At 71.0% G+C, this 57,671-nt stretch carries 52 protein-coding genes (1 of these 52 only partly in view); 37 read left to right on the forward strand and 15 right to left on the reverse strand.

Features of this window, described 5'->3' with window-relative positions:
• Positions 1-126: 126 nt before the first annotated feature.
• Positions 127-1,137 carry an AAA family ATPase gene (locus ACLZOT_RS03325; protein ID WP_416967160.1) on the reverse strand — a complete coding sequence of 337 codons (1,011 nt, stop codon included), beginning with the start codon at positions 1,135-1,137 and terminating at the stop codon, positions 127-129.
• Between the two features lie 233 nt (positions 1,138-1,370).
• Positions 1,371-1,922, reverse strand: a complete 552-nt coding sequence (locus ACLZOT_RS03330; RefSeq protein ID WP_416967161.1) for a beta-class carbonic anhydrase — start codon at positions 1,920-1,922, stop codon at positions 1,371-1,373.
• A gap of 365 nt (positions 1,923-2,287) precedes the next feature.
• Between ACLZOT_RS03330 and rsmH the strand changes: the two genes are divergently transcribed.
• The 16 genes from rsmH to ACLZOT_RS03410 all read left to right on the forward strand — a co-directional run bounded on the left by rsmH (position 2,288) and on the right by ACLZOT_RS03410 (position 20,254).
• Positions 2,288-3,244 carry a 16S rRNA (cytosine(1402)-N(4))-methyltransferase RsmH gene (gene rsmH / locus ACLZOT_RS03335; RefSeq protein ID WP_416967162.1) on the forward strand — a complete coding sequence of 319 codons (957 nt, stop codon included), beginning with the start codon at positions 2,288-2,290 and terminating at the stop codon, positions 3,242-3,244.
• A gap of 118 nt (positions 3,245-3,362) precedes the next feature.
• A complete protein-coding gene (locus tag ACLZOT_RS03340) occupies positions 3,363-3,950 on the forward strand; it encodes an FtsB family cell division protein (protein WP_416967163.1) in 588 nt (195 codons plus the stop codon).
• 5 nt (positions 3,951-3,955) lie between these two features.
• A complete protein-coding gene (locus ACLZOT_RS03345; protein WP_416967164.1) occupies positions 3,956-5,926 on the forward strand; it encodes a peptidoglycan D,D-transpeptidase FtsI family protein in 1,971 nt (656 codons plus the stop codon).
• Between the two features lie 46 nt (positions 5,927-5,972).
• Positions 5,973-7,595, forward strand: a complete 1,623-nt coding sequence (locus ACLZOT_RS03350) for a UDP-N-acetylmuramoyl-L-alanyl-D-glutamate--2,6-diaminopimelate ligase (RefSeq protein WP_416967165.1) — start codon at positions 5,973-5,975, stop codon at positions 7,593-7,595.
• A gap of 4 nt (positions 7,596-7,599) precedes the next feature.
• Entirely contained in the window at positions 7,600-9,000 is a 1,401-nt protein-coding gene (locus ACLZOT_RS03355) for a UDP-N-acetylmuramoyl-tripeptide--D-alanyl-D-alanine ligase (RefSeq protein WP_416967166.1), read from the forward strand.
• On the forward strand, positions 8,997-10,070 hold the full coding sequence (mraY, locus tag ACLZOT_RS03360) for a phospho-N-acetylmuramoyl-pentapeptide-transferase (protein WP_055718462.1): 1,074 nt from the start codon (positions 8,997-8,999) through the stop codon (positions 10,068-10,070). The genes ACLZOT_RS03355 and mraY overlap by 4 nt, the downstream gene beginning before the upstream one ends.
• Positions 10,052-11,461, forward strand: a complete 1,410-nt coding sequence (gene murD, locus ACLZOT_RS03365) for a UDP-N-acetylmuramoyl-L-alanine--D-glutamate ligase (RefSeq protein WP_416967167.1) — start codon at positions 10,052-10,054, stop codon at positions 11,459-11,461. The genes mraY and murD overlap by 19 nt, the downstream gene beginning before the upstream one ends.
• 103 nt (positions 11,462-11,564) lie before the next feature.
• The gene (gene ftsW, locus ACLZOT_RS03370) at positions 11,565-12,920 is read left to right on the forward strand and encodes a putative lipid II flippase FtsW (protein WP_416967168.1); all 1,356 of its coding nucleotides are present in this window, start codon (positions 11,565-11,567) and stop codon (positions 12,918-12,920) included.
• Positions 12,921-12,926: 6 nt separating this feature from the next.
• Positions 12,927-14,015 carry an undecaprenyldiphospho-muramoylpentapeptide beta-N-acetylglucosaminyltransferase gene (gene murG / locus ACLZOT_RS03375; protein WP_055718459.1) on the forward strand — a complete coding sequence of 363 codons (1,089 nt, stop codon included), beginning with the start codon at positions 12,927-12,929 and terminating at the stop codon, positions 14,013-14,015.
• 24 nt (positions 14,016-14,039) lie between these two features.
• A complete protein-coding gene (locus ACLZOT_RS03380; protein WP_416967169.1) occupies positions 14,040-14,840 on the forward strand; it encodes a cell division protein FtsQ/DivIB in 801 nt (266 codons plus the stop codon).
• 279 nt (positions 14,841-15,119) lie between these two features.
• Positions 15,120-16,313 (forward strand): cell division protein FtsZ, encoded by a 1,194-nt coding sequence (gene ftsZ / locus ACLZOT_RS03385; RefSeq protein ID WP_187750161.1) that lies wholly within the window; start codon positions 15,120-15,122, stop codon positions 16,311-16,313.
• On the forward strand, positions 16,310-17,038 hold the full coding sequence (gene pgeF / locus ACLZOT_RS03390) for a peptidoglycan editing factor PgeF (RefSeq protein WP_416967170.1): 729 nt from the start codon (positions 16,310-16,312) through the stop codon (positions 17,036-17,038). The genes ftsZ and pgeF overlap by 4 nt, the downstream gene beginning before the upstream one ends.
• Before the next feature lie 6 nt (positions 17,039-17,044).
• Positions 17,045-17,764: a YggS family pyridoxal phosphate-dependent enzyme gene (locus tag ACLZOT_RS03395; protein ID WP_416967171.1), complete on the forward strand. Its 720-nt coding sequence runs from the start codon at positions 17,045-17,047 to the stop codon at positions 17,762-17,764.
• Positions 17,765-17,893: 129 nt separating this feature from the next.
• Complete coding sequence (locus ACLZOT_RS03400) at positions 17,894-18,532, forward strand: cell division protein SepF (protein ID WP_416967172.1); 639 nt, start codon at positions 17,894-17,896, stop codon at positions 18,530-18,532.
• Positions 18,533-18,603: 71 nt separating this feature from the next.
• Positions 18,604-18,888 (forward strand): YggT family protein, encoded by a 285-nt coding sequence (locus tag ACLZOT_RS03405; RefSeq protein WP_010350399.1) that lies wholly within the window; start codon positions 18,604-18,606, stop codon positions 18,886-18,888.
• Between the two features lie 52 nt (positions 18,889-18,940).
• Entirely contained in the window at positions 18,941-20,254 is a 1,314-nt protein-coding gene (locus ACLZOT_RS03410; RefSeq protein WP_416967173.1) for a DivIVA domain-containing protein, read from the forward strand.
• A 173-nt stretch (positions 20,255-20,427) separates the two neighbouring features.
• On the opposite strand, the gene ileS is transcribed toward ACLZOT_RS03410, so the two are convergent.
• Positions 20,428-23,565, reverse strand: coding sequence for an isoleucine--tRNA ligase (gene ileS / locus ACLZOT_RS03415; protein ID WP_416967174.1), 3,138 nt, complete (start codon positions 23,563-23,565; stop codon positions 20,428-20,430).
• Between the two features lie 415 nt (positions 23,566-23,980).
• Between ileS and ACLZOT_RS03420 the strand changes: the two genes are divergently transcribed.
• The 5 genes from ACLZOT_RS03420 (at position 23,981) to ACLZOT_RS03440 (ending at position 28,670) form a co-directional block, all read left to right on the forward strand.
• Positions 23,981-24,409: a TraR/DksA family transcriptional regulator gene (locus tag ACLZOT_RS03420; RefSeq protein ID WP_416967175.1), complete on the forward strand. Its 429-nt coding sequence runs from the start codon at positions 23,981-23,983 to the stop codon at positions 24,407-24,409.
• 148 nt (positions 24,410-24,557) lie between these two features.
• Positions 24,558-25,103, forward strand: a complete 546-nt coding sequence (lspA, locus tag ACLZOT_RS03425; RefSeq protein ID WP_416967176.1) for a signal peptidase II — start codon at positions 24,558-24,560, stop codon at positions 25,101-25,103.
• A 12-nt stretch (positions 25,104-25,115) separates the two neighbouring features.
• Positions 25,116-26,060 carry an RluA family pseudouridine synthase gene (locus ACLZOT_RS03430; RefSeq protein ID WP_416967177.1) on the forward strand — a complete coding sequence of 315 codons (945 nt, stop codon included), beginning with the start codon at positions 25,116-25,118 and terminating at the stop codon, positions 26,058-26,060.
• Positions 26,061-26,131: 71 nt separating this feature from the next.
• Positions 26,132-27,718, forward strand: a complete 1,587-nt coding sequence (locus ACLZOT_RS03435; protein WP_416967178.1) for a Na+/H+ antiporter — start codon at positions 26,132-26,134, stop codon at positions 27,716-27,718.
• Between the two features lie 214 nt (positions 27,719-27,932).
• Positions 27,933-28,670 (forward strand): SDR family NAD(P)-dependent oxidoreductase, encoded by a 738-nt coding sequence (locus ACLZOT_RS03440; protein WP_416967179.1) that lies wholly within the window; start codon positions 27,933-27,935, stop codon positions 28,668-28,670.
• An 843-nt stretch (positions 28,671-29,513) separates the two neighbouring features.
• On the opposite strand, the gene ACLZOT_RS03445 is transcribed toward ACLZOT_RS03440, so the two are convergent.
• Positions 29,514-30,626 carry a mechanosensitive ion channel family protein gene (locus ACLZOT_RS03445; protein ID WP_416967180.1) on the reverse strand — a complete coding sequence of 371 codons (1,113 nt, stop codon included), beginning with the start codon at positions 30,624-30,626 and terminating at the stop codon, positions 29,514-29,516.
• 85 nt (positions 30,627-30,711) lie between these two features.
• On the opposite strand from ACLZOT_RS03445, the gene ACLZOT_RS03450 reads away from it, so the two are divergent.
• Positions 30,712-31,281 (forward strand): dienelactone hydrolase family protein, encoded by a 570-nt coding sequence (locus ACLZOT_RS03450; RefSeq protein WP_416967181.1) that lies wholly within the window; start codon positions 30,712-30,714, stop codon positions 31,279-31,281.
• Between the two features lie 4 nt (positions 31,282-31,285).
• Here ACLZOT_RS03450 and ACLZOT_RS03455 read toward each other — a convergent pair whose 3' ends face one another.
• The 5 genes from ACLZOT_RS03455 to ACLZOT_RS03475 all read right to left on the reverse strand — a co-directional run bounded on the left by ACLZOT_RS03455 (position 31,286) and on the right by ACLZOT_RS03475 (position 36,440).
• On the reverse strand, positions 31,286-31,612 hold the full coding sequence (locus tag ACLZOT_RS03455; protein ID WP_416967182.1) for an SH3 domain-containing protein: 327 nt from the start codon (positions 31,610-31,612) through the stop codon (positions 31,286-31,288).
• Between the two features lie 99 nt (positions 31,613-31,711).
• The gene (locus tag ACLZOT_RS03460) at positions 31,712-33,370 is read right to left on the reverse strand and encodes an alkaline phosphatase D family protein (RefSeq protein WP_416967183.1); all 1,659 of its coding nucleotides are present in this window, start codon (positions 33,368-33,370) and stop codon (positions 31,712-31,714) included.
• 97 nt (positions 33,371-33,467) lie between these two features.
• The gene (locus tag ACLZOT_RS03465) at positions 33,468-34,277 is read right to left on the reverse strand and encodes a thioredoxin domain-containing protein (protein WP_416967184.1); all 810 of its coding nucleotides are present in this window, start codon (positions 34,275-34,277) and stop codon (positions 33,468-33,470) included.
• Positions 34,278-34,336: 59 nt separating this feature from the next.
• A complete protein-coding gene (locus ACLZOT_RS03470; RefSeq protein WP_416967185.1) occupies positions 34,337-35,026 on the reverse strand; it encodes a hypothetical protein in 690 nt (229 codons plus the stop codon).
• Positions 35,027-35,114: 88 nt separating this feature from the next.
• Complete coding sequence (locus ACLZOT_RS03475; RefSeq protein WP_416967186.1) at positions 35,115-36,440, reverse strand: DUF2252 domain-containing protein; 1,326 nt, start codon at positions 36,438-36,440, stop codon at positions 35,115-35,117.
• A gap of 207 nt (positions 36,441-36,647) precedes the next feature.
• Here ACLZOT_RS03475 and dnaE point away from each other — a divergent pair, with 207 nt between their 5' ends.
• The gene (dnaE, locus tag ACLZOT_RS03480) at positions 36,648-40,187 is read left to right on the forward strand and encodes a DNA polymerase III subunit alpha (RefSeq protein ID WP_416967187.1); all 3,540 of its coding nucleotides are present in this window, start codon (positions 36,648-36,650) and stop codon (positions 40,185-40,187) included.
• A gap of 76 nt (positions 40,188-40,263) precedes the next feature.
• On the opposite strand, the gene ACLZOT_RS03485 is transcribed toward dnaE, so the two are convergent.
• Entirely contained in the window at positions 40,264-40,428 is a 165-nt protein-coding gene (locus ACLZOT_RS03485) for a hypothetical protein (RefSeq protein WP_416967188.1), read from the reverse strand.
• Between the two features lie 224 nt (positions 40,429-40,652).
• Here ACLZOT_RS03485 and ACLZOT_RS03490 point away from each other — a divergent pair, with 224 nt between their 5' ends.
• From ACLZOT_RS03490 to ACLZOT_RS03505, 4 genes are all read left to right on the forward strand, one after another.
• Complete coding sequence (locus ACLZOT_RS03490; RefSeq protein ID WP_416967189.1) at positions 40,653-41,843, forward strand: NYN domain-containing protein; 1,191 nt, start codon at positions 40,653-40,655, stop codon at positions 41,841-41,843.
• Positions 41,844-41,939: 96 nt separating this feature from the next.
• Positions 41,940-42,914 (forward strand): ABC transporter ATP-binding protein, encoded by a 975-nt coding sequence (locus tag ACLZOT_RS03495; RefSeq protein ID WP_416967426.1) that lies wholly within the window; start codon positions 41,940-41,942, stop codon positions 42,912-42,914.
• 97 nt (positions 42,915-43,011) lie between these two features.
• Positions 43,012-43,833, forward strand: a complete 822-nt coding sequence (locus ACLZOT_RS03500; RefSeq protein WP_416967190.1) for an ABC transporter permease — start codon at positions 43,012-43,014, stop codon at positions 43,831-43,833.
• An 82-nt stretch (positions 43,834-43,915) separates the two neighbouring features.
• Positions 43,916-44,566 (forward strand): DUF2567 domain-containing protein, encoded by a 651-nt coding sequence (locus ACLZOT_RS03505; protein WP_416967191.1) that lies wholly within the window; start codon positions 43,916-43,918, stop codon positions 44,564-44,566.
• 233 nt (positions 44,567-44,799) lie between these two features.
• Here ACLZOT_RS03505 and ybaK read toward each other — a convergent pair whose 3' ends face one another.
• The 4 genes from ybaK to ACLZOT_RS03525 all read right to left on the reverse strand — a co-directional run bounded on the left by ybaK (position 44,800) and on the right by ACLZOT_RS03525 (position 48,844).
• Positions 44,800-45,297 carry a Cys-tRNA(Pro) deacylase gene (gene ybaK / locus ACLZOT_RS03510; protein ID WP_416967192.1) on the reverse strand — a complete coding sequence of 166 codons (498 nt, stop codon included), beginning with the start codon at positions 45,295-45,297 and terminating at the stop codon, positions 44,800-44,802.
• 8 nt (positions 45,298-45,305) lie between these two features.
• Positions 45,306-46,043 carry an LON peptidase substrate-binding domain-containing protein gene (locus tag ACLZOT_RS03515; RefSeq protein WP_416967193.1) on the reverse strand — a complete coding sequence of 246 codons (738 nt, stop codon included), beginning with the start codon at positions 46,041-46,043 and terminating at the stop codon, positions 45,306-45,308.
• An 11-nt stretch (positions 46,044-46,054) separates the two neighbouring features.
• A complete protein-coding gene (locus tag ACLZOT_RS03520; RefSeq protein ID WP_416967194.1) occupies positions 46,055-47,086 on the reverse strand; it encodes a hypothetical protein in 1,032 nt (343 codons plus the stop codon).
• 183 nt (positions 47,087-47,269) lie between these two features.
• On the reverse strand, positions 47,270-48,844 hold the full coding sequence (locus ACLZOT_RS03525; protein WP_416967427.1) for an oxidoreductase: 1,575 nt from the start codon (positions 48,842-48,844) through the stop codon (positions 47,270-47,272).
• A 202-nt stretch (positions 48,845-49,046) separates the two neighbouring features.
• Here ACLZOT_RS03525 and hisD point away from each other — a divergent pair, with 202 nt between their 5' ends.
• From hisD to ACLZOT_RS03575, 10 genes are all read left to right on the forward strand, one after another.
• Complete coding sequence (hisD, locus tag ACLZOT_RS03530) at positions 49,047-50,396, forward strand: histidinol dehydrogenase (protein WP_416967195.1); 1,350 nt, start codon at positions 49,047-49,049, stop codon at positions 50,394-50,396.
• Entirely contained in the window at positions 50,393-51,499 is a 1,107-nt protein-coding gene (locus tag ACLZOT_RS03535) for a histidinol-phosphate transaminase (protein WP_416967196.1), read from the forward strand. The genes hisD and ACLZOT_RS03535 overlap by 4 nt, the downstream gene beginning before the upstream one ends.
• Positions 51,496-52,089, forward strand: coding sequence for an imidazoleglycerol-phosphate dehydratase HisB (gene hisB, locus ACLZOT_RS03540; RefSeq protein WP_416967197.1), 594 nt, complete (start codon positions 51,496-51,498; stop codon positions 52,087-52,089). The genes ACLZOT_RS03535 and hisB overlap by 4 nt, the downstream gene beginning before the upstream one ends.
• The gene (locus ACLZOT_RS03545; RefSeq protein WP_416967198.1) at positions 52,086-52,250 is read left to right on the forward strand and encodes a hypothetical protein; all 165 of its coding nucleotides are present in this window, start codon (positions 52,086-52,088) and stop codon (positions 52,248-52,250) included. Before hisB ends, ACLZOT_RS03545 begins: the two co-directional genes overlap by 4 nt.
• A complete protein-coding gene (hisH, locus tag ACLZOT_RS03550; protein ID WP_416967199.1) occupies positions 52,241-52,891 on the forward strand; it encodes an imidazole glycerol phosphate synthase subunit HisH in 651 nt (216 codons plus the stop codon). The genes ACLZOT_RS03545 and hisH overlap by 10 nt, the downstream gene beginning before the upstream one ends.
• Complete coding sequence (gene priA / locus ACLZOT_RS03555) at positions 52,888-53,613, forward strand: bifunctional 1-(5-phosphoribosyl)-5-((5-phosphoribosylamino)methylideneamino)imidazole-4-carboxamide isomerase/phosphoribosylanthranilate isomerase PriA (protein WP_416967200.1); 726 nt, start codon at positions 52,888-52,890, stop codon at positions 53,611-53,613. Before hisH ends, priA begins: the two co-directional genes overlap by 4 nt.
• A complete protein-coding gene (locus ACLZOT_RS03560; RefSeq protein ID WP_416967201.1) occupies positions 53,610-54,005 on the forward strand; it encodes a RidA family protein in 396 nt (131 codons plus the stop codon). The genes priA and ACLZOT_RS03560 overlap by 4 nt, the downstream gene beginning before the upstream one ends.
• Positions 54,002-54,757, forward strand: coding sequence for an imidazole glycerol phosphate synthase subunit HisF (gene hisF, locus ACLZOT_RS03565; RefSeq protein WP_416967202.1), 756 nt, complete (start codon positions 54,002-54,004; stop codon positions 54,755-54,757). The genes ACLZOT_RS03560 and hisF overlap by 4 nt, the downstream gene beginning before the upstream one ends.
• 131 nt (positions 54,758-54,888) lie before the next feature.
• Positions 54,889-55,479, forward strand: a complete 591-nt coding sequence (locus ACLZOT_RS03570; protein ID WP_416967203.1) for a helix-turn-helix domain-containing protein — start codon at positions 54,889-54,891, stop codon at positions 55,477-55,479.
• A gap of 1 nt (position 55,480) precedes the next feature.
• Positions 55,481-57,160 carry an MFS transporter gene (locus ACLZOT_RS03575; RefSeq protein WP_416967204.1) on the forward strand — a complete coding sequence of 560 codons (1,680 nt, stop codon included), beginning with the start codon at positions 55,481-55,483 and terminating at the stop codon, positions 57,158-57,160.
• A gap of 316 nt (positions 57,161-57,476) precedes the next feature.
• On the opposite strand, the gene ACLZOT_RS03580 is transcribed toward ACLZOT_RS03575, so the two are convergent.
• Positions 57,477-57,671 carry the 3' end of a TIGR03085 family metal-binding protein gene (locus ACLZOT_RS03580; RefSeq protein ID WP_416967205.1) on the reverse strand. 441 nt of this gene lie beyond the right edge of the window, so only the last 195 of its 636 coding nucleotides appear in the window; its start codon lies off the right edge, out of view; its stop codon occupies positions 57,477-57,479.

A 57,671-nucleotide genomic window follows, 5' to 3' on the forward strand; every position in this document is an offset into this window, starting at 1 on the left:
TGCCCGGGGGAGCGCTGGGCCGCTGGGGATACCCGCCCGGAGCGGCCCCCGTGCCCCGCGCGTCGGCCGCCGGCCCGGGGGAGCCCCCCGCGGGGGACCCGCCCGGCGCCGCCCCTCCAGGCGTCATCACAGGCCCCGCGAGCCGTACGGCTGGCCGTAGTCGCGCTGCTGGGGGGTCGCCGGGACCGGGGTGCGCTGGAGGATCTCCTCCACGACCTGTTCCGAGGTGCGGCGGTTGAGCTGGGCCTGTGCGGTGGGCAGGAGGCGGTGGGCGAGGACGGCCACGGCGAGGGACTGGACGTCGTCGGGGAGGGCGTAGTCGCGGCCGGAGAGGGCGGCGGTGGCCTTCGCGGCGCGCAGCAGGTGGAGCGTCGCGCGCGGGGACGCGCCCAGTCTGAGGTCGGGGTGGGTACGGGTGGCGCCGACCAGGTCGACGGCGTACCGCTTGACCGCCTCGGCGACATGGACTCCGCGCACGGCGTCGACGAGCTTGACGATGTCGTGCGCGTGCGCCACCGGCTGGAGGTCGTCCAGGGGGCTGACCGCGCCGTGCACGTCGAGCATCTCCAGCTCGGCCTCGGGGCTCGGGTAGCCGATGGAGACCCGGGCCATGAAGCGGTCGCGCTGTGCCTCGGGCAGCGGGTAGGTGCCCTCCATCTCGACCGGGTTCTGGGTCGCGACGACCATGAAGGGGCTCGGCAGTTCGTAGGACTGCCCGTCGATGGTGACCTGGCGCTCCTCCATGGACTCCAGGAGCGCGGACTGCGTCTTCGGCGAGGCGCGGTTGATCTCGTCGCCGATCACGATCTGCGCGAAGATCGCGCCCGGCTTGAACTCGAAGTCACGGCGCTGCTGGTCCCAGATGGACACGCCGGTGATGTCCGAGGGCAGCAGGTCGGGGGTGAACTGGATCCGGCGCACCGAGCAGTCGATGGACCGGGCCAGCGTCTTGGCGAGCATCGTCTTGCCCACGCCGGGTACGTCCTCGATCAGCAGGTGCCCCTCCGCGAGCAGCACGGTCAGCGCGAGTCGTACGACCTCGGGCTTGCCCTCGATCACCCCCTCCACCGACCCGCGGACCCTGTCCACGGTGGTGGTCAGATCAGTGAGGCTCGCTCGTTCGTCATAGGTCGTCACCCGGCCCTCCTCGGCCCGTACTGTTCCGGGCCGCCGCTGTCGTGCGAACCGGCCCACCCCGAATCACGGACGCCGCCCGCGGAATGTTCGGCCCGGCGTCCTCCCCGCATTCTTGCCGCCGTTACCGATTCGTGTCACTCGGCTGTGGATAACTGTCCGCGATATGTCCTGGGCTACGGCTTTTGCCGGTAATGGTGACAGGAAGTCGACAGGGTGAGGCCCCGCCAACTCCCTCAGTGGGCCGGGTCGATCTCGCGCAGCAGACCCGTCTTCACGTCGAAGACGAAGCCTCGCACATCATCGGCGTGCAGCAGGAACGGTGACGTACGCACCCGCTGCATGGACTGCCGGACGTCCTGGTCGACGTCCCGGAACGCCTCCACCGCCCACGCGGGACGCTGGCCGACCTCCATCTCCAGTTCGGTGCGGAAGTCCTCGGTGATCGCCTCCAGGCCGCAGCCGGTGTGGTGGATCAGGACGATCGAGCGCGTGCCCAGCTTGCGCTGGCTGATGGTGAGCGAGCGGATCACGTCGTCGGTGACCACACCGCCCGCGTTGCGGATCGTGTGACAGTCGCCCAGTTCGAGGCCGAGCGCGGCGTGCAGGTCGAGACGCGCGTCCATGCAGGCCACGACGGCGACCCGCAGGACGGGCCGGGCGTCCATGCCGGGGTCGGTGAACGCCGAGGCGTAGTGCTCGTTCGCCTGCACCAGCCGGTCGGTCACCGTCCCGCCGTGAGGTATGGCGCCTTCGGAGTCGGTCGATACGGATGCGGAAGTCGTCATATCCATGACGGTACTGGTCACCGGCGTTCCGAGCCCGTTGTGAGAAGGGAAAATGAGGGTCATCGCACGCTCGGTGTGAGGTAAGCCACAAGAGTGGGCGGGCGGGGGTCCAAAGGGTGATTTCTCGCGGTACGCGGCGTCACCCGCGATCCCGCGCGCGTGGCTCCGCGACGCGCAGGCCGGTTGATTGACCGCGAGACAGCGTGGACTAAAGTGACGCGAAGCGGGAGGCGCGGCAGCGGTGGCTCTCCCTGCTGACTCGAACCCGAGACGAACTTCCCCGTGGGACCCCGGCCCGGCCGCTCGTGGTCTCCCCGCGTGCGCGGCGCGTACGTACGGGCCCCGCCGGTGACTGAGAGGGCCCCTTGAGCAACAGCCGACACGTACCCGTGATGCTCCACCGGTGCCTGGACCTGCTGGCACCGGCGCTCCAGGAGCCGGGAGCGGTCGTCGTCGACTGCACGCTCGGACTCGGCGGCCACAGCGAAGCCCTCCTGGAGCGCTTCCCCGAGGCCCGTCTCGTCGCCCTCGACCGCGACAAGGAAGCCCTGCGCCTGTCCGGCGAACGCCTCGCCCCCTTCGGCGAGCGCGCCACCCTCGTGCACGCCGTGTACGACGAACTCCCCGAGGTCCTCGACCGCCTCGGCCACGCGCGCGTGCAGGGCGTCCTGTTCGACCTCGGCGTCTCCTCCATGCAGCTCGACGAGGCCGGCCGCGGCTTCGCGTACGCGCAGGACGCGCCCCTCGACATGCGCATGGACCAGACGACCGGCATCAGCGCCGCCGAGGTCCTCAACACCTACCCCGGCGGGGAGTTGGTGCGCATCCTGCGCGCGTACGGCGAGGAGAAGCAGGCCAAGCGGATCGTGTCGGCGGTCGTGCGCGAGCGCGAGAAGGAGCCGTTCACCAACAGCGCGCGGCTCGTCGAGGTGATCCGGGGCGCGCTGCCGCAGGCCGCGATGCGGACCGGCGGGAACCCCGCCAAGCGGACCTTCCAGGCGCTGCGCATCGAGGTCAACGGCGAGCTGTCGGTGCTGGAACGGGCGATCCCGGCGGCCGTCAAGGCGCTGGGCGTGGGCGGGCGGATCGCCGTCCTGTCGTACCAGTCCCTCGAAGACCGGCTGGTCAAGCAGGTGTTCGCGGCCGGCGCCGCCAACACGGCACCGCCCGGCCTGCCGATCGTGCCCGAGCGCTACCAGCCCCGGCTCAAGCTGCTCACGCGCGGTGCCGAACTTCCCACCGAGGAAGAGATCGCCGAGAACCGCCGGGCCACCCCCGCCCGGCTGCGGGGCGCCGAGCGCATCAGGGAGGACGTGGAGTGAGCCGGGCAGGGAGCCGACCGCGGAGTTCCCGAGGCGGGCCGATTCACACATTTGAGCGACTCGGGGCGGTCCGTGCATCTTCGCGGCGGCTTCGGACGTCCTACTGGGTGGAGGCGCTATGAGATCGGAACTCAAGGGACGGCTGGCCGGGCTGCTGCCGGCCGGAGGCGGTGCGCAGGCCGGGCGGACACCGTTCGTGCTGCTGGTCGTCGTCCTGCTGGGCGGCGGGCTGATCGGACTCCTGGTGCTCAACTCCGCGCTCAGCGAAGGGTCGTTCAAGATGGACGACCTCCAGAAGGAGACCAAGAGCCTCACCGACGAGCAGCAGGCGCTCCAGCGGGACATCGACTCCTACTCGGCGCCCGACGCCCTCCAGAAGCGCGCCCGCGAACTCGGCATGGTCCCCGGCGGCGACCCCGCCTTCCTCCAGCCGGACGGCACGGTCAAGGGCGTCCCGTCCCCCGCCGCCCAGCCCTCCGGGACCCACGCGCGGGAGTCCGTGCGGCCCCCCGAGGCGATCACCCTGTCGCAGCCGAACCAGCTCCCCACCGGCCAACTCCCGGCAGGCCAGAGCCAGGCCCCCGGTACCCAGGCGCATCAGCTCGCCCGGCCGGGGCAGACGCCGAACCAGCAGAACCAGCAGACGCCGAACCAGCAGGCACAGCCCCCCGCTCCCACCCCCACCCCCTCGACCCCCGGCAGGTGACGGAAGTGTCCGACAGGGAACCGCCCCGCCGCCGCGTACCGGGCCCCGCCAGGCCCCCCCGCCCCGCCCAGGGCGCCCAGCGCAGGCCCGGACCCGGCGCGCGGCCCCCCGTCCGGCGCCCAGCGCCCCCGCGCCCCCCGGCGGCCGCCAGGACCCTGCGCCTCGGCAGCCCGAGGCCCCGCCTGCGCCTGGTCGGCGTCGCCCTCGCGCTCGTCCTGACCGCCTTCGTCGTCCGCCTCCTCCAGGTCCAGGCGGTCGACGCGAGCACGTACACCGCGAAGGCCGAACAGAACCGGTACGTCGGACAGGTGCTCGCGGCGGAGCGCGGCGAGATCACCGACCGCAGCGGCATCGCGCTGGCGACCAGCGAGGACGCGTACGACATCACCGCCGACCCGACGATGTTCTCGGCGAAGCAGCTGAAGATCGGCGACGGCCCCGAACAGGCCGCGGCCCTGCTGGCGCCGATCCTCGGCCAGGACCAGGCCGACCTGGTCGGCAAGCTCCGGCCGAAGAACTCGGCGTCCCGGTACGCGAAGCTGGCGTCCCGCCAGACCCCGCAGGTCTGGAAGCAGATCCGCGACCTGCGGGCCACTCTCGCGGACAAGGCCAGGGCCGACAAGACGGCCGTGAACGTCCTGAGCGGCGTCTTCGCCGTCCCCAGCAGCAAGCGCGTGTATCCCAACGGCGACCTCGCCGCCGGGATACTGGGCTGGGTCAACGCGGAGGGCGTCGGCGGTGGCGGCGTCGAACAGCAGCTCAACAAGCTCCTCGCGGGCAAGGACGGCAAGATCCGCTACGCCCAGTCCGGCGGCCGGCAGGTGCCGACGGCCGGGTCGACGGAGACGCCCGCCGTACCCGGTTCGGCCGTCGAGCTGACCATCGACCGGGACATCCAGTGGGCCGCGCAGAACGCGATCACCGAGCAGGTCCAGAAGTCGAAGGCCGACCGGGGCTACGTCATCGTCCAGGACACCCGCACCGGCGAGATCCTCGCCATGGCCAACTCCCCGGGCTTCGACCCGAACGACCTCTCCTCGGCGACCTCGGCGAACATGGGCAACGCGGCCGTCCAGGACGCCTACGAGCCCGGCTCGACCGCGAAGGTCGTCTCGATGGCGGCGGTCCTGGAGGAGAACGCGGCGACCCCGCTGACGAAGGTCACCGTCCCGAACCGGCTGCACCGCGGCGACCGGCTCTTCCAGGACGACATCGACCACCCGACCTGGTACCTCACCCTCAACGGCGTCCTCGCCAAGTCGTCCAACATCGGCACGATCCTCGCCACCGGACAGCTCGGCAGGACGCAGCCCGAGGCCAACCAGGTCCTCTCGTCCTACCTGCGCAAGTTCGGCGTCGGCCAGCCCACCGGACTCGGCTTCCCCGGCGAGACGCGCGGCATCCTCGCGCCGGCCGCCGACTGGTCGACCTCGCAGCAGTACACGATCCCCTTCGGCCAGGGCATGTCCGTCAGCGCCCTCCAGGCGGCCTCCGTGTACTCGACGATCGCCAACGGCGGCGTACGCGTCGAACCGACGCTCGTGCGCGGCACCGAGGGCCCCGACGGCCGGTTCACGCCCGCGCCCGCGCCGCAGACCTCACGGGTCGTCAGCGCGAAGACCGCCAGGACGCTGAGCCAGATGCTGGAGTCCGTGGTCGACGACCGGGAGGGCACCGGCACCAAGGCCCGCATCCCCGGCTACCGCGTCGCGGGCAAGACGGGCACCGCCAACCGAGTCGATCCCCTCACCGGCACGTACAAGGGGTACACGTCCTCCTTCGCGGGCTTCGCGCCCGCCGACAACCCACGCGTCACCGTCTACTGCGCCATCCAGAACGCGACGAAAGGCAGCTACTTCGGCGGTCAGATCTGCGGGCCGATCTTCAAGCAGGTCATGGAGTTCGCCCTGAAGACCCTCCAGGTCCCGCCGACAGGCGCGAAGCCCGCCAACCTACCCGTGACATTCACCCCGTGAGCACCCCGTCCCTCCCGTTCAGCGCCGAACAGCCAGGAACCAGCCCGTGACCATGATCACTCCCGACCCGGGGAACCACACCCCGCCCCCGTCCTCGCTTCGCTCCGGAGCGGGTCGGCCCGGTACGCTCACCGCCGTGCCACACGCTGATCAGTCCCTGAACCACCAGACACCCCGGCCGCAGCAGGTGACCGCGACACCCCTCGCGGACCTCGCCGACCGGCTGGACGCGCAGCGGCCGGACAGCAGCGCCGAGGTCACGGGCATCACCCACGACTCGCGCGCCGTCCGCCCCGGCGACCTGTACGTCGCCCGCGCGGGCGAGCGCACGCACGGCGCCGACTTCGTCGCCCAGGCCGCCGCCCAGGGCGCCGCCGCCGTCGTCACCGATCCGGCGGGCGCCGACCGCGCCGCCGCGACCGGCCTGCCGGTCCTGGTCGTCGACGATCCGCGCGCGCGGATGGGCGAACTGGCCGCCGACGTCTACGGCCGTCCGGGCGAGGCCCTGCTGAAGATCGGCATCACCGGCACCTCGGGCAAGACCACGACCGCGTACCTCGTCGAGGGCGGCCTGAAACGGCCCGCCGGCCTCATCGGCACCGTCGAGACCCGCATCGGCGACGAGCAGATCAAGTCGGAGCGCACCACCCCCGAGGCCACCGACCTCCAGGCCCTCTTCGCCGTCATGCGCGAGCGCGGCGTCGAGTCGGTCGCCATGGAGGTCTCCAGCCACGCCCTGTCCCTCGGCCGGGTCGACGGCGTGCTCTTCGACGTCGCCGTCTTCAACAACCTCAGCCCGGAACACATGGAGTTCCACTCCGACATGGAGGACTACTTCCGGGCCAAGGCCACCCTGTTCACCAAGAAGCGCAGCAGGCGAGGGGTCGTCAACTACGACGACGCGTACGGCCGCCGACTCGTCACCGAGGCCGAGGTGCCGGTCGTCACCTTCTCCGCCGAGGGCGACCCGGACGCCGACTGGCGCGCGGTGGACGTCCACATCGGCGCGATGGACTCGGACTTCACGGTCGTCGCCCCCGACGGGACGCGGATCGCGGCCAAGTCGCCGATCCCCGGCCCGTTCAACGTGGCCAACAGCCTCGCCGCGATCGTCGCGCTGGCCGAGGCCGGCGTCGACCCGCGCACCGCCGCCGAGGGCGTCGCCGCCGTACCCGGTGTGCCCGGGCGGCTGGAGCGGGTGGACGCGGGACAGCCGTACCTGGCCGTCGTCGACTACGCGCACAAGACGGACGCCGTCGAGTCGGTGCTCAAGGCGCTGCGCAAGGTCACCAAGGGGCGGCTGCACATCGTGCTGGGCTGCGGCGGCGACCGGGACGTCACCAAGCGTGCCCCGATGGGCGCGGCGGCGGCGCGGCTCGCCGACACGGCCGTACTGACCTCCGACAACCCCCGCTCCGAGGACCCCCTCGCGATCCTCACCGCGATGCTCGACGGCGCGGCCTCCGTGCCCGCGCACGAGCGCGGTGAGGTGCTGCTGTTCGAGGACCGGGCCGCCGCGATCGAGGCGGCCGTGGCCCGCGCGCACGCGGGGGACACCGTGCTGGTCGCGGGCAAGGGCCACGAGCAGGGCCAGGACATCGCCGGCGTGATCCGTCCCTTCGACGACCGCCAGGTGCTTCGCGAAGCTATCCAGAAGACCCAGGGATGAACTTGTGATCGCCCTCTCCCTCGCCGAGATCGCTGAAGTCGTCAGCGGGCAGATTCACGCCATACCGGATCCGTCCGCGCGCGTCACCGGACCCGTCGTCCGCGACTCCCGCGAGGCCGGACCCGGCAGCCTCTTCGTCGCCTTCGTCGGCGAACACGTCGACGGCCACGACTACGCGCGCCAGGTCGTCGACGCGGGCGCGGCCGCCGTCCTGGCGTCCCGCCCGGTGGACGCGCCCGCGATCGTCGTGGACGACGTCCAGACGGCGCTGGGCGCCCTCGCGCGGCACGTCGTACGGCAGTTGGGCGCGACCCTCGTCGCGCTGACCGGCTCGGCGGGCAAGACCAGCACCAAGGACCTCATCGCCCAGGTGCTCTCCAGCCACGCGCCGACCGTGTACACGCCGGGCTCGCTCAACAACGAGATCGGGCTGCCGCTGACCGCGCTGAGCGCCTCCCAGGACACGCGGTACCTCGTCCTGGAGATGGGCGCGCGAGGCATCGGTCACATCAGGTACCTCGCCGAGCTGACGCCCCCGAAGATCGGCCTCGTCCTCAACGTCGGCACCGCCCACATCGGCGAGTTCGGCGGCCGCGAGCAGATCGCGCAGGCCAAGGGCGAGCTGGTCGAGTCGCTGCCGGCGGACGGCGCCGCGATCCTCAACGCCGACGACCCCTTGGTCCGGGCCATGGCCTCCCGTACGGCGGCGAAGGTGGTCCTTTTCGGCGAGAGCGACGAAGCGGACGTACGCGCCGAGAACGTGCGACTCACGGACAGCGGACAGCCCTCCTTCAGGCTTCGCACACCCTCCGGTGCGAGTGACGTGACCATGCGCCTGTACGGTGAGCACCACGTGTCGAACGCGCTCGCCGCCGCCGCCGTCGCCCATGAGCTGGGCATGTCCGCAAGGGAGATCGCTGAGGCGCTCTCCGGGGCGGGCACCCTCTCCCGCTGGCGGATGGAGGTCACCGAGCGCCCGGACGGCGTGACGATCGTCAACGACGCCTACAACGCGAACCCCGAGTCCATGCGAGCGGCCCTGCGCGCGCTCGTGGCCATGGGCAAGGGGCGGCGGACCTGGGCGGTGCTCGGCAAGATGGCCGAGCTCGGGGACGAGGCGCTCGCCGAGCACGACGCGGTCGGACGGCTCGCCGTCCGGCTCAATGTCGGCAAGCTCGTCGCGGTCGGCGGCCGGGAGGCCGCCTGGCTGCAACTGGGCGCATACAACGAGGGTTCGTGGGGTGAGGAGTCGGTGCACGTGTCCGACGCACAGGCGGCTGTCGACCTGTTGCGCAGCGAGTTGCGCCCGGGGGACGTCGTACTCGTGAAGGCGTCCCGATCGGTCGGCCTGGAGAGTGTCGCCGAGGCGCTGCTCGCCGCTGAGGGCGAGGTTTCCGCCCGATGATGAAACAGGTCCTGTTCGCGGGAGTCATTGGTCTGTTCCTGTCGCTGGTCGGCACCCCGCTGCTGATCAAGCTGCTGGCGCGCAAGGGGTACGGCCAGTACATCCGCGACGACGGCCCGCGCGAGCACGCCAGCAAGCGCGGTACGCCGACCATGGGTGGTATCGCGTTCATCCTCGCGACGGTCGTCGCCTACTTCGGCGCGAAGATCATCGCGGGCAAGCCCCCGACGTACTCGGGTCTGCTCGTGCTCGGTCTGATGATCGGCATGGGTCTGGTCGGCTTCCTCGACGACTACATCAAGATCGTCAAGCGCCGCTCGCTCGGCCTGCGGGCCAAGGCGAAGATGGCCGGCCAGCTCATCGTCGGCATCGGATTCGCCGTGCTGTCGCTCCAGTTCGCGGACAACAGAGGCAATACACCCGCGTCCACGAAACTGTCGTTCATCACGGACTTCGGCTGGTCCATCGGACCCGTCCTGTTCGTGGTGTGGGCACTGTTCATGATCCTGGCCATGTCCAACGGCGTGAACCTGACGGACGGTCTGGACGGCCTCGCCACCGGCGCCTCGGTGCTGGTCTTCGGCGCGTACACGTTCATCGGCGTCTGGCAGTACCAGGAGTCCTGCGCCAACGGCGAGACGCTCACCAACCCCAACGCCTGCTTCGAGGTACGAGACCCCCTCGACCTCGCCGTGGTGTCGGCGGCGCTGATGGGGGCCTGCCTCGGCTTCCTGTGGTGGAACACCTCCCCGGCGAAGATCTTCATGGGCGACACCGGCTCGCTGGCCCTCGGCGGCGTGCTGACCGGCCTCGCGATCTGCTCCCGCACGGAGCTGCTCGTGGCCCTCATGGGCGGCCTGTTCGTCCTCATCACCATGTCGGTCGTCATCCAGGTCGGCTCGTTCCGCCTGACCGGCAAGCGCGTCTTCAGAATGGCGCCGCTCCAGCACCACTTCGAACTCAAGGGCTGGTCCGAGGTTCTGGTCGTGGTCCGCTTCTGGATCATCCAGGGCATCTGCGTGATCGTCGGACTCGGCCTCTTCTACGCGGGATGGGCAGCGGACAAGTGACCGACTGGCAGGGGAAGCACGTCACCGTCGCCGGACTCGGCGTCTCGGGAGTCCCGGCGGCCAAGGCGCTGCGCGCGCTCGGCGCGGAGGTCACCGTCGTCAACGACGGCGACGACGACCGCTCGCGCGCGCAGGCGGCCGAACTCCGTGAACTCGGCGTCACCGTCCGCCTCGGCGACGGCAGCACCCTGCCCGACGGCACCGACCTCGTCGTCACGGCGCCGGGCTGGCAGCCCGACAAGCCCCTGTTCACGGCGGCCCGCGCGGCCGGCGTCGACATCTGGGGCGACGTCGAACTCGCCTGGCGCCTGCGCGGCCCCGACGCCCCGCCCTGGCTGTGCGTCACCGGCACCAACGGCAAGACGACCACCACCCAGATGCTGGCGTCCATCCTCACCGCCGCAGGTCTTCGCACGGCCGCCGTCGGCAACATCGGCGTCTCCCTGCTGGACGCGGTGAACGGCGACTACGACGTCCTCGCCGTCGAACTCTCCAGCTACCAACTCCACTGGGCGCCCTCCCTGCGCGCCCACTCCGCCGCCGTCCTCAACCTCGCCCCGGACCACCTCGACTGGCACGGCTCCATGGAGGCGTACGCCGCCGACAAGGGCCGCGTGTACGAGGGCAACCGGGTCGCCTGCGTCTACAACGTCGCCGACAAGGCCACCGAGGACCTGGTGCGCGAGGCGGACGTCGAGGAGGGCTGCCGCGCGATCGGCTTCACCCTCGGGACGCCGGGCCCCTCCCAGCTCGGCGTCGTCGAGGGCATCCTCGTCGACCGCGCGTTCGTCGAGAACCGGCAGCAGAACGCGCAGGAACTCGCCGAGGTCACGGACGTCAACCCGCCGGCCCCGCACAACATCGCCAACGCCCTCGCCGCGGCGGCCCTCGCGCGCGCGTACGGCGTGCCCGCCAAGGCGGTCCGCGACGGGCTGCGCGCGTTCACGCCGGACGCCCACCGCATCGCCCACGTGGCCGACGTCGACGGCGTCTCCTACGTCGACGACTCCAAGGCGACCAACACGCACGCCGCGCAGGCGTCGTTGGCCGCGTACGAGTCGATCGTGTGGATCGCCGGGGGGCTCGCGAAGGGCGCCACCTTCGACGAGTTGGTGGCCGGCTCCGCCGAACGGCTGCGCGGTGTCGTCCTGTTCGGTGCGGACCGTGCGCTCATCCGGGACGCCCTCGCGCGACACGCCCCGCAGGTGCCGGTCGTGGACCTCGACCGGACCGACACTGGGGCGATGCTCCAGGCGGTGCGGGAGGCTCAGCGGCTCGCTGCCGCGGGCGACACCGTACTTTTGGCGCCGGCCTGCGCCTCGATGGACATGTTCACCAATTACAACCAGCGTGGGGACGCGTTCGCGGAGGCCGTTCGCGAGATCGGCTGATGGCGTTCTCCAGAGTGCATGGAGGGACGCATGGTGTTTGGCTGCGGGTTGTGGGGGGCTGGTCGCGCAGTTCCCCGCGCCCCTGAAAGACGGGGTGCTCGCCGTGGTTAGCAGCCGGACCAAGGGCGCTCCCGTGCAAAAGGCCATACGGCGGCCCAGCGTTCGTCCTCCTCGCAGTAAGCCGGACAACCCTCTCATCCGCCTCCACACCCGCGCCCGCAAAGCCTGGGACCGGCCTCTCACCGCCTACTACCTGATCCTGGGCGGAAGTCTGCTCATCACCGTCCTCGGGCTCGTGATGGTGTACTCCGCGTCGCAGATCACCGCGTTGCAGCAGTCCCTGCCCGGCACGTTCTTCTTCCGGAAGCAGTTCCTTGCCGCGTCCATCGGGGCGTTGCTGCTGGTGGCCGCCTCGCGGATGCCCGTCAAGCTGCACCGCGCGCTCGCGTATCCCATTCTCGCGGGGGCCGTGTTCATGATGGCGCTCGTGCAGGTGCCGGGGATAGGGATGGCCGTCAACGGGAACCAGAACTGGATCTCGCTCGGGGGCTCGTTCCAGATCCAGCCGAGCGAGTTCGGGAAGCTGGCGCTCGTGCTGTGGGGCGCCGACCTGCTCGCGAGGAAGCAGGACAAGAAGCTGCTCGCGCAGTGGAAGCACATGCTCGTCCCGCTCGTCCCAGTCGCGTTCATGCTGCTCGGACTCATCATGCTGGGCGGCGACATGGGCACGGCGATCATCCTGACGGCCGTCCTGTTCGGCCTGTTGTGGCTCGCGGGAGCGCCGACGCGGCTGTTCGTCGGGGTGTTGTCGATCGCCTCCCTGATCGGGCTGATCCTGATCAAGACGAGCCCCAACCGCATGGCCCGCCTCCAGTGCATCGGCGCGACGGACCCCAAGGCCGGACCGGTGGACTGCTGGCAGGCGGTGCACGGCATCTACGCCCTCGCGTCGGGCGGCATCTTCGGCTCGGGCCTCGGCGCGAGCGTGGAGAAATGGGGCCAACTCCCCGAAGCGCACACCGACTTCATCTTCGCCGTCACCGGTGAGGAACTGGGCCTCGCGGGGACGCTGTCGGTCCTCGCCCTCTTCGCGGCTCTAGGCTATGCGGGTATCCGCGTGGCCGGACGCACGGAGGACCCCTTCGTCAGGTATGCCGCGGGAGGCGTGACCACCTGGATCATGGCCCAGGCCGTGATCAACATCGGTGCGGTGCTCGGCCTGCTGCCGATCGCCGGTGTCCCCCTCCCGCTGTTCTCCTACGGGGGGTCGGCCCTGCTGCCGACCATGTTCGCCATCGGGCTGCTGATCGCGTTCGCGCGTGAGGACCCCGCTGCGCGGGCGGCGCTTGCGATGCGGCAGACCCGCTTTGGTAGAAAGCGGGGCGGGAGCCCTCGGGAACCCCGGAGATGGAACACGATGCGACGGCGTGCCCCGGCACGCACGTCCGGAGAGCGGTGAATTTCGGTGCATGTCGTACTCGCAGGCGGAGGGACCGCCGGCCACATCGAGCCCGCGCTCGCCCTCGCGGACGCGCTGCGCAGGCAGGACCCGACCGTGGGCATCACGGCCCTGGGGACGGAACGCGGCCTGGAGACCAAGCTCGTCCCCCAGCGGGGCTACGAACTCGCGCTGATCCCGGCCGTACCGCTGCCCCGCAAGCCCACCCCCGAGCTGATCACCGTCCCGGGCCGGCTGCGCGGCACCATCAAGGCGGCCGAGCAGGTCCTGGAGCGCACCAAGGCGGACTGCGTGGTCGGCTTCGGCGGGTACGTCGCCCTGCCCGGCTACCTCGCCGCCAAACGCCTCGGTGTGCCGATCGTCATCCACGAGGCCAACGCCCGCCCCGGCCTCGCCAACAAGATCGGCTCCCGGTACGCCGCCCAGGTCGCCGTCTCCACGCCCGACAGCAAGCTGCGGGACGCCCGCTACATCGGCATCCCGCTGCGCCGCTCCATCTCCACCCTGGACCGCGCCGCGGCCCGCCCCGAGGCCCGCCACCTGTTCGGTCTCGACCCGAACCTGCCGACGCTGCTCGTCTCCGGCGGCTCGCAGGGCGCCCGGCGGCTCAACGAGGTCGTCCAGCAGGTCGCGCCCTGGCTCCAGCAGGCCGGGATCCAGATCCTGCACGCGGTCGGCCCGAAGAACGAACTGCCGCATGTGCAGCAGATGCCGGGGATGCCCCCGTACATCCCGGTAAGTTACCTGGACCGGATGGACCTCGCGTACGCCGCGGCCGACATGATGCTCTGCCGCGCGGGCGCGATGACCGTCGCCGAACTCTCCGCCGTCGGACTCCCGGCCGCCTACGTCCCGTTGCCCATCGGCAACGGCGAACAGCGGCTGAACGCCCAGCCGGTGGTCAAGGCCGGTGGCGGACTCCTGGTCGACGACGCGGAACTGACCCCGGAATGGGTCCGGGAGAACGTCCTGCCCGTCCTCGCCGACCCGCACCGGCTGTACGAGATGTCGCGCGCGGCCAGCGAGTTCGGCCGCCGGGACGCGGACGACCTGCTCGTCCGCATGGTGTACGAGGCGATCGCCTCGCGCCGCTAGGCGTATCGAGAAAGGGCAGGCAGCGTGGCCGGAGGACCCTCAACCGTCGAGCGCGGTGCGGAACGTCGGCAGGGACCCCCCGGCCCGCCCCTCGTCCGCCGCCTGGGCCCGCGCAGGCTCCGCCTGATCATCGCCTCGACCGTCGCCGCCGTCCTGCTCGGGGCGGGCGGCGCCTGGGTGCTGTACGGCTCCCCGTGGCTGCGCGTCCGGGACGTCTCCGTCTCGGGGACGGACGTCCTGACGCCGGAGCAGGTCCGGGACGCGGCCCAAGTCCCGCTGGACACACCGCTGGTGTCGATCGACACCGACGAGATCGCGGCACGCCTGGAACGGGCGCTGCCGCGCATCGGCGAGGTGGACGTGTCCCGTTCGTGGCCGCACGGCGTCACGGTCGAGGTGACCGAGCGGACCCCGGTCCTGCTGATCCGGCACGGCTCCGGCTACACCGAGGTCGACGAGGAGGGCGTCCGGTTCGCGACGGTCCCTCAACCCCCGAAGGGCGCCCCCCTGTTGGAGCTCGCCCTCACGAACTCCGGTTCGACCGCCGCGAGTCTGCGCCGCTTCGGCGAGGACCGTCTCGTCCGCGAGGCCGTCCGCGCGGCCGGCGGTCTCCCGTCCGACGTGCTGAAAACCACAAAAACCGTCAAAGTGCGTTCGTACGACGATATTTCGCTGGACTTGACGGATGGTCGCACCGTCGCCTGGGGGAGTGCCGAGCAGGGCGCTGCGAAGGCCCGTACGCTCAGTGCTCTGATGAAAGCCGCGCCGGATGCCCGGCACTTCGACGTGAGCGTCCCCACCGCCCCTGCGTCAGCCGGGAGTTGACGCACATATGCGCAGGCCAGCACCCTGGTTGGGCAGCGACATGGCTGATCACATAGGGTGAAAAGAAAAACGGGAGGTTCGGCGTGTTCGTTGAACGGGCGCCACTTGTCGACTTAGTGTCCTGTTCAGAAGACTCCAAGGAACAGACACACTGGTAACCCTAAACTTCAGCGTTAGGGTTCGGGTCGGCGCTACGGACCGTCCCATTCGGCATCCGTCGTCGGGGACCGGGCAACCGGGCAACGACGACAACGTAATTCGAGGCGAGAGGCCTTCGACGTGGCAGCACCGCAGAACTACCTCGCAGTCATCAAGGTCATCGGTGTCGGCGGCGGTGGTGTCAATGCCATCAACCGGATGATCGAAGTCGGCCTCAAGGGCGTCGAGTTCATCGCCATCAACACCGACGCGCAGGCGCTGTTGATGAGCGACGCCGACGTCAAGCTCGACGTCGGCCGCGAACTCACCCGAGGACTCGGCGCCGGCGCCAACCCGGCCGTCGGCCGCAAGGCCGCCGAGGACCACCGCGAGGAGATCGAGGAGGTCCTCAAGGGGGCCGACATGGTCTTCGTGACGGCAGGCGAGGGCGGCGGCACCGGCACCGGCGGCGCACCCGTCGTCGCCAACATCGCGCGCTCCCTGGGCGCCCTCACCATCGGCGTGGTCACCCGCCCCTTCACCTTCGAGGGCCGCCGCCGCGCCAACCAGGCCGAGGACGGCATCGCGGAACTCCGCGAAGAGGTCGACACCCTCATCGTCATCCCCAACGACCGGCTGCTGTCCATCTCGGACCGCCAGGTCTCCGTCCTGGACGCCTTCAAGTCGGCCGACCAGGTCCTGCTCTCCGGTGTCCAGGGCATCACCGACCTCATCACCACCCCGGGTCTGATCAACCTCGACTTCGCCGACGTCAAGTCCGTGATGTCCGAGGCCGGTTCGGCGCTCATGGGGATCGGCTCGGCCCGCGGCGACGACCGCGCGGTGGCCGCCGCCGAGATGGCCATCTCCTCGCCGCTCCTCGAAGCCTCCATCGACGGCGCCCGCGGCGTCCTGCTCTCCATCTCCGGCGGCTCCGACCTCGGCCTGTTCGAGATCAACGAGGCCGCCCAGCTGGTCTCCGAGGCCGCCCACCCCGAGGCGAACATCATCTTCGGCGCCGTCATCGACGACGCCCTCGGCGACGAGGTCCGGGTCACGGTCATCGCGGCCGGCTTCGACGGCGGCCAGCCTCCGGCCCGCCGCGACAACGTGATCGGCTCGGCCTCCACCCGCCGCGAGGAGCCCGCTCCGGTCAGCCGCCCCGAGTCCCGCCCGTCCTTCGGCTCGCTCGGCAGCGTGACCCCGAAGGAGGACCCGGAGCCCGCTCCGGAACCGGTCGCCGACCTGCCCCCGCTGAGCCCGCCGGTCCCGCCGTCGCGGACCTACTCGGACAGCGCCGCCGAGGAACTGGACGTACCGGACTTCCTGAAGTGATAGGACAGCGCGAGAGCGTGCGCGGCGCGCACTTCGCCTTCACCGACCGGTGGGGCGGGGTGAGCGCCGCTCCGTATGAGGAGCTCAACCTCGGCGGCGCGGTCGGCGACGACCCCGCCGCCGTACGGACCAACCGTGAACTGGCCGCCAAGTCCCTCGGGCTGGACCCGGCGGAGGTGGTCTGGATGAACCAGGTGCACGGCGCGGACGTCGCCGAGGTCACCGGCGCCTGGGGTGCGCAGCCGGTGCCGGAGGTCGACGCCGTCGTCACCGTCCGCCGCGGCCTCCCCCTCGCCGTCCTCACCGCCGACTGCGTGCCCGTCCTGCTGGCCGACCCGGTCGCCGGTGTCGCCGCCGCCGCTCACGCGGGCCGCCCCGGCATGGTCGAGGGCGTCGTCGCCTCCGCCGTACGCGCCATGGCCGGACTCGGTGCCGAGCCCGCCCGGATCGTCGCCCGTACCGGGCCCTCGGTCTGTGGCCGGTGCTACGAGGTGCCGGAGCAGATGCGTGCCGAGGTCGCCGCGCTCGAACCGGCGGCGTATGCCGAGACCAGCTGGGGCACTCCCGCCGTCGACGTCGCCGCCGGGGTGCACGCGCAGTTGGAGCGGCTCGGGGTGCGCGACCGGGCGCAGTCGCCGGTGTGCACGCTGGAGTCGCACGACCACTTCTCGTACCGCCGCGACGGCGCCACAGGGCGACTCGCGGGATATGTCTGGCTGGACTGATGGGGCATGACGGACCGTAAGGACGAACTCGCCGGGAACCTGGCGAAGGTGGAGGAGCGCATCGCGCGCGCGTGCGCGGACGCCGGGCGGGCCCGGTCGGAGGTGACGCTGATCGTCGTCACCAAGACCTACCCGGCGAGCGATGTGCGGATGCTGTCGGAACTCGGTGTGCGCCATGTCGCCGAGAACAAGGACCAGGACGCGGCGCCCAAGGCCGCCGAGTGCGCCGATCTCCCGCTGACCTGGCACTTCGTCGGGCAGTTGCAGACCAACAAGGCGCGTTCCGTGGTGGGTTACGCGGACTTCGTGCAGTCTGTGGACCGGGACCGGCTGGTCACCTCGCTGTCGAAGGAGGCCGAGAAGGCCGGGCGCGAGATCGGGTGCCTGATCCAGGTCGCGCTGGACGCCGGAGTGAGTGGCCGGGGTGAGCGCGGGGGCGTCGGGCCGGGCGGGATCGAGGAGTTGGCCGGACTCGTCGCGGCCTCGCCGGGGGTGCGGCTGGACGGGCTGATGACCGTCGCTCCGCTGACCGGTGAGTACGCCGGTCGTGAACGGGCAGCGTTTCAGCGGTTGATGGATTTGTCGACCGACCTGCGCCGAAGTCATCCGGCTGCCACCATGGTGTCAGCGGGGATGAGTGCGGACCTTGAGCAGGCCGTGGCGGCCGGGGCGACACATGTGCGCGTCGGCAGTGCGGTACTCGGAGTCCGTCCTCGGCTCGGGTAACGTCGCCAGGAAGTCGGACCACAGTAGAAAATATGGTCATTACCCGCCAGGAGGCGGACACAAGGGCCACGTGGATCGCGGGACTTGGCAGTCGTCAACCGATCCACCACAGAGCGGAGGACTCAGAGCATGGCCGGCGCGATGCGCAAGATGGCGGTCTACCTCGGCCTCGTGGAGGACGATGGGTACGACGGCCGGGGCTTCGACCCCGATGACGACTTCGAACCCGAGCTGGACGAACCCGAGCGCGACCACCGGCGGCACGAGCCGTCGCACCAGTCGCACAACGCACACCAGTCCCAAAGGGACGAAGAGGTGCGAATCGTCCAACCCCCCGCCCCTCGTGAGCCGGTGGTCCGCGCGGCGGCTCCGGCCGCGGAATCCGGACGCCCCGCACGCATCGCGCCCGTGGCGTCCATCACACAAGAACGTCAGTCCCTGGAGAAGAACGCACCGGTGATCATGCCCAAGGTCGTGTCCGAGCGAGAGCCTTACCGGATCACCACGCTTCACCCGCGGACCTACAACGAGGCCCGTACCATCGGGGAACACTTCCGTGAGGGCACCCCGGTGATCATGAATCTCACTGAGATGGATGACACAGATGCGAAGCGACTTGTCGACTTTGCCGCCGGTCTGGTGTTCGGTCTTCATGGCAGCATCGAGCGGGTGACGCAGAAAGTGTTCCTGTTGTCTCCTGCTAACGTCGATGTCACGGCGGAGGACAAGGCCCGCATCGCAGAGGGCGGGTTCTTCAACCAGAGCTGAGACGCACCACCGGATCCACACGGCAAGACAAGACAGAGCACGCGTAAGCAGGGGAGAGGGAAGCACCGAACATGGGCGTGGTCCTGAACATCATCTACATCGCGCTGATGGTCTTCCTCATCGTGCTCATCTTCCGGTTGGTCATGGACTACGTCTTCCAGTTCGCCCGCTCGTGGCAACCCGGCAAGGCGATGGTGGTCGTTCTGGAGGCCACCTACACTGTCACCGATCCACCGCTCAAGCTTCTTCGGCGGTTCATCCCGCCGTTGCGTCTCGGGGGCGTGGCGCTCGACCTGTCCTTCTTCGTACTGATGATCATCGTCTACGTCCTGATCTCGATCGTGATCCGGCTGTGAACGATGTGACCTACCGTCTTGCCGATGCCGAAGACAACGTTGAGGTGAAGAGATGCCGTTGACCCCCGAGGACGTGCGGAACAAGCAGTTCACGACCGTCCGCCTCCGAGAAGGCTATGACGAGGACGAGGTCGATGCCTTCCTCGACGAGGTCGAAGCCGAACTGACCCGCCTGCTCCGCGAGAACGAGGATCTGCGCGCCAAACTGGCCGCGGCCACCCGCGCCGCCGCGCAGAACCAGCAGAACATGCGCAAGGCCCCGGAGCCGCAGGACCAGCAGCAGGGCATGCCCCCGCAGCAGCAGGGAATGCCGCCCCAGCAGGGCATGCCGCAGCAGGGGATGCCCCAGCAGCAGGGCATGCAGCCCGGCATGCAGCAGCCCGGGATGCCGCAGCAGGGCATGCCCCCGCAGGGGATGCCGCAGCAGGGCATGCGAGGACCCGGCGCCCCGGTCCCCGCAGGGATATCGGGCCCGCCGCAGCAGCAGATGGGCGGCCCCATGGGCGGCCCGCCCCAGCTGCCGAGCGGTGCCCCGCAGCTTCCGGCCGGTCCCAGCGGCCAGGGCCCCCAGGGTCCCGGTCCGATGGGCCAGGGTCCGATGGGTGGCCCCATGGGCGGCCCGATGGGTGGTCAGCCGCCCATGCAGCAGCAGATGGGCGGCCCGATGGGTGGCCCCATGGGCGGTCCGATGGGCGGCCCCGGTCAGGGCCCCGGCGGCGACAGCGCCGCCCGCGTCCTCTCGCTGGCCCAGCAGACCGCCGACCAGGCGATCGCCGAGGCCCGCTCCGAAGCCAACAAGATCGTCGGCGAGGCCCGTTCGCGCGCCGAGGGCCTGGAGCGCGACGCCCGCGCCAAGGCCGACGCCCTGGAGCGGGACGCCCAGGAGAAGCACCGCGTCGCCATGGGCTCCCTGGAGTCCGCCCGCGCCACGCTGGAGCGCAAGGTCGAGGACCTGCGCGGCTTCGAGCGCGAGTACCGCACCCGCCTGAAGTCCTACCTGGAGTCGCAGCTGCGCCAGTTGGAGACCCAGGCCGACGACTCCCTCGCCCCGCCGCGGACCCCCGCGACGGCCTCCCTGCCGCCGTCCCCGTCGCCCTCCATGGCCCCGGCCGGCGCGGGCGCCCCGTCCTACGGCGCGGGTGGCTCCGGCATGGGCATGGGTGGCCCCTCCGGCATGGGCGGCCCGATGGGCGCTCCCGGCGGCATGGGCGCACCGAGCCCCGCCGCCCCGTCCTACGGCGGCCAGCAGCAGATGTCCCCGGCGATGACCCAGCCGATGGCTCCCGTCCGTCCGCAGGGTCCCTCCCCGATGGGCCAGGCTCCCTCGCCGATGCGTGGCTTCCTCATCGACGAGGACGACAACTGACGGCCTCTGAAGGCCCCTACGGCACGTAGTACGCCGTAGACGCAGGCAGCGTTCAGGGCGCGGCCCCGGATTCGTCCGGGGCCGCGCCCTTTTTACGCGAGTTGCGGGGGAGTTGACGACAAAGGCCCGGCTCCCCCCGTCGCAGGGGGAGCCGGGCCTCGGTCGTACAGGAGTTACGCCTTGCGCAGACGGAACGTCAGGCCGAGGCCCTCGTCCGTGAACGGCTCGCCGTACGTGTCGTCGGCGGGGCCGGTTGCGAAGTCCGTCGCCAGGACCTCGTCGGCGATGAGGGTGCCGTGGCCGGTGAGGGCGTCGGTGACCGCCGGGTCGGCCGACTCCCAGCGCAGGGCGATGCGGTCGGCGACGTCGAGGCCGCTGTTCTTGCGGGCCTCCTGGATCAGGCGGATCGCGTCCCGGGCCAGGCCCGCGCGGCGCAGCTCCTCGGTGATCTCCAGGTCGAGGGCGACGGTCGCGCCCGCGTCGGAGGCCACCGACCAGCCCTCGCGGGGCGTCTCGGTGACGATGACCTCGTCCGGGGAGAGGGCGATCGTCTCGCCGTCGACCTCCACCGAGGCCGTGCCCTCGCGCAGGGCCAGCGACAGGGCCGCCGCGTCCGCGTTCGCGACCGCCTTCGCGACGTCCTGGACACGCTTGCCGAACCGCTTGCCGAGCGCCCGGAAGTTGGCCTTGGCCGTCGTGTCGACCAGGCTGCCGCCCACCTCCGAGAGGGACGCCAGCGACTCGACGTTCAGCTCCTCCGTGATCTGCGCGTGCAGTTCGCGGTCCAGGGCGTCGAAGCCCGTCGCCGCGATCAGCGCGCGCGACAGCGGCTGACGGGTCTTCACCCCGGACTCGGCGCGGGTCGCGCGGCCCAGCTCCACGAGCCGGCGGACCAGGGCCATCTGCCTCGACAGCTCCGGGTCGACCGCCTTCTCGTCCGCCTCCGGCCACGACGACAGGTGCACGGACTCCGGGGCGCCCGGGGTGACCGGGACGACCAGGTCCTGCCAGACCCGCTCGGTGATGAACGGGGTCAGCGGCGCCATCAGCTTCGTGACCGTCTCGACGACCTCGTGCAGCGTGCGCAGCGCCGCCTTGTCGCCCTGCCAGAAACGGCGCCGGGAGCGGCGTACGTACCAGTTCGACAGGTCGTCGACGAACGCGGACAGGAGTTTGCCGGCGCGCTGGGTGTCGTAGGAGTCCAGGGACTGGGTCACCTGGGCGGTGAGGGTGTGGAGTTCGGACAGGAGCCAGCGGTCCAGGACCGGGCGGTCCGCGGGGGACGGGTCGGCCTCGGAGGGGGACCAGTTCGAGGTGCGGGCGTACAGGGCCTGGAAGGCGACCGTGTTCCAGTACGTCAGGAGGGTCTTGCGGACGACCTCCTGGATCGTGCCGTGGCCCACCCGGCGCGCGGCCCAGGGGGAGCCGCCGGCGGCCATGAACCAGCGGACCGCGTCGGCGCCGTGGCGGTCCATCAGCGGGATCGGGTCGAGGGTGTTGCCCAGGTGCTTGGACATCTTGCGGCCGTCCTCGGCCAGGATGTGGCCGAGGCAGACGACGTTCTCGTAACTCGACTTGTCGAAGACCAGGGTGCCGATCGCCATCAGCGTGTAGAACCAGCCGCGGGTCTGGTCGATCGCCTCGGAGATGAACTGCGCCGGGTAGCGGGACTCGAAGAGGTCCTTGTTCTTGTGCGGGTAGCCCCACTGCGCGAACGGCATCGAACCCGAGTCGTACCAGGCGTCGATGACCTCCGGCACGCGCGTCGCCGTCTTCTCGCACCGCGGGCACGCGAAGGTGACGGCGTCGATGAACGGGCGGTGCGGGTCCAGGGACGACTGGTCGGTGCCCGTCAGTCCGCTCAGCTCCGCGCGGGAGCCGACGACCGTGAGGTGGTCGTCCTCGCAGCGCCAGATCGGCAGCGGGGTGCCCCAGTAGCGGTTGCGGGACAGGGCCCAGTCGATGTTGTTGGTGAGCCAGTCGCCGTAGCGGCCGTGCTTGACCGTCTCCGGGAACCAGTTCGTCTTCTCGTTCTCCTGGACGAGCCGGTCCTTGACCTCCGTCGTGCGGATGTACCAGGAGGGCTGCGCGTAGTAGAGGAGCGCGGTGTGACAGCGCCAGCAATGCGGGTAGCTGTGCTCGTACGGGATGTGCTTGAAGAGGAGGCCGCGCTGCTCCAGGTCCTCGGTGAGGCGTTCGTCCGCCTTCTTGAAGAAGACCCCGCCGACCAGGGGCACGTCCTGTTCGAACGTGCCGTCCGGGCGGACCGGGTTCACGACCGGCAGGCCGTAGGCGCGGCAGACCTTGAGGTCGTCCTCGCCGAACGCGGGGGACTGGTGGACGAGGCCGGTGCCGTCCTCGGTGGTGACGTACTCCGCGTTGACGACGAAATGCGCCGGTTCCGGGAACTCCACCAGGTCGAACGGACGTTGATAGGTCCAGCGCTCCATCTCGGCGCCGGTGAAGGTCTGGCCCGTGGTCTCCCAGCCCTCGCCGAGCGCCTTGGCGACGAGCGGTTCGGCGACGACCAGCTTCTCCGTGCCGTCCGTCACGACCGCGTAGGTCACCTCGGGGTGCGCGGCCACGGCCGTGTTGGAGACCAGTGTCCAGGGGGTCGTCGTCCACACCAGGAGGGCGGCCTCGCCGGCCAGCGGACCGGAGGTGAGGGGGAAACGGACGTACACGGACGGGTCGACGACCGTCTCGTAGCCCTGGGCCAGCTCGTGGTCCGAGAGGCCGGTGCCGCAGCGGGGGCACCAGGGGGCGACGCGGTGGTCCTGGACCAGGAGGCCCTTGGCGAAGATCTCCTTCAGCGACCACCAGACGGACTCGATGTACTCCGGGTCCATCGTGACGTACGCGTCGTCGAGGTCGACCCAGTAGCCCATGCGGGTCGTCAGCGCGGAGAACGCGTCCGTGTGGCGCAGCACCGACTCCCGGCACTTCGCGTTGAACTCCGCGATGCCGTAGCGCTCGATGTCCTGCTTGCCGGAGAAGCCGAGCTCCTTCTCGACGGCCAGCTCGACCGGCAGGCCGTGGCAGTCCCAGCCGGCCTTGCGGCCGACGTGGTAGCCGCGCATCGTGCGGAACCGGGGGAAGACGTCCTTGAAGACGCGGGCCTCGATGTGGTGGGCGCCGGGCATGCCGTTGGCGGTGGGCGGGCCCTCGTAGAACACCCACTCCGGGCGGCCCTCGGACTGCTCCAGCGTCCTGGCGAAGATCCTGCGCTCGCGCCAGAAGTCGAGCACTGCGTGCTCCAGCGCGGGCAGGTCGACCTGGGCGGGGACCTGGCGGTACGTCGGCTCTGTCATCTGCGAGCTTCCTCCAACGGACTTGCTGCCTTCCGTCGGAGGGACGAGAGCCGTTTCGCTCCCGCGGTACCACCCTCCTTGGCCCACCGGTCTTCCGGGGAGCCCCCTCATTGGGTTCGCGAAACCGGGTCTACTCGCCTGCTGGCTTTCTTCCGGCGGCTCCGGGGTGATCTTCACGTCGCGCTCGCCCCCGGGCTCCCACCGTCCCCGGGTCGCTCTGGGCCGCGTACGCCGCTACTCGTCCCCATCCACGCTTTCTCGCTCCGCTCAGTGTACGGGGCGTCCGGTGGGGCGGCCGAACGGAATTCCCGGGGGGTGCCGCGGGTGGTTCGACCTGTTGCCGACCGGGTGAAGTCGATTTATCGTCCCAGCACGATTCGCGTGCAAGATCACGGTATGTGAAGGGGCCGCGGCCATGGTGGCGAAGAACAGGAAGAGTGCGGGTACGACTGCGCTGGCTGTACGGGAGGGGGAGGAGCCGTGGACCCCGGAGGAGGTGGCCGAGGCGCGGGCCGAGCTGATGTCCGAGGTCATGCGGCTGCGGTCGGAGATCGACGCGTCCGAAGGGGCGCTGGCCGGGCTCATGCGGGATTCCGGGGACGGGGCGGGGGACGACCAGGCCGATACCGGGACGAAGAACATCACGCGGGAGCATGAGATGGCGCTCACTGCCAATGCGCGGGAGATGGTGGAGCAGAGTGAGCGGGCGCTGGAGCGGCTCGATGCGGGGACCTACGGTCTGTGCGAGAGCTGCGGGCGGGCTATCGGGAAGGCTCGGATGCAGGCGTTTCCGCGGGCGACGTTGTGTGTGGAGTGCAAGCAGAAGCAGGAGCGGCGCTACTGAAGGGGGCGGCGGGGTTCGTTGGCGGGTGCGGCGCCGTCGTGGTTGCTCGCGCAGTTCCCCGCGCCCCTAGAGACGGGGCGCTAGCGCGCCCCTGTCTCCAGGGGTGTCGTACCCTCGTCCTCACTGGTACCTAGGTCGAGGGACACACGTGGCAGAGGTGGAGCGCGTCATCGATACGTCGGAGGTCCCCGAGGAGGAGGCGCCTCGGGGGAAGCGGCGGGTCGCCGTGTTGTTCGCGGTGGCCGTCGTCGCTTACGCGCTCGATCTCGTCAGTAAGGTCATTGTTGTTGCCAAGCTGGAGCATCATGCCCCTGTCGAGCTGATCGGGGACTGGCTCAAGCTGGACGCGATCCGTAATCCGGGGGCCGCGTTCAGCTTCGGGGAAGCGTTCACCGTGATCTTCACGGTGATCGCCGCGACCGTGATCGTCGTCATCGTGCGGCTGGCCCGGAAGCTGTACAGCCTGCCGTGGGCCGTCGCGCTCGGGCTGCTGCTCGGCGGGGCGCTCGGGAACCTCACCGACCGGATCTTCCGCTCGCCCGGGATCTTCGAGGGCGCCGTCGTCGACTTCATCGCGCCCAAGCACTTCGCCGTGTTCAATCTCGCCGACTCCGCGATCGTCTGCGGAGGCATTCTGATCGTCCTCCTGTCGTTCAAGGGACTGGACCCGGACGGGACCGTCCACAAGGACTGACATACTCGACGGGTGAGCACGATTCCCGAGATCCGCACCCTGCCCGTGCCCGACGGCCTGGAGGGCGAGCGCGTCGACGCCGCCATCTCCCGCATGTTCGGCTTCTCCCGCACCAAGGCCGCCGAGCTGGCGGCGGCGGGGAAGGTCTCGGTCGACGGCTCGGTGGTCGGCAAGTCGGAGCGCGTGCACGGCGGCGCCTGGCTGGAGGTCGAGATGCCACAGGCCCCCGCACCGGTGCAGATCGTCGCCGAGCCGGTCGAGGGCATGGAGATCGTGTACGACGACGACGACATCGTCGTGATCGTGAAGCCCGTCGGCGTCGCCGCCCACCCCTCCCCGGGCTGGACCGGGACGACCGTCATCGGGGGGCTGGCCGCCGCCGGCTACCGCATCTCCACCTCCGGCGCCGCCGAACGCCAGGGCATCGTGCACCGGCTCGACGTCGGTACGTCCGGGCTGATGGTCGTCGCCAAGTCGGAGCGGGCGTACACCTCGCTGAAGCGGCAGTTCAAGGAACGCGTCGTCGACAAGCGCTACCACACCCTCGTCCAGGGCCACCCCGACCCGACGAGCGGCACCATCGACGCGCCCATCGGCCGTCACCCCCAGCACGACTACAAGTGGGCCGTCACCGCCGACGGCAAGGCGTCCGTCACCCACTACGACCTCATCGAGGCGTTCCGCGCGGCCTCCCTGCTCGACATCAAGCTGGAGACCGGGCGCACGCATCAGATCCGCGTCCACATGTCGGCCCACCGGCACCCCTGCGTCGGCGACCTCACGTACGGCGCCGACCCCACGCTCTCCAAGCGGCTGCGGCTGACCCGGCAGTGGCTGCACGCCGTCCGCCTCGGCTTCGAGCACCCCGGGGACGGGGAGTGGGTCGAGTTCTCCAGCGACTACCCCGCGGACCTCCAGCTCGCGCTGGACCTGGTCCGGGAGGAGACGTACGGGTGAGCTGAACTGTCCGGGACGGCGTGCGAGGCTTGTTCTTGATCGGTTCTGTCTAGAACGCCGGAGCGCCTGTCGTGGATCAGTTGGCCCTCTTGTTCGTCCTGCTGCTCGGGGCCGTGATCAGTGTGCCCGTCGGGGACCGGTTCGGGCTGCCGGCTCCCGTGCTGATGACGCTCCTCGGGATCCTGCTCGCCGTCGCCGACTTCGTCCCCAACGTCGACATCCCGCCCGGGCTGATCCTGCCCGTGCTGCTGCCGCCCCTGCTGTACGCGGCCGTGCGGCGGACCTCCTGGCGGCAGTTCGCCGCGAACAAGCGGCCCATCTTCCTGCTCGCCGTCGCACTCGTCTTCGTCACGACGTTCTCCGTCGCCGCCGTCGCCCACAGCGTCGTGCCCGGGCTGTCCGTCGCCGCCGCCGTCGCGCTCGGGGCGCTCGTGGCGCCGCCCGATCCCGTCGCCGCGACCGCCGTCGCCGGGCAGCTCGGGCTGCCGCGGCGGCTCGTCTCCATCCTTGAGGGGGAGGGGCTGTTCAACGACGTCACCGCGATCGTGCTGTACCACGTCGCCATCGCGGCCGTCGTCAGCGGGGAGTTCCACGCGGGGGAGGCCGTCCTGCAGTTCGTGCTCTCCGCCGTCGTCGCCCTCGTGGTGGGGGTCGCGCTCGGGTGGGGGGCCAACAAACTGCTCGAACTGCTGGGGGACGCGACCCTGCAGATCAGTCTGACGTTGCTGGTGCCGTTCGCCGCGTACGTGCTGGCCGAGGAGTTGCACGGGTCCGGGGTGCTGGCCGTGCTGACCTGTGCGTTGTTCCTCGCGGAGTATGCCGCCGACCCCGATGACGTCGTCAGCCGGCTTGCCGGGCACGCCTTCTGGGACATCGTCGACACGCTCGTCACCGGGGTGGCCTTCGGGCTGATCGGGCTTGAGCTGCACAACGCGATCCGGACGGCTTCCGGGCGGTGGGGGGAGATGCTCGGGTGGGCCGCCGTCGTCGCTGCCGTCGTCATCGGGGTGCGGTTGCTGTGGCTGCTTCCCGCGGGGTGGCTGGCTCGGAAGATGCATGCCCTGCGGGATGTCGACGAGGAGATTCCCATGAGCTGGCGGGAGACCGTCGTCATGTGGTGGTCCGGGATGCGGGGGGTGGCGTCCGTCGCGCTGGCCCTGGCCATTCCCCTGCACGTCGACGACGGGTCAGCCTTTCCCGCTCGGGACGAGATCGTCTTCATCGCCTTCGGGGTCATCATGACCACCCTCGTGCTTCAGGGGCTGACCTTGCCCTGGATCGTTCGGCGGCTCGGGGTGCGGGCCGATACCGAGCGGGAGAAGGAGTACGAGCGGGAGCTTGCGGTGCGGGCCGCCAGAGCCGCCAAGCGGAGGTTGCGGGAGATCGAGGAGGTCGAGGAGTTGCCGGAGGAGGTGTCCGAGCAATTGTTGCGGCGGGCCTTTGAGATCGGGGTGCGGATTTCTCCCCATATTGCCGAGGATGAGCGGAGGGAGGGGCATGAGCAGCGGGTGCGGAGGTTGAAGCGGGTTCGGCGGATTCAGGGGGAGATGATGAGTGCGGCTCGGCATGAGGTGTTGGCCGCGCGGAGTGAGACGGGGGCGGATCCGGAGATTGTGGATCGGGTGTTGCGGCAGCTGGATGTGCGCAGCTTGCGGTGATGCCGGGGGCTTTCCCACCCCGCCCGCCCGTTTCCGGTTCGTTGAGGGGTGGGCGTTTCCTGTGGGGGTGATCGCCGTTGGCGGGGGTCGGGTGAGTGGTGGGGCGGGAGGGGGTGGGGGCTGGTGTTGTGTGCGGGGTGCCGGTTCGTTGTGGCTTGTCGCGCCGTTCCTCGCGCCCCTGAAGGGGGCTGGGGTGGTCTGTAGGGTTTGGGGTATGACTCGGAATGTTGTGATCAGTGGTGGGGGAACCGGGATCGGGCTTGCTGTGGCTCGGTTGTTTGCTGCGGGTGGGGATCGGGTTTTGTTGGTGGGGCGGCGGAGAGAGGTGTTGGAGCGGGCTGGGGTGCCGGGGGCTGTTGTGTGTGCCGGGGATATCAGTGGTGTTGAAGGGGTTCGGGGTGTTGTTCGGGTTGTGGATGAGGAGTTTGGGGGTGTTGATGTTCTTGTGCATGGTGCCGGTGGGAATGGGGGGCTTGAGCCTTCTAGTGGGAGTTCTGATCCGTTGGAGGTCGTCTCTCATGAATGGGGGGTTAATTTTCGGAGTAATACCTTGAGTGCCGTTCTGCTTACCGAGGCGCTCAAAGAGCGGATCTCCTCGCCCGGGCGGGTTCTGTTCGTCAGCTCCATCGCCGCTTTCCGGGGGTCCGGGAGTGGGGCTTATGCCGCTTCCAAGGCCGCGCTTCATCCCTACGCCCACGACCTCGCCCGGCAGCTCGGGCCCCGCGGGATCACCGTCAATGTCGTCGCGCCCGGGTATGTCGAGGACACGGAGTTCTTCGGGGGGCCGGTGGCCGAGGAGCGGCGGGAGCGGTTGATCGGCGAGACGTCCAACGGGCGGGCGGGGACGCCGGGGGATGTGGCGGAGACGCTGCACTGGTTGGCGTCGGCTGGGGCGGGGCATGTGACGTCGCAGGTGGTGCAGGTCAATGGGGGTGCGGAGCGGGGGCATTAGGGGTGGGGGGTGTACGGGGGGGCTGGGCTCCGTGTTCTTGCCGGGCACTCCGTACTTCCGCCTCGCGTCCCGGGCCCAGCGCGTCCGCGTTGCGTTTCGCGCTTCCGCCCGGCGCCCCTGCTTCGCGTCCCGCTTGCTGCCCGGCGTCCTGCGTTCCCGGCCGGTGTTTCCGCGCTCTGCGGGCCTGTCCCGCCTTACGTTTCGCGTTTCTGCCTTGAGTCAGCGCTTCTGCTCAGCCGTCCCGCGTCGCTGCCCTAGCGCTTCCGCCGCCCGGCGGCTCCGTGCTCCTGCCCGGTGCCTCGCGCTCCCGTCCCGCGCTTGCGTGGACTCGCCCGGCGCTTCCGTCGGGTGCCCCGCGTCTCGCGTTTCTGCCTGGCGCTCCGCGTTCCGCGCCGGGGCCCGTGTTCCTGCCCAGCGCACCCGCGTTTCCGGTTCCTCGTTCAGCTCCCGCCCGGCGCTCAGCGTTCCCGCTTCGTACCTCGCGTTCCTGCCCGGCGCTTCGTGCTTGCGGCTCCACGCCTCGCGCTCCCGAAGAGGGTGGCCCCGCGTTCCATCCCCGCGTCTTTGCCCGGTGCTCCGTGTTCCCTGCTCGCCGCCCCCGCGTTCCTGCCGTGCGGCTAGTGTTCCTACTCCGTGCTTGGCGCTCCTGCTTGGGGTGCCCCGCCTCCCCACCCGGCGCCTTGCGCTTCCGCTCGCGCCTCGCGCTCCCCCTTCGAGCCCAGCCTCCTCGCCGGGCGCTCTGCGCTTCCGCCCCGATCCGCTCCGGTCCCGGCTCGCCAGGCTCCCCGCGCCCCCCGCCTTCCCGCCCCGCCGACCCCGTCGTACCCCGCTGCCGCCGGAGCCTCAACCCCGCTGGGCGTGCGGCGGCGGTTCATGAGCCCGGCGTGGTGGGGTGCCGTCCGGGCGGGGGGTTGTTGGGGGGAGGGTGGCGTCTGCTGTGTTGACTCGGGGGAGGGCGTAGGGGTGGTGGGTGCAGAGCCAGGTGAGCATTTGTTCGCGGACGGTGACGCGGAGTTTCCAGATGTCGTCCGCGTCCTTGGCTGTCAGGAGGGCTCGGATCTCGATCGTGTTGGGGGTGGAGTCCGTTACGGAGATGTCGTACGCGCGGCCGTCCCAGGCGTCGCAGGCGCGGAGGATGTCCTGGAGGTGGGTGCGCATGGCGGGGATCGGGGCGGAGTGGTCCAGCTGCCAGAAGACCGTGCCGGTCAGTTGCGCGCCGCCCCTCGACCAGTTCTCGAAGGGTTTGGACGTGAAGTAGGAGACCGGCATCGTGAGCCGGCGTTCGTCCCAGGTGCGGACGGTCAGGTACGTGAGGGTGATGTCCTCGACCGTGCCCCATTCGCCGTCGACGACGACGGTGTCACCGAGGCGGACCATGTCGCCGAAGGCGATCTGGAACCCGGCGAACATGTTGCTGAGGGTCGACTGCGCGGCGACGCCCGCGACGATGCCGATGATGCCGGCGGAGGCCAGCAGGGAGGCCCCGGCCGCTCGCATCGCGGGGAACGTGAGGAGCATCGCGGCGATCGCGACGACCCCGACGACGGCCGCGACGACCCGCATGATGAGGGAGACCTGCGTACGTACCCGGCGGACGCGCGCGGGGTCGCGGTGGGCGCGGGAGCTGGCGTACCGGGTGAAGGTCGTCTCGACGACCGCGGCGGCGATGCGGACGATCAGCCAGGCCGCGGAGCCGATGAGGATGAGCGTGAGGGTGCGGCCGATGCCGACGCGGTGTTCCTGGAGGAGGTCCGCCCGGTCGTAGGAGCCTCTGAGCAGCGCGGCGCACAGCAGCGCCTGGTAGGGGACGCGGCCTCGGCGCAGGAGGCCCCACAGGGGCGTTTCGGAGTGGCGGGCGTCGGCCTTGCGCAGGAGGCGGTCGGTGGCCCAGCCGATCAGCAGGGTGAGGGCGAGGGAGCCGCCGACGACGATCACGGGGCGGAGCAGGTTCTCCATACTGTCGAACGTAACCGCTCAGGGGCGGCCGTGAACATGGGGGCCGTGAGGCTCCTGTGCAGGGCGTGGCTGGCACCATGAGGGCATGAACATCATGCTCTTTCACTCGACCTACGGCCTCAGGCCCGCCGTGCAGGACGCCGCCGGGCGGCTGCGGGCGGCCGGGCACGTGGTGTGGACGCCGGACCTGTTCGAGGGGCGGACGTTCGAGGACGTCGAGGAGGGGATGGAGTTCAAGGAGACCGTGGGGAAGGAGGAGCTCCTGAAGCGGGCCGTCCTCGCCGCCGCCCCCTACTCGGAGCGCGGCCTCGTCTACGCCGGCTTCTCCCTGGGCGCCTCGGTCGCCCAGACCCTCGCGCTGGGCGACGAGAAGGCGCGCGGCCTGCTCCTGCTGCACGGCACCTCGGACATCGCGCCGAACGCGTCCGTGGACGAGCTGCCCGTACAGCTCCATGTCGCCTCGCCGGACCCGTTCGAGACGGACGACTGGCTGAACTCCTGGTATCTCCAGATGCGGCGGGTCGGCGCCGACGTGGAGGTCCACCGGTACACCGGGGCCGGCCACCTCTACACCGACCCCGGGCTCCCGGACTACGACGAGGAGGCCGCCGAGGCCACCTGGCGAGTGGTCCTCGGCTTCCTCGACACCCTCTAGACCCTCAGAAGCATTCCTTCGGCGGGTGGACCAGGGACGGGAAGTGCCCGGACCAAACCCACGCGGTGGGCTGCGAGTCGTAGATGCGGTACCAGAGGTTCCCGGACGGCGTCTGGGTGGTCGAGCACTGGATCCGCAGGGTCGTCCCGCGCGGCTCGGTGCGGTACCGCGTCGACGACGAGGACGGCTGGGAGTAGATGGGCGACGCCTCGGCCGTCGTCAGGTTGACGAAGGCCGGGGCGGCGTGGGCGGTGGTCGCGGAGAGTCCGGCGAGCGCCAGCGCGGAGCCGAACACAGCGGACTTGGTCAGGACGCCACGCAACGTGGTCATGTCTATCCCCCGTTTGGATATTCGGTGATCAGTCGTCAACGACCGTAGTCCGCTTGGGTGTTCGAGAAGGTCAATGGCTGCCAAACGATCGGTCAAGCACTACACGGGGTCGTAGGTCCGCTCGACCCGCTGGCTCCCGGTGAGCGTGCGGTAGGACCGCGACCACGCGGACGTCGCGTTCTGCTTCGTCTTGTCGGAGAGCGTGTAGTAGTCCATCTGCGCGCGGGTGGGCGTGATGTCGAGTACGCCGTAGCCGTGCCGGTCGGTGTCGACCCAGTGGACGTGCCGGTTGGCGGCGCGGATGACCGGCGAGGCCAGCGCGGAGATGACGCCCTCGGGGGCGTTCGTGAGGTCGTCGAGGTTGTCGGAGGTGACCGACGTGACGACGAACTCGGTGGCCGCGGACGGGGAGAGCGGGTAGGTGCCGGCGTCCACGGGGACGTCGTTGGCCCACGCCATGTGGATGTCGCCGGTGAGGAAGACCGTGTTGGAGATGGCGTTCGTCCTGAGGTGGGCGAGGAGTTCGCGCCGGTCGTCGGTGTAGCCGTCCCACTGGTCGGTGTTGAGGGCGAGCCCCTCCTCGGGCAGGCCGAGGAGCTTGGCCAGCGGCTTGAAGATGTCGGCGGCGAGGGAGCCGATCGCGAACGGCGAGATCATCACCGAGTTCCCGACGAGCTTCCAGGTCGTGTCGGAGGACTTCAACCCGGCCTTCAGCCAGTCCAGTTGGGCGCGTCCGGTGATGGTGCGCGCGGGGTCGTCGACCGAGCCGTTGCCGACCTTGACCTGCTGGGAGCGGAAGGACCGCAGGTCGAGCAGGGAGAGGTCGGCGAGTTTCCCGAACCGCAGCCGCCGGTAGGTGGTCCCGGCGAGGGCGGGCCGTACCGGCATCCACTCGAAGTACGCCTGCTTGGCGGCGGCCTGACGGTTCGCCCAGGTGCCCTCGGCGCCCTCCGTGTGGTTCTCGGCGCCGCCGGACCAGGAGTCGTTGGCGAACTCGTGGTCGTCCCAGATCGCGATGACCGGCGCCTTGGCGTGCAGGGCCCGCAGGTCGGCGTCCGTCTTGTAGTTGCCGTGCCGGGCGCGGTAGTCGGCGAGGGTGGTGATCTCGTGGGCGGGGACGTGCGGGCGGATCACCTTGCCGCGGGTGCCGTACTGGCCGGTGCCGTACTCGTAGATGTAGTCCCCGAGGTGCAGCCAGGCGTCGAGGTCGTTCCTCGTGGCGAGGTGGCGGTACGACGCGAAGTAGCCGGCCTCCCAGTTCGCGCAGGAGACCACGCCGAAGCGGAGGTTCGCGACGGACGCTTCGGCCGCCGGGGCCGTGCGGGTGCGCGCGACGGGGGAGTCCGTGCCGCCCGCCGAGAAGCGGAACCAGTAGTCGGTGGCCGGGGCGAGGCCGCGGACGTCCGCCTTGACGGTGTGGTCGGAGGCGGCGGTGGCGGTGACGGTGCCCTTCGCGGCGATGTCCGTGAGGGCCTTGTCGCGGGCTATCACCCACTCGACCGGCGTGTCCGGGCCGAGCCCCGAGCCGGGGAGCGCCTCCGGGACGGGCGTCACCCGGGTCCACAGCAGGACGCCGTCGGGCAGGGGGTCGCCGGAGGCGAGGCCGTGCAGGAAGGCCGGGGCGGTTTCGGAGGCGGCGCGCGCGGGCAGGGCGGCGGCCAGCGGGCCCGCCAGGACGGCGGTCGCCGCCGCGGCCTTGACGACCGTACGGCGGCGCGGGGTGAGGGGCTCGTGGGTGGCTCTTCGCGGTGTGGTCACGAACCCTCAGGTTACTGATCGGTATGAACGCCGGCGGGCGAACTGGTGAAGTCCGCCCGCCAGTTGTCCGCCCGCCAGTCGTTCACCCGGCCGGGGTTCAGCCCTTGATCGCCGCGTCGACCACCTTGTTGAAGTCCTCCACCGTCAGCAGCGGCGTGCCGTTGTTGAGCTGCTTGCCGTCCATGACGAAGGCGGGCGTGCCCTGGACGCCTTCCTTGTTGTCGTCGAAGGTCTTGGACATGGCCATCGCCCAGGCGTCGTACGTGCCCTTCTTGACGGCGTCCTGGAACTTCGCGTTGCCCTTGAGCGCCGGGACCGTGTCGGCTATCTCGATGAGGTAGCTGTCGTTCTTGAACTTGTCGTTCGTCTCGTCCGGGTGCCACTTCGTCGAGTACATCGCGGTCTTGTACTCAAGGAACGCCTCGGGGCTGACGTTCAGAGCCGCGCCGAGCGCGCTGAGCGCGTTCTTGGAGCCCTCACCGTTGTCCTTGTTGTCGATGAAGGTGGCACCGCTGTACTGGAACTTGAACTTCCCGTCGTCGATGTCCTTCTTGACGGTCGCCCCGACGGTCTGCTCGAACTGGGCGCAGACCGGGCAGCGCGGGTCCTCGTAGATCTTGAGGGTCTTCTTCGCGGTGTCCTTGCCGATGACGACGGTCGTGCCGTCCTTGCCGGTGGTGTTGGCCGGGGCGACGACCGTGTCGTCCTTCACGGCCTCCCAGTGGGTCGGCTTGTTGGCCTGGATCACCGCGTAGCTGATCCCGCCGGCCGCCGCCAGCACCGCCAGCGCCGAGACACCGACGATGACCTGCCGCTTGACCTTGTCCTTCTTCGCCTGCCGCTCGCGCTCCTGGCGCAGCCGCTCGCGCGCCGCGCTCTTCGCCGCCTGACTGTTGCGCTTGCTCATGCCGGTGTTCTCCCTGGGGAAAGTGGGTACGGGGGGTGTCGCGTCGCGTGCCTGACAGGTCAGGCGCAGGCGGCGAGCGGCGGACCCCTGCGTCCCAGGGAGTGGACGAGGAGCAGGTCACGGACGGCGGCCGTACGGCGCGTCGCGCGCGGCAGGCGGCCGGAACCGGTCTCGGGGCGGGGGCGGTACGTCACGGCGGCCACCGCGAGCAGCAGCGGCCGGAACGTCGTCACCGCGGCGGCCCGCAGCAGCTGGGCCAGTGCCCGTTCGCCCCGGCGCAGCCAGGCGGCGGCGACCAGGCCGACGCTCACGTGCGCCGCGAGCAGCCCCCACGCGGTCGCCGGGTCGGCGTGCGCGAGCAGCGCCGGGACCTGGCCGGAGCCGGTGACACGGGCGAGGGGGGTGCCGAACGCGGTGCCGTCGCCGCACAGGACGTTCCAGCCGACCGAGCGCAGCGGGCCGGTGACCGGGCCGCCGGCCGGGCCGTAGCAGACGTGCTGGCCGGTCGTGAAGACCGTGTCGGCCGCCAGCTCCAGCGGGACCAGCAGGGCGGCGATCCTGCCGAAGCCGCGTTCGCGGCCCGCGAGGAGGTAGGCGAGGACGAACACGGCCGCCGCGATCAGCGCGACCGTGTTCAGCGGCAGGGGGGCCCGGGACAGCAGGACGTGCGACGCGGTGCTGAGCGTCACGACGAGTGCCGTGAACAGCGTCGCGCGGACGGCTCTGAAGCGGGTCCCGGATATGTCCATAACACCGGCAGTGTGACACGGTCCGCCGTAAGGGACCCCTAAAAGCTGCCTGTGAACGGCCTCGGGGTCCCTGTGCGTGACCTCTTCGTCACAGCCCCGGGATCCGCCCGTTGCGGAACAGGTCGACGAAGATCTGGTGGTCCTGGCGCGCGCGGGCGCCGTAACTGTGCGCGAAGTCCACCAGGAGCGGCGCGAAGCCCTCCTCGTCGGCCGCGAGCGCCGCGTCGATGGCCCGCTCCGTGGAGAACGGCACCAGCGACTCGCCCGAGGTGTCGTCCGCCGCCGCGTGCATCGTCGCCGTCGCCCGCCCGAGGTCCGCCACGACCGCCGCGATCTCCTCCGGGTCGTCGATGTCACCCCAGTCCAGGTCCACCGCGTACGGCGACACCTCGGCGACGAGCTGGCCCGCGCCGTCCAGCTCGGTCCAGCCCAGCCACGGGTCCGCGTGCGCCTGGAGGGCGCGCTGGGAGATGACCGTGCGGTGGCCCTCGTGCTGGAAGTACTCCCGGATCTCGCGGTCCGTGATGTGCCGGGAGACGGCCGGGGTCTGGGCCTGCTTGATGTAGATCACGACGTCGTTCTCCAGGGCGTCGCTGTGCCCCTCCAGGAGGATGTTGTACGACGGCAGCCCCGCCGAGCCGATGCCGATGCCCCGGCGCCCGACGACGTCCTTCACGCGGTAGGAGTCCGGGCGGGCCAGCGAGGAGTCCGGGAGGGTCTCCAGATAGCCGTCGAAGGCGGCCAGCACCTTGTAGCGCGTCGCCGCGTCCAGCTCGATGGAGCCGCCGCCCGGCGCGAAGCGGCGCTCGAAGTCACGGATCTCCGTCATCGACTCCAGGAGGCCGAAACGGGTCAGCGAGCGGGCGTCCCTGAGCGCGTCCAGGAGCGGGCCCTCGGCGGTGTCCAGCGTGAACGGCGGCACCTCGTCACGCTTCGCGCCCGTCGCCAGCGCGTGGATCCGCTCGCGGTACGCGCCCGCGTAGACGCCGACCAGCTCGCCGATCTGCTCGTCGCTCAGCGCCTTCGCGTACCCGATGAGGGCGATGGAGGCGGCGAAGCGCTTGAGGTCCCAGGTGAAGGGGCCGACGTACGCCTCGTCGAAGTCGTTGACGTTGAAGATCAGGCGGCCCGTCGCGTCCATGTACGTGCCGAAGTTCTCCGCGTGCAGGTCGCCGTGGATCCACACGCGCGCGGTGCGGTCGTCCAGGAAGGGGCCGCCGTGCTTCTCGCTGTCCAGGTCGTGGTAGAAGAGAGCGGCCGTCCCCCGGTAGAACGCGAACGCGGAAGCCGCCATCTTGCGGAACTTCACGCGGAACGCGGCCGGGTCGGCGGCCAGGAGCTCGCCGAACGCGGTGTCGAAGACGGCGAGGATCTCCTCGCCGCGCTGCTCGTCGTTGAGCCGGTTGACCGACATCGCCGGGTGCCTCCTGGTGCGTACGTGTTCGACAGTGTTTCTGCCGACTCCAACGGGCGGGTCCCCCGATTAGTGCCCGCCAGTGAAGGTACGCGGGGGAGCCCTCCGAGTGTCAGTGCCGAGGCTTAGACTTCACGCCGACCCCCCGATCACTCAGCCACCACGTCGTCACCCGTTTCCCCGCCGGTTTCTTCAGGAGGCCAAGCCGTGTCAAAGCCGCCGTTCACGCACCTGCACGTCCACACCCAGTACTCGCTGCTGGACGGTGCCGCGCGGCTCAAGGACATGTTCAACGCGTGCAACGAGATGGGCATGACCCACATCGCGATGTCCGACCACGGCAACCTCCACGGGGCGTACGACTTCTTCCACACCGCGAAGAAGTCGGGCATCACCCCGATCATCGGCATCGAGGCGTACGTCGCCCCCGAGTCCCGGCGCAACAAGCGCAAGATCCAGTGGGGCCAGCCGCACCAGAAGCGCGACGACGTCTCCGGCTCCGGCGGGTACACGCACAAGACGATGTGGGCCGTGAACAAGACGGGCCTGCACAACCTCTTCCGCCTCTCCTCCGACGCGTACGCGGAGGGCTGGCTCCAGAAGTGGCCCCGGATGGACAAGGAGACGATCTCCCAGTGGTCCGAGGGGATCGTCGCCTCCACCGGCTGCCCCTCCGGCGAGCTTCAGACCCGCCTGCGCCTCGGCCAGTACGACGAGGCACTCAAGGCGGCCGCCGACTACCAGGACATCTTCGGCAAGGACCGCTACTTCCTGGAGCTGATGGACCACGGCATCGAGATCGAGCACCGGGTCCGCGACGGCCTCCTGGAGATCGGCAAGAAGCTCGGCATCCCGCCCCTGGTGACGAACGACTCGCACTACACGTACGCGCACGAGGCGACCGCCCACGACGCCCTGCTCTGCATCCAGACCGGCAAGAACCTCTCCGACCCGGACCGCTTCAAGTTCGACGGCACCGGCTACTACCTCAAGTCCACCGACGAGATGTACGCCGTCGACTCCTCCGACGCCTGGCAGGAGGGCTGCGCCAACACCCTCCTGATCGCCGAGATGGTCGACACGGACGGCATGTTCGAGGCCAAGAACCTCATGCCGAAGTTCGACATCCCCGAGGGCTACACCGAGGTCACCTGGTTCCGCGAGGAGACCATGGCCGGGATGCGCCGCCGCTTCCCGAACGGGATCCCGGACGACCGCATGAAGCAGGTCGAGTACGAGATGGACACCATCATCTCGATGGGCTTCCCCGGCTACTTCCTCGTCGTCGCCGACTTCATCATGTGGGCCAAGAGCCAGGGCATCGCGGTCGGCCCCGGCCGAGGCTCCGCGGCCGGCTCGATCGTCGCGTACGCCATGGGCATCACCGACCTCGACCCCATCCCGCACGGCCTGATCTTCGAGCGGTTCCTCAACCCCGAGCGCATCTCCATGCCGGACGTCGACATCGACTTCGACGAGCGCCGGCGCGTCGAGGTCATCCGGTACGTGACCGAGAAGTACGGCTCCGACAAGGTCGCCATGATCGGCACCTACGGCAAGATCAAGGCCAAGAACGCCATCAAGGACTCCGCGCGCGTCCTCGGCTACCCGTACGCGATGGGCGACCGCCTCACCAAGGCCATGCCCGCCGACGTCCTCGGCAAGGGCATCGACCTCGACGGCATCACCAACCCCTCCCACCCGCGCTACAACGAGGCCGGCGAGATCCGGGGGATGTACGAGAACGAGCCGGACGTCAAGAAGGTCATCGACACCGCCAAGGGCGTCGAGGGCCTGGTCCGGCAGATGGGCGTGCACGCCGCCGGCGTCATCATGTCCAGCGAACCCATCGTCGACCACGCGCCGATCTGGGTCCGGCACACCGACGGCGTCACCATCACGCAGTGGGACTACCCGCAGTGCGAGTCGCTCGGCCTGCTCAAGATGGACTTCCTGGGCCTGCGCAACCTGACGATCATGGACGACGCCGTCAAGATGGTGAAGTCCAACAAGGGGATCGACCTCGATCTCCTCGCGCTCCCGCTGGACGACCCGAAGACCTTCGAACTCCTCCAGCGCGGCGACACGCTCGGCGTGTTCCAGTTCGACGGCGGGCCCATGCGGTCGTTGCTGCGGCTGATGAAGCCCGACAACTTCGAAGACATCTCCGCCGTCTCCGCGCTCTACCGTCCCGGCCCGATGGGCATGGACTCGCACACGAACTACGCGCTGCGCAAGAACAAGCTCCAGGAGATCACCCCGATCCACCCGGAGCTGGAGGGCCCCCTCGAAGAGGTCCTCGCCGTCACCTACGGCCTGATCGTCTACCAGGAGCAGGTGCAGAAGGCCGCGCAGATCATCGCCGGGTACTCGCTCGGCGAGGCCGACATCCTGCGCCGCGTGATGGGCAAGAAGAAGCCCGAGGAACTCGCCAAGAACTTCACCATCTTCCAGGCGGGCGCCCAGAAGAACGGCTACAGCGACGAGGCGATCCAGGCGCTGTGGGACGTCCTGGTCCCGTTCGCCGGGTACGCGTTCAACAAGGCGCACTCCGCCGCGTACGGGCTCGTCTCCTACTGGACCGCCTACCTCAAGGCCAACCACCCCGCCGAGTACATGGCCGGGCTGCTCACCTCCGTCAAGGACGACAAGGACAAGTCGGCCGTCTACCTCAACGAATGCCGGCGCATGGGCATCAAGGTGCTGCCGCCGGACGTCAACGAGTCGGTGCACAACTTCGCCGCCCAGGGTGACGACGTGATCCTCTTCGGGCTGGAGGCCGTCCGCAACGTCGGCACCAACGTCGTCGAGTCGATCATCCGCAGCCGCAAGGCCAAGGGGAAGTACGCCTCCTTCCCCGACTACCTCGACAAGGTCGAGGCCGTCGCCTGCAACAAGCGGACCACCGAGTCGCTGATCAAGGCCGGCGCGTTCGACTCCCTCGGGCACACGCGCAAGGGGCTCACCGCGCACTTCGACACGATGATCGACAACGTGGTCGCGGTGAAGCGCAAGGAGGCCGAGGGACAGTTCGACCTGTTCGGCGGGATGGGCGAGGAGGACAACAACGAGCCCGGGTTCGGGCTCGACGTCGAGTTCACCACCGACGAGTGGGAGAAGACGTACCTGCTCGCGCAGGAGCGCGAGATGCTCGGGCTGTACGTCTCCGACCATCCGCTGTTCGGTCTTGAGCACGTGCTGTCCGACAAGGCCGACGCGGGGATCGCGCAGCTGACCGGTGGTGAGCACGCCGACGGGGCCGTCGTGACGATCGGCGGGATCATCTCCGGGCTCCAGCGCAAGATGACCAAGCAGGGCAACGCCTGGGCCATCGCGACCGTCGAGGATCTCGCCGGGTCCATCGAGTGCATGTTCTTCCCGGCGACCTACCAGCTCATCTCCACGCAGCTCGTCGAGGACGCGGTCGTGTTCGTCAAGGGGCGGCTGGACAAGCGGGAGGACGTGCCGCGGCTGGTCGCGATGGAGCTGGCTGTGCCGGATCTGTCCAACGCGGGGACCAACGCGCCGGTGATTCTGACGATTCCGGCGACCCGGGTGACGCCGCCGATGGTGAGCCGGCTCAACGAGATCCTCACGCATCACCGGGGGGACAGCGAGGTGCGGATCCGGTTGCAGGGGCCGACGAAGACGACGGTCCTGCGGCTGGACCGGCATCGGGTGAAGCCGGATCCGGCGCTGTTCGGTGATCTGAAGGTGCTGCTGGGGCCGGCCTGCCTTGCGGGGTAGGGGGTATTGACGTAGCAGAGGGGCGCATCCCGCACGGGATGCGCCCCTCTTTGTGTCACTGCTCCAGTTGCTCGCCTCAGTTGTGGCCGAAGCGGCGTTCGCGGTGTTTGCGGGCCATGTCCATCGGGCTTGCCGTGGTGGCTCGCTTCGCTTCTGCCTCCATCGCCGACTGCTGGGCCTGCTGCTGGCCGCGTTCCGCCTGGGAAGCCTGCGCGCGGTTCTGTTTCTTGTTCTTGGCCATGGGGATCTGCCTCCTGCGGGGATTTAGGGGCCAGGGCCGGAATCAGACTCACATGGCTGGAGATGAGCCGCATTTCGGATCATCGCCCTGTGTGACCAAGGGGTCGGAGGGGGCAATGTCCCCAAACGCCACGCCGAAGATCGAGTTCCGGCCGTTAACCCTCGCGAGGTCGGGCAGACTCGAAGGAAGCCCGAAGCACAACTCCCGGGAAGAGGGTGAGTCGCGTGGACCGCTGCATCGTCCTGGTGGACGCCGGGTATCTGCTCGGGGCCGCCGCCAGTCTCCTCGCCGGCGAGCCCTCGCGCTCCCGTATCACCGTCGATCACAGCGCACTCGTACAGGGCCTGCGAGAACAGGCCGAGTCCGATACGCAGCGGCCCCTGCTGCGCATCTACTGGTTCGACGGCGCCCCCGACCGCGTCCCCCAGCCCGAGCACCGGCGCCTGCGCGTCATGCCCCGGGTCACCGTCCGGCTGGGCGCGCTGACCCGCAGCGACGGACGCTGGGCGCAGAAGGGCGTCGACGCCGCGATGCACGCCGAGCTGACCGAGCTGGCCCGCAACCGCGCCTGCTCGGACATCGTGCTGGTGACCGGCGACGGCGACCTGCTGCCGGGGATGATGGCCGCCAAGGAGCACGGCGTCGCCGTACACCTGTGGGCCGTGCAGGCCGCCGACGGGGACTACAACCAGTCCGAGGACCTCGTCGCCGAGGCCGACGAGCGGCGGGTGCTGGACCGGACCTGGATCACCAAGGCCGTCCGCGCGAAGGAGCACGGCGGGGTGTGCGCGCCGCCGCCCGTGCCGCGCCCGGAGATCGCGGCGATCCTCGCGGCCCCCCTGCCGGACGCGCCGCGCCCGCCCGCCCCCGAGCCCCACGAGCACGCGTCCGCCGACGCCAACGGCGCCTCGGACCGCGTCCCCGCCCCCAAGGGCATCCCCACCCCGAAGGACCTCGCCGCCCTGCGCGCCTCCGGCGACAAGCCGGCGCCCGCCCCGAACGCCACCCTGCGCTGGTCCTCCGACAAGGGCTGGGTCGACCGGCCCGCCGCCGAACCCCCCGAGGCCGCCGCGATGCCGACGCTCGCGCAGCTCACCACCGCCGAGCAGCGCTGGGCGGACCGGGAGGAGGACATCACGACCGTCGGCGGCGACCCGTACGAGGTCGGACAGGTGTTCGCGCGGCGCTGGATCGCCCGCCTCGGTGACCAGAGTCACCTTCCGAAACTGTCCGGAATGTATCCCCGTGTCCCGCACCGCATCGACGGCGAGCTGCTGCGCTACGCCGCCCGGTTCGGGCTCCTCGCGCACAAGGACGACCAGATCGACGAGCACGACCGGTACGCGATCCGGGCCGGATTCTGGCGCGAGATCGACGCCAGGACCGGCGTCGAGCACGCGCCGGCGGCCGACTGAGCGGCGCCCCGGACACGGACGGGGCCCGCCGACCCCGTACGCTCTCCCCTTGTGAGTACGCGCGCGGCACCGGCAGTCCGGCACACGGAGGACGTCGTGTGTGCCGTGCGCGGGCTGACCAAGACCTATCGGGCGGTGCGCGGCAGGCGCGGGGCGCCCGGCACGCCCGAGGTGCGGGCCACGGACGACGTCTGCCTCGACATCCGCCGCGGTGAGATCTTCGGACTGCTCGGCCCCAACGGCGCCGGCAAGTCCACCCTCGTACGGCAGCTCACCGGGCTGATGCGGCCCGACTCCGGCAGCGTCGAGATCCTCGGGCACGACATCGTGCGCCATCCCGAGCGGGCCGCGCGGCTCCTCGCGTACCTCGGGCAGGAGTCGACCGCGCTCGACGAACTCACCGTCTCCCTCGCCGCCGAGACCACCGCGCGGCTGCGCGGACTGGACGTGCGCGAGGCGCGGGCCGAGCGGGACGCCGTCCTCGACGAGCTGGGGCTCACCGCGCTCGCCGGGCGGCCGTTGCGCAAGCTGTCCGGAGGGCAGCGGCGGCTCGCCTGTTTCGCGACCGCGCTCGTGGGGGAGCGGCGGCTGCTGGTCCTCGACGAGCCGACCACCGGCATGGACCCCGTCGCCCGGCGTGCCGTCTGGTCCGCCGTCGACCGGCGGCGGGCCGAACGCGGGACGACCGTCCTGCTCGTCACCCACAACGTCATCGAGGCCGAGACCGTCCTCGACCGGGTCGCCGTCCTCGACCGGGGCCGCGTCATCGCCTGCGACACGCCCACCGGGCTGAAGGAGCAGGTCGCCGGAGAGGTACGGGTCGACCTCGTGTGGCGGGAGAAGGCGCCGCTGGACGTCCCCGAGGTCGCCGCGCTGCGCGAGCGGGCCGTCGAGTCCGGGCGGCGCTGGACGCTGCGGCTCGCGCCCGAGGAGGCCCGGGCCGTCGTGTCGACCGTCACCGGCGGGGCCGCGTTCGCCGCGCTCGACGACTTCACGCTGGCCACGCCGAACCTGGAGGACGTCTACCTCGCGCTGGGCGGGGACGCCGGGCAGGGGCTGGTGAAGGCATGAAGGGCCCTTTTGGCGTCCTGTGTGACGGGATGAGTTTTTCGGGCGCCGGATCCGTACGGGACGGGGTCGGGGCCCTGGAGAAGAGGAGCAGCGCCACGTGAGTGTCGTACCCGCCGGGGTTCTGCCGGGGAGTGTGCGCAGGGCGGAGCGAGGAGGGCCCGAGGCCGCCGAGCTCGGGCCTCGCGCCCGGCTGTGGCCCTCCCTGGTCGCCGTCTACCGCGCGCAGCTCTCGCGCGCGCGGGTGGCGCGGATTCCGCTGCTCTTCGTCGCGACGTTCCAGTCGGTCGGGATCCTCATCATGATGCGGGGGGTCGTCGACGGGGGCAGCGAGGCGGAGGCGGTCGTCGCCGGGTCCGCCGTGCTCGTCGTCGCCTTCGTCGCGCTGAACCTGCTCGCCCAGTACTTCGGGCAGCTGCGGGCGAGCGGCGGGCTGGACCACTACGCCACGCTGCCCGTGCCGCCCGCCGCGGTGGTGCTGGGGGCGGCCGGCGCGTACGCCTCGTTCACCGTGCCGGGGACCGTGGTGACCGCCGTCTTCGGGTGCGTGCTGTTCGGGCTGCCGTTCACCCATCTGTGGGTGCTCGTCGCGGTGATCCCACTGGCCGGGGCCGCGCTGTCCGGGCTGGGGGCGGCCCTCGGGCTGCTCGCGCCCCGGCCCGAGCTGGCGACCGTCATGGGGCAGCTCGGGATGTCCGCGGCGCTGCTGCTGGGGGTGCTGCCGCCGGACCGGATGCCGGAGGCGGTGCTGTTCGCGCGGGATCTGCTGCCGTCGACGTACGGGGTGGAGGCGCTCGCGCGGACGTTCGCCGAGCGGCCCGACTGGGGGTATGTGCTGGGGGATCTGGCGGTCTGTGCCGGGGTGGGGGTCGTTTCGCTGGCGGTGGCCACGTGGGCCTATCGGCGGGCCGCGGTCCGATAGGGGCTGGGGGCGGAGCGGGTGGCCGGGGCCCTGAGCGGGCTCCGGTGGGGCGGTGCTCGGGCGGGCCTGGCACGATGTCAGGGTGACCGCTCCGTTGACGCCGCCTCCGCCGCCGCACGAACCGTCCCCGCGGGGGGACTGGCCTCCGCCGCCTCCGGAGGGGTACGGGGAGGTGGCGGGCATGAAGGACCGGACCGAACTGCTGGCCGACCTTCGGGACGGGGCCCTGGTCGCCGTCGGCGTGACCGTGCTGGGCCTGGTGCTCGGGCTGCTCTGGCTGTGGCTGGCACCCCGGGTGCCGCTCGTGGGCGACCAGTCCGACGGGAGCTGGGTCGTCTACCTCAAGGACTCCGAGGGCGAGCAGGCCATCGGGGTCGACGGAACGTTCGCTCTGCTCGCCGCGGCCTTCGGGGCGGTCAGCGCGGTCGCGGTGTTCCTGTGGCGCCGGCGCGGGGGGATCCCCCTCGTCGTCGGGCTGACCGTCGGCGGGGTGCTGGCCTCGGTCGTCGCGTGGAAGCTCGGCGCGTGGCTCGGGCCGACCGGCGACGTCATCGCCCACGCGAAGAGCGCGGGCAAGGGGGTGACGTTCTCGGCGCCGCTGAAGCTGGGGGCCAAGGGGGCGCTGATGGTGTGGTCCATTGTCGGGCTGCTGGTGCATCTGGGGGTGACGGCGCTGTTCGGGCCCCGGGATCCGGAGGTGTACGAGCATCCGTACCTGGCGCCTCCGGCGTAGGGGCGAGGGCCTGGGGGGCTTGGGGCTTGAGGGGCTTGGGCCTGAGGGGTGTGACAGGTCCGCGACAGCCTCGGTGCGGGCGTGGGCGCCGGATGCCCCCGCCCGCGTGGCGTGCCCCTACGCCGGGCGCCTCCCGTGGTTCGCGCGTCGTTTCCTGATCCGCCACTTGCGCTTGCGTGTGCGTTTCGACATGCCCTCTCTGCTTAACGGAGACAGGGCGGCGCGTCGAGAGGTCAGGCGCGGCCGATGGGGGCCAGGACCGCTTCCGTGAGGCTCGCGAGGTCGGTGGGGGAGAGTTCGACCTCCAGGCCGCGCCGGCCCGCGGAGACGCAGATCGTGGGGTGCGCGCCTGCGGACGCGTCGAGGACGGTCGGGAGGCGTTTGCGCTGCCCGAGCGGGGAGATGCCGCCCCGGACGTACCCGGTGGTGCGTTCGGCGAGCGCGGGGTCGGCCATCGCCGCCTTCTTGCCGCCCACGGCCGTGGCGAGCGCCTTGAGGTCGAGGGTGCCCGCGACGGGGACGACGGCGACGGTCAGCGCCCCGTCGACGTCGGCGACGAGCGTCTTGAACACCCGCTCCGGCGACACCCCCATGGCCTCGGCGGCCTCCTCGCCGTAGGAGGGGTGCGCGGGGTCGTGGTCGTAGGCGTGGACGGTGTACGTCACGCCCGCCGCCGTCAGGGCGACGGTCGCGGGCGTCCCGCCGGTCTGTTTCTTCGGCTTCTTCGCCACCGGGGTCCTCAGTTCAGGCTGGTCGGACCGCGGGTCAGGTCCGACGCGGGCAGGGACGGCAGGCCGCGCAGGATCGCCGTCTCGACGCGCAGCAGCTTCAGCTCGTCCCGCAGCCGGGACGCGAAGTCCGGTGCCTGGAGCAGCCGTTGCTTGGTCGGCGTGTCGAGCATCATCGTCGCGGCGACGAGGTACGACACGACGCCGGGCTCGTCGGGCAGCTCACCGGACAGGACGGACAGCTCCCGGGCCCCGGCCAGGCGTTTCTGGTACTGGCGGAAGGCCCGCAGGACGGCTTCGGCGAGCGCCTGAGCCTCCTCGCCGCGGTCTTCGGGCAGCTCCTGAAGTTCGGCGGTCAGGTACGGGCCCGACGCGTCGACGGACAGCAGCCGCACCCGGGTCGTCCCGGTCGCCAGCACTTCGAACGTGCCGTCACCCCGCTCGCGGACGGTCGCCGCGTCGGCGACGCACCCCACGGAGTGGAACGCCTTGAGGGGGTCGGCGCCGAAGCCGGCGAGCGGGCCGCGCCGGGGCTGCGCGGTGGAGTCGGGCATGCCCTGCGCGGCGGGCGCGACCTCGTGGCCGTCGCGGATGGCGACGACGGCGAACCGGCGCGGCTCGTCCTCGGGCGTCTTGAGCAGCGAGCGCATCATCGCGCGATAGCGCTCCTCGAAGACGTTCAGCGGCAGCACGAGCCCCGGGAACAGCACCGAGTTCAGGGGGAAGAGCGGGAGACGGACGGTGGTCACGGAGCGGAAGCCTAATGGTCCGCGCCGGTCGGATGTCCGTCGTGACCGCTCCACGGGCGGACCGGACGGTCGTGGACGATGTCCTCGCGGGCGGCGAGGAAGTGCCCGAGGGGGTCGTCGGAGAACCGGTTCCAGGGGAACGAGGTGACGTACGGGCCGAGCAGCCGCAGCTGTACGAGGGTGTCCTCGCGGCGCCCGAGGCGGGACAGGACGTAGACGAGGCCGTTGCGGACCTCGGCCGCGCGCGAGTCGTCGGCGCCGAGCCGGGCCGACAGGACGATCGCCCGGTCGGCCGCCGCGTCGAGGCGGGCGCGCGGGACCTCGGGGCCGCAGCCGTCCGTCAGGTAGATCATCGCGGCGAGCGCGGGCAGCGTCTGGACGAGGGAGTCGGCGGGCGCGTCCTGGGCCGCGCGGTCGGCGAAGTCGAAGCACTCGGGGTGCGAGCCGTGCCAGGAGAAGGCCAGGTAGCGCAGGGCGGCGACATGGCACCCGAAGTGGTGGGGCGAGCGGCGCACGGCCGCCTCCCACAGCTCGCCGAAGTACTTGTGCCCGGCGCGTGCCCCGCGCGCGTGGTCGAGGGCGATGCGCCACGGCACCGGGTCGCGGTCCCAGCCCTGCGCGGCCGCCGTGATCAGCGGGCTGACCTCGCGCAGCAGCTCGGCGCGGGCGGGGGAGCGCCAGGCGCGGTCCACCGCGAGCTGGGCGGCGACCAGGAGGACGTCCGGGTCGCGCGGGGCGCCCGCCCGCCATGCCTCGAACCACTCGGGCCGTGCGTGCGCGAACGCCGCGAGGCGCTTGACGTACCGGTCGCGGGCCTCCCAGTCGCGCCGTACGCGGGTGCGTGCGAGGAGTGCGGCCGCCGGTCTGTGCTCGCCGCGCCCGGCCGCGACCAGCGCGGGGCCGAGCAGGTCGTCGGGGACGTCGAGCAGCATCTCGTCGTCGGCCGGCAGTCCGGTGACGGCGAGCTGCGGCGCGGCCTTTGGCGCTTTCGGCGCGCGGGCCGGGCGGATGAACGTGGGCAGCAGAGCCATGGTGCCGACCATTGAAAAACGCTGGTCGGCGTTGCGCCAGAGGTAAAGCGCAGCCCATGGAAAGTTGTACGTCCCTGAGTCAAGGGAAGGTAAAAGGTTACCGTTCAGTCGCCACGCGGGGGGCACGGCGTGCGGTTTCCGTGGCCATGAGAGCGCCTGGAGTGTGGATTCCGTGGGGGTTGCGGCGTTCATGTTTCAGTCCCTGCGCAGCATGCGGGTCGCGCCCGCCGCCACCGTCGTCGCCAGGATCCAGCCCAGCAGGATCATCGCGGCCGCCGCCCACTGCCAGGCCCCGTCGAGGCGCCACTGTCCGGCCTGGCCGAGGTCGATCACCGGCAGGAGCAGGTCCAGGGCGAACAGCACCGGGTCCCAGTCCGGGCCGTTCCCGCTCGTGGGGTGGTGCGGGGCGTGGCCGAAGGCGGCCGAGCCCGCCGCCCACAGCACCGCCATCCACACGGCGGCCCGTCCCGGCCGGAATCCGTAGGCCACCGTCCAGTCCTGCGCGTACCCCCACAGCCGGGCGCCCGGCGGGAGCGTCTCGCGGCGTCTGCGCTGCTTGGCGAGGAGGACCTCCCGCGCGTCCTGGTCCTCCCCGCCGGCCCGCAGGACCGCCGCGAGGCGTTCGTACGGCTCCGGCGCGTACTCCGCGGTCGCCGCCGCGACCCACTCCAGGCGGGCGGCGAGCGGGAAGGGGCCGACCGGGACGAGGTTGTCGTACGTGAACCCGGCCATGTGCAGGTGGCCGGGGCCCGGCCAGGCCGTCGCGCGGTCGATCAGGTTGACGACCCGGGCCCCCGACAGGGCGACCGTGCCGCGCGCGGGGCGCTGGCCGAGGAAGCGCAGTTCCGAGGCGTGCAGCCGGCGCAGGGACAGCTCCTGGTCGTCCGTGAGGACGAAGCGCGCGGACCGGAGGTCCACGGCGTCCCCGAACCGTCCGTCGTCCAGCCTGAGGCCGCCCCGGCACTCGAAGCGCTGGATCCGGACGCCCCGCGCGGGCGTCAGCCCCGTCGTCTGCCGGCCGTCCGCCGCCGCCGGGGTCAGGTACAGCGAGCGTTCGACGGTGAGCTGCGGGGCGTTGAGCGCGAACCGGCCCAGCGGGTCGGCGAGGCGGGCTCCGCGCAGGCTCAGGGAGACCCCGACCTTCGCACCGCGCAGGCTCAGCTCGCCGTGGGACTCCAGGAGTTCGGCCTGTACGTCCTGGCCGACCGTCATGCCGTCGGCGACGATCGAGCGCCCGCTGCGGCCCGGGTGCACCACCGCCTGGTTGAGCAGGAGGTCCGTCCCTATGTGCGCGTCGGTCAGGCGGATGCCCTCGGGGAAGCGGCTGCGCGGGAGGTGCAGGTCGCCCTCCGTGTGCACCCGGGCCGCCTCCAGGCGGGGGACCGCGCAGTCCACCAGCCGCAGTGTCGTGAACCGGGCCTCCGGGAGCAGCACCTCCCGGTCGAAGCGGCAGCCGCGCAGTTCGACGTACGGCAGGACCCGGCCGCCGGAGAGGTCCAGCGTGCCGCTGATCCGGACGCCGACCAGCTTCAGCGACGACACCCGGCCCGTCAGCGCCGGCGGGCCGTCCAGCAGGAGCCAGGCCACCACCCTGGCCCGCACCGACCGCCCCTCGCCCCACGGATGGCCGCCGTGCGGGTCGTCCACCTCCGGGTTGCCGCAGCTCAGGTCGTACACCCCGCCGTCCCGGAACGCCTGCCACAGGCCCGCCTCGACCGCCGTCAGATCTCCCGGGAGGTCCCGGACATGCGGCCCTGCCCCCTCGAACACCGCTACCCCTCCTTCCTCGTACATCTGTTCTCCTCGCACCTGTTCTGCCCACTGCGTGAGGCTTTGAACACTGAACGTGACATCGATCGGCGAAAGTTCCCAACCTGTCCGAATTCACTGCCACTCCGCGTGACGGGACGGTTCTGTATCAGCCATTGATACGCGCGGACGGTCCTCCAACCCGGTCTGCGAGAATTGGCCCGTGATCTCGCGAATCGATCTGCGCGGCGACGCCCTCCCCGAAGGGCCCGCCCTGCGCGACCTGCTGCCCCGAGCCGACTTCGACGTCGCGGCCGCCCTGGAGAAGGTGCGGCCCATCTGCGAGGCCGTGCATCATCGGGGCGACGCGGCGCTGATCGACTTCGCCGAGAAGTTCGACGGCGTACGCCTCACCTCCGTACGCGTCCCCGCCGAGGCGCTCACCGAGGCGCTGGCCGGTCTCGACCCCGCCGTCCGCGCGGCCCTGGAGGAGTCGATCCGGCGCACCCGCTTCGTCCACCGCGCGCAGCGCCGGGCGACGCACACGACTCAGGTCGTGCCCGGCGGGTTCGTGACCGAGAAGTGGGTGCCCGTCGACCGGGTCGGGCTGTACGCGCCCGGCGGGCGGTCCGTGTACCCGTCGTCCGTGATCATGAACGTCGTGCCCGCGCAGGAGGCCGGCGTCCCCTCGATCGCCCTCGCCTCCCCGGCGCAGGCCGAGTTCGGAGGGTTGCCGCACCCGACGATCCTCGCCGCGTGCGCGCTCCTCGGCGTCGACGAGGTGTACGCGGCCGGCGGCGCGACCGCCGTCGCGATGTTCGCGTACGGCACCGAGTCCTGCCCGCCCGCGAACATGGTCACCGGCCCCGGCAACATCTGGGTCGCCGCCGCCAAGCGGTACTTCACCGGCCGCATCGGCATCGACGCCGAGGCCGGGCCGACCGAGATCGCGATCCTCGCGGACGCCACCGCCGACCCGGTGCACGTCGCCGCCGACCTGATCAGCCAGGCCGAGCACGACCCGCTCGCCGCCGCCGTCCTGGTCACCGACTCCGCCGAACTCGCGGACGCCGTCGAGCGGGAACTCGTCCCCCAGGTCGCCGCCAGCAAGCACATCGACGACCGGATCGCCCCCGCGCTCGCGGGCCGGCAGTCCGCGATCGTCCTCGTCGACGGCGTCGAGGAGGGCCTGCGCGTCGTCGACGCGTACGGCGCCGAGCACCTGGAGATCCAGACGGCGGACGCCGCCGCCGTCGCGGACCGGGTGCGCAACGCGGGCGCGATCTTCGTCGGCCCCTGGGCGCCCGTCTCCCTGGGCGACTACGCGGCCGGCTCCAACCACGTCCTGCCCACCGGAGGCTGCGCCTGCCACTCCTCCGGCCTGTCCGTGCAGTCGTTCCTGCGCGGCATCCACATCGTCGACTACACGCGCGAGGCGCTCGCCGACGTCGCCCACCACGTGGTCACGCTCGCGGAGGCCGAGGACCTCCCGGCGCACGGCGCGGCGATCAAGGCGAGGTTTGTCGGAGACGAACAAATGTCGCGTGACTGGAAGGTCCCGGAGAGCAAGTGACAGGCATCGACGATCTCCCCGTACGGGACGAGCTGCGCGGCAAGTCCCCCTACGGAGCGCCCCAACTGGACGTCCCCGTACGGCTGAACACGAACGAGAACCCCTACCGGCTCCCCGAGGAACTGGTCGAGCGGATCGCCGAGCGCGTGCGCGAGGCCGCCCGCGACCTCAACCGCTACCCCGACCGCGACGCCGTCGAACTGCGCACCCAGCTCGCGAAGTACCTGACGGACACCACCGGGTACGAGGTGGCGCTCGCCGATGTGTGGGCCGCGAACGGCTCCAACGAAATCATCCAGCAGCTCCTCCAGACGTTCGGCGGGCCCGGCCGCAGTGCGATCGGCTTCGAGCCGTCGTACTCGATGCACGGCCTCATCGCGCGCGGGACGGGCACCGAGTGGATCACGGGCCCGCGCGCGGACGACTTCACGATCGACGTCGCCGACGCCACGCGCGCGATCGCGGAGCACCGGCCGGACGTCGTCTTCGTGACGACCCCCAACAACCCCACCGGCAACGCCGTCCCGAGCGAGACCGTCCTCGCACTGTACGAGGCCGCGCAGGCCGCGAAGCCGTCCATGGTGGTCGTCGACGAGGCGTACATCGAGTTCAGCCACGGCGACTCGCTGCTGCCCCTCCTGGCGGGCCGCCCGAACCTGGTGATCTCCCGGACGATGTCCAAGGCGTTCGGCGCCGCGGGGCTGCGCCTGGGCTACCTCGCCGCGCACCCGGCGGTCGTCGACGCCGTCCAGCTCGTCCGGCTTCCCTACCACCTCTCCGCGGTCACCCAGGCGACCGCGCTGGCCGCCCTGGAGCACACCGGGACGCTGCTGAAGTACGTCGAGCAGCTCAAGACGGAGCGCGACCGGCTGGTCGGCGAACTGCGGGCCATCGGCTACGAGGTGACCGAGTCCGACGCCAACTTCGTGCAGTTCGGCCGTTTCGACGACCCGCACGCCGCGTGGCGATTCATTCTGGACCGCGGCGTCCTGATCAGGGACAACGGGGTACCCGGTTTCCTCAGGGTGTCCGCCGGGACCCCCACCGAGAACGACGCGTTCCTCGACGCGGTCCGTGAACTCAAGAAGGAGCAGCGCGCATGAACCGCGTCGGCCGCATAGAACGCACCACCAAGGAGACGTCCGTCCTGGTCGAGATCGACCTCGACGGGACGGGCAGAACCGAGATCTCCACGGGCGTCGGCTTCTACGACCACATGCTCGACCAGCTCGGCCGGCACGGTCTGTTCGACCTGACCGTGAAGACCGAGGGCGACCTGCACATCGACTCGCACCACACGATCGAGGACACCGCCCTCGCGCTCGGCGCCGCCTTCAAGCAGGCGCTCGGCGACAAGGTCGGCATCTACCGCTTCGGCAACTGCACGGTCCCGCTGGACGAGTCCCTCGCGCAGGTGACCGTCGACCTGTCCGGCCGCCCGTACCTCGTGCACACCGAGCCCGAGAAGATGGCGCCGATGATCGGCGAGTACGACACGACGATGACCCGGCACATCCTGGAGTCCTTCGTCGCGCAGGCCCAGATCGCCCTGCACGTGCACGTGCCGTACGGCCGCAACGCGCACCACATCGTCGAGTGCCAGTTCAAGGCCCTCGCGCGGGCGCTGCGCTACGCCAGCGAGCACGACCCGCGCGCGGCGGGCATCCTTCCTTCCACGAAGGGCGCGCTGTGACCGGCCTGTCGACCATCCTGATCGTTGTCGGTCTGTTCCTGCTCGGCGGTGTCTATTCCTTCGCCAAGCAGGACATGCCGAAGAGCCTGATCGTGCTGCTCTCGATCAGTGCCGCGCTGTGCCTGGTCGCCGGCGTGCTGAGGCTGGAGGTGTGGAATTGAGCGGCTCTCCGAAGAAGGTCGTCGTCTTCGACTACGGCTTCGGCAACGTCCGGTCCGCCGAACGTGCCCTCGCGCGCGTGGGCGCCGACGTCGAGATAACGCGTGACTACGACAAGGCGATGAACGCCGACGGCCTCCTGGTGCCCGGCGTGGGCGCCTTCGCCGCCTGCATGAAGGGCCTCACGGCCGCGCGCGGCGACTGGATCGTCGGCCGCCGGCTGTCCGGCGGGTGCCCGGTGATGGGCATCTGCGTCGGCATGCAGATCCTCTTCGCGCGCGGCATCGAGCACGGCGTCGAGACCGAGGGCCTCGACGAGTGGCCCGGCACGGTCGAACCCCTCAAGGCCGACGTCGTCCCGCACATGGGCTGGAACACCGTGGACGCCCCTGTGGGCTCCGAACTCTTCGCCGGGGTCGAACCGGACGCCCGCTTCTACTTCGTGCACTCCTACGGCGTCCAGGACTGGTCCCTGGAGGTCCGCAACCCGGCCATCAGGGCCCCCAAGGTCGCCTGGACCACCCACGGCACGCCGTTCGTCGCCGCCGTCGAGAACGGCGCCCTGTGGGCGACGCAGTTCCACCCCGAGAAGTCCGGCGACGCCGGAGCCCAGCTCCTCACCAACTGGATCGGAACACTGTGACCAAGCTCGAACTCCTTCCCGCCGTCGACGTCCGCGACGGCCAGGCCGTCCGCCTCGTGCACGGCGAGTCCGGGACCGAGACGTCCTACGGCTCCCCTCTGGAGGCCGCCCTCGCCTGGCAGCGCGCGGGCGCGGAGTGGCTGCACCTCGTCGACCTGGACGCCGCGTTCGGCACCGGTGACAACCGGAAGCTCATCGCCGAGGTCGCCGGCGCGATGGACATCAAGGTCGAGCTGTCCGGCGGCATCCGGGACGACGACACGCTGGCCGCCGCCCTCGCGACCGGCTGCACGCGCGTGAACCTCGGCACGGCCGCCCTGGAGACGCCCGAGTGGGTCGCCAAGGTCATCGCCGAGCACGGCGACAAGATCGCCGTCGGGCTCGACGTACGCGGCACCACCCTGCGCGGGCGCGGGTGGACGCGTGACGGGGGTGACCTGTACGAGACGCTGGAGCGGCTGAACGCCGAGGGGTGCGCGCGGTACGTCGTCACCGACATCGCCAAGGACGGCACCCTCCAGGGGCCCAACCTGGAGCTGCTGCGCGGCGTGTGCGCCGCCACCGACCGGCCCGTCGTCGCCTCCGGCGGCGTGTCGTCCCTCGACGACCTGCGCGCGATCGCGGAACTCGTCCCCCTCGGCGTCGAGGGCTCCATCGTCGGCAAGGCCCTGTACGCGAAGGCGTTCACCCTCGAAGAGGCGCTGGCGGCGGTGTCGTCATGACATCCGTACGGCGGGTGCAGAGCGGCAGCCCCTGGGAGGAGCCCTTCGGCTTCTCCCGTGCCGTCCAGGCCGGCGACCGTGTTCTGGTGGGCGGCACGACCGCCTTCAAGGGCAGTGTCCTGCACGGCGAGGGCGACCCCTACGAGCAGGCCAGGACGGCGTTCGCGAACGCTTTGGAGGCCATCGCCGAGTTCGGCCTCGGGCCGGAGGCGGTCGTCCGTACGCGCCTGTACCTCACGCACGCGCGGGACGTCGACGAGGTCGGGCGCGCGCACAAGGAGCTCTTCGACGCGGTGCGCCCGGTGAACACGATCGTCGTGGTGACCGGGTTCGTCGACCCGCGCATCCTCGTCGAGGTCGAGCTCGAAGCGTTCTCGGGAGCCACGTCATGACCCTCGCCGTACGCGTCATCCCCTGCCTCGACGTCGACAACGGGCGCGTCGTCAAGGGCGTCAACTTCCAGAACCTGCGCGACGCGGGCGACCCCGTCGAGATGGCCAAGGTGTACGACGCCGAGGGCGCCGACGAGCTGACGTTCCTCGACATCACCGCGTCCTCCGGGAACCGGGAGACCACCTACGACGTGGTGCGGCGCACCGCCGAGCAGGTGTTCATCCCGCTGACCGTCGGCGGTGGCGTGCGCGCGCCCGAGGACGTCGACAAGCTCCTGCGCGCGGGCGCGGACAAGGTGGGCGTCAACACGGCCGCTATCGCCCGTCCCGAGCTGATCCGGGAGATCGCCGAGCGGTTCGGGAGCCAGGTGCTCGTGCTGTCCGTGGACGCGCGGCGCACCGAGTCCGGGTCGTTCGAGGTGACCACGCACGGCGGGCGCCGGGGCACCGGCATCGACGCCGTCGAGTGGGCCCACCGGGCCGCCGAGCTGGGCGCCGGGGAGATCCTGCTCAACTCGATGGACGCGGACGGGACGAAGGACGGCTACGACATCGAGATGATCGAGGCCGTCCGGGGGCACGTGTCCGTGCCGCTGATCGCCTCCGGGGGCGCCGGGAAGCTCGGGGACTTCGCGCCGGCCGTCGGGGCGGGCGCGGACGCCGTGCTGGCCGCGTCGGTGTTCCACTTCGGGGATCTGCGGATCGGGGAAGTGAAGCAGGCGCTGCGGGAGGCCGGGCGGCCGGTTCGGTGAGGTCGCTTCTTCAGGGCGCTGATGTAAGCCCCGTTCGCCATGGCGGGCGGGGCTTACCTGTGGGGTGATGCGAAAGAGAAGTTTCGCAAAATATGTTGCGCACTTTTTCTTTCGTATCTAGCCTGAGTGGCATGACAGGGCAGGAGAGGGACCGGCGGATCACCGACGTGGGCACGCTCAAGGCGCTCGCGCACCCGCTGCGGTCCGCGTTGTACCGGGGGCTCACCATCGCGCGCGTGGCGACCGCCTCGCAGCTCGCCGAACAGGTCGACGAGGCCGTCTCCCTCGTCAGCTACCACCTGCGCAAACTCGCCGAGCACGGGCTCATCGAGGAAGCCGAGCCGCAGAGCGCGGACGGGCGTGAGCGGTGGTGGCAGCGGACCTCCGACGGGCTGCGCGTCCACGACGCGGACTTCCGGGACGCGCCCGAGAAGGCCGCCGCGCACACCGCCGCGAGCCGGCTCTTCTTCGAACAGCGCGCGCAGATGTACCGGCGCTTCCTCGGCGAACGCGCGCACTGGAGCGCCGAGTGGAACGCCGCCGCCGAGTCCTCCGAGACCAACCTCCGCCTCACCGCGCCCGAACTCGCCGAGCTGAACCGGGAGATGCTGGCTCTGCTGCGGCGCTACGACGAACAGGGGCGGGCCGCCGAGGCCGCGGGCGGGGCGGAGGGGCGGGAGAACGTCCAGGTCCATACGTACGCGTTTCCGTTCCGGTTCTGAGGTGGGGGGCTTCGCGCGCGGGCGGGGTGCTCGGCGGGGCGGGTCCGGGGAAGGGGGCTCTTCGCGCGGGCGTGCGGCTCATGGGGCTGGTTCCGAGGGGCGGGGCTCCGGGGAGGGGCGGGGTGCTCATCGGGATCCGAACGTTCTGCGGTGGCTTGCCGGGTTCACGTTGTCCGGGATGGGCGACAACGTGTACTACGTCGCGCTCTCCTGGGCCGCCGTGCAGGCCGGGACGCCTGTCCAGGCCGGGTTCGTGACCGTCGCCGGGGCGCTGCCCCGGGCCGTGCTGATGCTGGGCGGGGGTGTTCTCGCGGACCGGTACGGGGCTCGGCGGGTCGTCCTCGCCAGTACCGGGGTGCGGTGCGCTCTCGTGCTGGCCGCTGCCGCCCTGGTGTTCGCCACCGGACCCGGGCTCTGGGGCCTCGGCCTGGTCGCCGTGTTCTTCGGGGTCGTCGACGCCGCGTTCCTGCCCGCCGCGGGGGCCCTGCCGGCGCTCATAGCCGCGCCGGGGCAGTTCGGCAGGGTCCAGGGGCTTCGGGGGCTCTCCACGCGGCTGGCGAACGTTCTGGGCGGTCCCTTGGGCGGGCTGGGGGTCGCGGTGGGGGGTACGGCGGGGGCGTTCGGGGCGGCGGCGCTGCTGATCGGGGTGTCGTGGCCGGTGCTGGGGGCGGTTCGGGTGCGGGCGGGGGTGGAGGCAGGGGGGTTGGAGGGGGGTGGGTGTGAGGTGTGTGCGCGGGGTGGGGTGGCTGCTGGTGCAGGCGCGCGAGGTGGGGCGGGTTCGGTTTCTGGCGCCTGCGCGCGGAGTGGGGTGGGGGCGGCTTCTGATGCGTGCACGCGGGGCAGGACGGGGGTGGCCGCTGACGCGGGTGTGCGGGGTGAGGTGGGTTCGGTTCCTGACGCGTGCGCGTCGGGTGGCGTGGTTTTGGCTCTTGACGTGTGCGCGCCGGGCGGAGAGGGCGTGTCGGGTGCCGCAGGAGGCGAGGGGGTGGGGTGCGTGCGCGGGGTGCCGGTCGTTTCCGGGGCTCCCGCGCGTGAGGTGGTTCGTTCGGGTGGGTGGGGTGTCTGGTGGCGTGGCGTGGTCGGGGAGCTGGTGGACGGGGTGCGGTACGTGCGGCGGGACCGGGTGCTCTCGGCGCTCGTCCTCGCCATCACGCTCAGCGATCTGGGGTTCGTGGGGCCGATGAACCTCGGGCTGACGCTGCTCGCCGGGGAGCGGGGGTGGGGGGCCTCCGGGCTGGGGCTCGTCCTCGCCGGGTTCGGAGTGGGGGCCGGTGCGGTCTCCCTCCTGCTCGCCTGGCGGGGGCGGGTTCCGCGCGCGGGGCGGGTCCTCGCGGGCGCGACCGTCGGCGGCGCCCTCGCCATCGCCGCCCTCGCGCGCGTGCCGTCCGTCGCCGGCGCGGTCGGTGTCGCCCTGTGCGTCGGGCTGCTCGCCGGGCTCGGCGGGGCGCTCGCCGGAACGCTGGTGCAGGCCCGCGCGGGGGCCGCCTACATCGGCCGCGTCACCGCCGTATCGACCCTCATCGGCTACGGCGTCGCACCACTGACCTTTCCCGTCGTCGGCTGGGCGGTCGCCCTCTGGGGCACCGGCCCGGTCTTCACGGCCTGCGCGACCCTGAACGGGCTGAGCGCGGTGGTGGTGCTGGGGGTGAAGGGCCTGCGGAGGGCCGAGCTGCCGGGGTGAGGGGGCCTGCGCGGGCGCGGGACACAGGGGGGCTCCTCGGCATGCTGACCCGCGGTGTTGGGCCTGCGCGCGGGTGGGGGCGGGGCCACCATGTCGTCGGGCCCGCGCGGGGCGGTGGGCTGCTCGGTGTCGTCGGGGCCAGTGCTCAGGCTGCTCATTCCGCGCGGGGGCACGGGGCATGGGGCCCTACGCTCCGTTCCCTCTCGTCGAAGCGGCTCATCCCGCGCGCGCGGGCACAGGGCATGCGGGTCCCGGACGGCGGTGATCAAGGGGCGGCGCTCAGCCTCACGCGTGGGGGCGTTTCTCTGGGCGGCCCTCAGATGCCCAATTGCTTGTCCGAGCGGAGTTTTTCGATCGCCTCCTTGTCGCCCTCCAGGTCCACCTGGGCTGTGGACTGGCGGCCGAAGACGAACATCAGGAGTTCGGAGGGGTCGGCGGTGGCGGTGACCACGGGGGTGCCGCGGTGGGCGACGGCTGTGCGGCCGTCGGGGCGGCGCAGGACCAGGCCCGT

The sequence above is a fragment of the Streptomyces sp. 4F14 genome (assembly GCF_048159485.1).
GTDB lineage: Bacteria > Actinomycetota > Actinomycetes > Streptomycetales > Streptomycetaceae > Streptomyces.

Excerpts from the sequence above, each read along its gene's own strand:
- ACLZOT_RS03330 (WP_416967161.1), bottom strand. The coding sequence starts at position 1,922 with ATGACGACTTCCGCATCCGTATCGACCGACTCCGAAGGCGCCATACCT.
- hisB (WP_416967197.1), top strand. The coding sequence starts at position 51,496 with ATGAACCGCGTCGGCCGCATAGAACGCACCACCAAGGAGACGTCCGTC.
- ACLZOT_RS03420 (WP_416967175.1), top strand. The coding sequence starts at position 23,981 with ATGGTGGCGAAGAACAGGAAGAGTGCGGGTACGACTGCGCTGGCTGTA.
- mraY (WP_055718462.1), top strand. The coding sequence starts at position 8,997 with ATGATGAAACAGGTCCTGTTCGCGGGAGTCATTGGTCTGTTCCTGTCG.
- ACLZOT_RS03340 (WP_416967163.1), top strand. The coding sequence starts at position 3,363 with ATGAGATCGGAACTCAAGGGACGGCTGGCCGGGCTGCTGCCGGCCGGA.
- ACLZOT_RS03570 (WP_416967203.1), top strand. The coding sequence starts at position 54,889 with ATGACAGGGCAGGAGAGGGACCGGCGGATCACCGACGTGGGCACGCTC.
- ACLZOT_RS03445 (WP_416967180.1), bottom strand. The coding sequence starts at position 30,626 with ATGGAGAACCTGCTCCGCCCCGTGATCGTCGTCGGCGGCTCCCTCGCC.
- murD (WP_416967167.1), top strand. The coding sequence starts at position 10,052 with ATGGGCAGCGGACAAGTGACCGACTGGCAGGGGAAGCACGTCACCGTC.
- ACLZOT_RS03450 (WP_416967181.1), top strand. The coding sequence starts at position 30,712 with ATGAACATCATGCTCTTTCACTCGACCTACGGCCTCAGGCCCGCCGTG.
- ACLZOT_RS03485 (WP_416967188.1), bottom strand. The coding sequence starts at position 40,428 with ATGGCCAAGAACAAGAAACAGAACCGCGCGCAGGCTTCCCAGGCGGAA.
- ACLZOT_RS03455 (WP_416967182.1), bottom strand. The coding sequence starts at position 31,612 with ATGACCACGTTGCGTGGCGTCCTGACCAAGTCCGCTGTGTTCGGCTCC.
- ileS (WP_416967174.1), bottom strand. The coding sequence starts at position 23,565 with ATGACAGAGCCGACGTACCGCCAGGTCCCCGCCCAGGTCGACCTGCCC.
- ACLZOT_RS03440 (WP_416967179.1), top strand. The coding sequence starts at position 27,933 with ATGACTCGGAATGTTGTGATCAGTGGTGGGGGAACCGGGATCGGGCTT.
- ACLZOT_RS03405 (WP_010350399.1), top strand. The coding sequence starts at position 18,604 with ATGGGCGTGGTCCTGAACATCATCTACATCGCGCTGATGGTCTTCCTC.
- ACLZOT_RS03465 (WP_416967184.1), bottom strand. The coding sequence starts at position 34,277 with ATGAGCAAGCGCAACAGTCAGGCGGCGAAGAGCGCGGCGCGCGAGCGG.
- ACLZOT_RS03475 (WP_416967186.1), bottom strand. The coding sequence starts at position 36,440 with ATGTCGGTCAACCGGCTCAACGACGAGCAGCGCGGCGAGGAGATCCTC.
- ACLZOT_RS03395 (WP_416967171.1), top strand. The coding sequence starts at position 17,045 with ATGACGGACCGTAAGGACGAACTCGCCGGGAACCTGGCGAAGGTGGAG.
- ACLZOT_RS03470 (WP_416967185.1), bottom strand. The coding sequence starts at position 35,026 with ATGGACATATCCGGGACCCGCTTCAGAGCCGTCCGCGCGACGCTGTTC.
- ACLZOT_RS03520 (WP_416967194.1), bottom strand. The coding sequence starts at position 47,086 with ATGGTCGGCACCATGGCTCTGCTGCCCACGTTCATCCGCCCGGCCCGC.
- hisF (WP_416967202.1), top strand. The coding sequence starts at position 54,002 with ATGACCCTCGCCGTACGCGTCATCCCCTGCCTCGACGTCGACAACGGG.
- ACLZOT_RS03560 (WP_416967201.1), top strand. The coding sequence starts at position 53,610 with ATGACATCCGTACGGCGGGTGCAGAGCGGCAGCCCCTGGGAGGAGCCC.
- ACLZOT_RS03410 (WP_416967173.1), top strand. The coding sequence starts at position 18,941 with ATGCCGTTGACCCCCGAGGACGTGCGGAACAAGCAGTTCACGACCGTC.
- ACLZOT_RS03400 (WP_416967172.1), top strand. The coding sequence starts at position 17,894 with ATGGCCGGCGCGATGCGCAAGATGGCGGTCTACCTCGGCCTCGTGGAG.